Annotated in this window: 56 protein-coding genes and 1 pseudogene (2 of these 57 cut by a window edge); 29 read left to right on the top strand and 28 right to left on the bottom strand. The window is 50.6% G+C overall.

Annotated elements, in window-relative coordinates:
• Positions 1–985, bottom strand: partial view of an RlmI/RlmK family 23S rRNA methyltransferase gene (locus tag GN241_08495; protein ID XAT57402.1) — the 5' portion only. Its footprint begins 212 nt before the window's first position; only the first 985 of its 1,197 coding nucleotides appear in the window; it begins with the start codon at positions 983–985; its stop codon lies off the left edge, out of view.
• A 127-nt stretch (positions 986–1,112) separates the two neighbouring features.
• Here GN241_08495 and GN241_08490 point away from each other — a divergent pair, with 127 nt between their 5' ends.
• Both GN241_08490 and eda read left to right on the top strand, forming a co-directional pair.
• Complete coding sequence (locus tag GN241_08490) at positions 1,113–2,918, top strand: phosphogluconate dehydratase (protein ID XAT57401.1); 1,806 nt, start codon at positions 1,113–1,115, stop codon at positions 2,916–2,918.
• A gap of 20 nt (positions 2,919–2,938) precedes the next feature.
• Positions 2,939–3,577, top strand: a complete 639-nt coding sequence (gene eda, locus GN241_08485) for a bifunctional 4-hydroxy-2-oxoglutarate aldolase/2-dehydro-3-deoxy-phosphogluconate aldolase (protein ID XAT57400.1) — start codon at positions 2,939–2,941, stop codon at positions 3,575–3,577.
• A 77-nt stretch (positions 3,578–3,654) separates the two neighbouring features.
• Here the strand turns inward: eda and GN241_08480 are convergent, their stop codons facing one another.
• Together GN241_08480 and GN241_08475 are read right to left on the bottom strand one after the other, a co-directional pair.
• A complete protein-coding gene (locus GN241_08480) occupies positions 3,655–3,936 on the bottom strand; it encodes a hypothetical protein (protein ID XAT59228.1) in 282 nt (93 codons plus the stop codon).
• Entirely contained in the window at positions 3,923–6,709 is a 2,787-nt protein-coding gene (locus tag GN241_08475) for a glutamine-synthetase adenylyltransferase (GenBank protein ID XAT57399.1), read from the bottom strand. Before GN241_08475 ends, GN241_08480 begins: the two co-directional genes overlap by 14 nt.
• A gap of 112 nt (positions 6,710–6,821) precedes the next feature.
• Here GN241_08475 and GN241_08470 point away from each other — a divergent pair, with 112 nt between their 5' ends.
• The 3 genes from GN241_08470 (at position 6,822) to GN241_08460 (ending at position 8,448) form a co-directional block, all read left to right on the top strand.
• The gene (locus GN241_08470; GenBank protein ID XAT57398.1) at positions 6,822–7,637 is read left to right on the top strand and encodes an arginyltransferase; all 816 of its coding nucleotides are present in this window, start codon (positions 6,822–6,824) and stop codon (positions 7,635–7,637) included.
• Positions 7,638–7,713: 76 nt separating this feature from the next.
• Positions 7,714–8,076 carry an SUF system Fe-S cluster assembly protein gene (locus tag GN241_08465; protein ID XAT57397.1) on the top strand — a complete coding sequence of 121 codons (363 nt, stop codon included), beginning with the start codon at positions 7,714–7,716 and terminating at the stop codon, positions 8,074–8,076.
• Between the two features lie 21 nt (positions 8,077–8,097).
• On the top strand, positions 8,098–8,448 hold the full coding sequence (locus GN241_08460; GenBank protein XAT57396.1) for an iron-sulfur cluster assembly accessory protein: 351 nt from the start codon (positions 8,098–8,100) through the stop codon (positions 8,446–8,448).
• Here GN241_08460 and GN241_08455 read toward each other — a convergent pair whose 3' ends face one another.
• On the bottom strand, positions 8,449–9,354 hold the full coding sequence (locus tag GN241_08455) for an isopenicillin N synthase family oxygenase (GenBank protein XAT57395.1): 906 nt from the start codon (positions 9,352–9,354) through the stop codon (positions 8,449–8,451).
• 149 nt (positions 9,355–9,503) lie between these two features.
• On the opposite strand from GN241_08455, the gene GN241_08450 reads away from it, so the two are divergent.
• A complete protein-coding gene (locus GN241_08450; GenBank protein XAT57394.1) occupies positions 9,504–10,244 on the top strand; it encodes a triose-phosphate isomerase in 741 nt (246 codons plus the stop codon).
• Between the two features lie 65 nt (positions 10,245–10,309).
• On the opposite strand, the gene GN241_08445 is transcribed toward GN241_08450, so the two are convergent.
• From GN241_08445 to GN241_08435, 3 genes are all read right to left on the bottom strand, one after another.
• Positions 10,310–11,686 carry a TRAP transporter large permease subunit gene (locus GN241_08445; GenBank protein ID XAT57393.1) on the bottom strand — a complete coding sequence of 459 codons (1,377 nt, stop codon included), beginning with the start codon at positions 11,684–11,686 and terminating at the stop codon, positions 10,310–10,312.
• A 3-nt stretch (positions 11,687–11,689) separates the two neighbouring features.
• Entirely contained in the window at positions 11,690–12,292 is a 603-nt protein-coding gene (locus tag GN241_08440) for a TRAP transporter small permease subunit (GenBank protein XAT59227.1), read from the bottom strand.
• 160 nt (positions 12,293–12,452) lie between these two features.
• Positions 12,453–13,454 carry a DctP family TRAP transporter solute-binding subunit gene (locus GN241_08435; protein XAT57392.1) on the bottom strand — a complete coding sequence of 334 codons (1,002 nt, stop codon included), beginning with the start codon at positions 13,452–13,454 and terminating at the stop codon, positions 12,453–12,455.
• A 470-nt stretch (positions 13,455–13,924) separates the two neighbouring features.
• Between GN241_08435 and GN241_08430 the strand changes: the two genes are divergently transcribed.
• The gene (locus GN241_08430; protein XAT57391.1) at positions 13,925–15,112 is read left to right on the top strand and encodes a cytochrome P450; all 1,188 of its coding nucleotides are present in this window, start codon (positions 13,925–13,927) and stop codon (positions 15,110–15,112) included.
• On the opposite strand, the gene GN241_08425 is transcribed toward GN241_08430, so the two are convergent.
• Complete coding sequence (locus tag GN241_08425) at positions 15,109–15,570, bottom strand: AsnC family transcriptional regulator (protein ID XAT59226.1); 462 nt, start codon at positions 15,568–15,570, stop codon at positions 15,109–15,111. The two genes, GN241_08430 and GN241_08425, sit on opposite strands and share 4 nt — an antisense overlap.
• A 140-nt stretch (positions 15,571–15,710) precedes the next feature.
• On the opposite strand from GN241_08425, the gene cobA reads away from it, so the two are divergent.
• The 6 genes from cobA to GN241_08395 all read left to right on the top strand — a co-directional run bounded on the left by cobA (position 15,711) and on the right by GN241_08395 (position 21,098).
• Positions 15,711–17,108, top strand: a complete 1,398-nt coding sequence (gene cobA, locus GN241_08420) for a uroporphyrinogen-III C-methyltransferase (protein XAT57390.1) — start codon at positions 15,711–15,713, stop codon at positions 17,106–17,108.
• A complete protein-coding gene (locus GN241_08415) occupies positions 17,108–17,422 on the top strand; it encodes a DUF2849 domain-containing protein (protein XAT57389.1) in 315 nt (104 codons plus the stop codon). The genes cobA and GN241_08415 overlap by 1 nt, the downstream gene beginning before the upstream one ends.
• Positions 17,409–19,079 carry a nitrite/sulfite reductase gene (locus tag GN241_08410; GenBank protein ID XAT57388.1) on the top strand — a complete coding sequence of 557 codons (1,671 nt, stop codon included), beginning with the start codon at positions 17,409–17,411 and terminating at the stop codon, positions 19,077–19,079. The genes GN241_08415 and GN241_08410 overlap by 14 nt, the downstream gene beginning before the upstream one ends.
• A 64-nt stretch (positions 19,080–19,143) precedes the next feature.
• On the top strand, positions 19,144–19,521 hold the full coding sequence (locus tag GN241_08405; GenBank protein XAT57387.1) for a DUF934 domain-containing protein: 378 nt from the start codon (positions 19,144–19,146) through the stop codon (positions 19,519–19,521).
• Positions 19,522–19,587: 66 nt separating this feature from the next.
• Entirely contained in the window at positions 19,588–20,388 is an 801-nt protein-coding gene (locus tag GN241_08400) for a ferredoxin--NADP reductase (GenBank protein XAT57386.1), read from the top strand.
• 164 nt (positions 20,389–20,552) lie between these two features.
• Positions 20,553–21,098: a translation initiation factor IF-3 gene (locus GN241_08395; GenBank protein XAT57385.1), complete on the top strand. Its 546-nt coding sequence runs from the start codon at positions 20,553–20,555 to the stop codon at positions 21,096–21,098.
• A 93-nt stretch (positions 21,099–21,191) separates the two neighbouring features.
• Here GN241_08395 and GN241_08390 read toward each other — a convergent pair whose 3' ends face one another.
• From GN241_08390 to GN241_08375, 4 genes are all read right to left on the bottom strand, one after another.
• Positions 21,192–22,190: a molybdopterin biosynthesis protein gene (locus GN241_08390; GenBank protein XAT57384.1), complete on the bottom strand. Its 999-nt coding sequence runs from the start codon at positions 22,188–22,190 to the stop codon at positions 21,192–21,194.
• Positions 22,190–23,182: an XdhC/CoxI family protein gene (locus GN241_08385; protein XAT57383.1), complete on the bottom strand. Its 993-nt coding sequence runs from the start codon at positions 23,180–23,182 to the stop codon at positions 22,190–22,192. Before GN241_08385 ends, GN241_08390 begins: the two co-directional genes overlap by 1 nt.
• Before the next feature lie 13 nt (positions 23,183–23,195).
• Complete coding sequence (locus GN241_08380) at positions 23,196–24,455, bottom strand: VWA domain-containing protein (GenBank protein ID XAT57382.1); 1,260 nt, start codon at positions 24,453–24,455, stop codon at positions 23,196–23,198.
• A gap of 100 nt (positions 24,456–24,555) precedes the next feature.
• The gene (locus tag GN241_08375) at positions 24,556–25,551 is read right to left on the bottom strand and encodes an AAA domain-containing protein (protein ID XAT57381.1); all 996 of its coding nucleotides are present in this window, start codon (positions 25,549–25,551) and stop codon (positions 24,556–24,558) included.
• A gap of 119 nt (positions 25,552–25,670) precedes the next feature.
• Between GN241_08375 and pyrC the strand changes: the two genes are divergently transcribed.
• The 13 genes and pseudogenes from pyrC to GN241_08310 all read left to right on the top strand — a co-directional run bounded on the left by pyrC (position 25,671) and on the right by GN241_08310 (position 38,992).
• Positions 25,671–26,714 carry a dihydroorotase gene (gene pyrC, locus GN241_08370; protein ID XAT57380.1) on the top strand — a complete coding sequence of 348 codons (1,044 nt, stop codon included), beginning with the start codon at positions 25,671–25,673 and terminating at the stop codon, positions 26,712–26,714.
• 72 nt (positions 26,715–26,786) lie between these two features.
• Entirely contained in the window at positions 26,787–27,467 is a 681-nt protein-coding gene (locus GN241_08365; GenBank protein ID XAT57379.1) for an orotate phosphoribosyltransferase, read from the top strand.
• Positions 27,468–27,633: 166 nt separating this feature from the next.
• Positions 27,634–29,124 carry a replicative DNA helicase gene (locus GN241_08360; GenBank protein ID XAT57378.1) on the top strand — a complete coding sequence of 497 codons (1,491 nt, stop codon included), beginning with the start codon at positions 27,634–27,636 and terminating at the stop codon, positions 29,122–29,124.
• A 153-nt stretch (positions 29,125–29,277) separates the two neighbouring features.
• Entirely contained in the window at positions 29,278–30,312 is a 1,035-nt protein-coding gene (gene alr, locus GN241_08355) for an alanine racemase (GenBank protein XAT57377.1), read from the top strand.
• Positions 30,309–31,094 (top strand): MlaE family lipid ABC transporter permease subunit, encoded by a 786-nt coding sequence (locus GN241_08350; protein ID XAT57376.1) that lies wholly within the window; start codon positions 30,309–30,311, stop codon positions 31,092–31,094. Before alr ends, GN241_08350 begins: the two co-directional genes overlap by 4 nt.
• The gene (locus GN241_08345; protein XAT57375.1) at positions 31,091–31,837 is read left to right on the top strand and encodes an ATP-binding cassette domain-containing protein; all 747 of its coding nucleotides are present in this window, start codon (positions 31,091–31,093) and stop codon (positions 31,835–31,837) included. The genes GN241_08350 and GN241_08345 overlap by 4 nt, the downstream gene beginning before the upstream one ends.
• 100 nt (positions 31,838–31,937) lie before the next feature.
• Positions 31,938–33,302 carry a DNA repair protein RadA gene (gene radA, locus GN241_08340; GenBank protein ID XAT57374.1) on the top strand — a complete coding sequence of 455 codons (1,365 nt, stop codon included), beginning with the start codon at positions 31,938–31,940 and terminating at the stop codon, positions 33,300–33,302.
• Between the two features lie 26 nt (positions 33,303–33,328).
• Positions 33,329–33,880 carry a CvpA family protein gene (locus GN241_08335; GenBank protein ID XAT57373.1) on the top strand — a complete coding sequence of 184 codons (552 nt, stop codon included), beginning with the start codon at positions 33,329–33,331 and terminating at the stop codon, positions 33,878–33,880.
• Positions 33,881–34,029: 149 nt separating this feature from the next.
• Entirely contained in the window at positions 34,030–35,481 is a 1,452-nt protein-coding gene (locus GN241_08330) for an amidophosphoribosyltransferase (protein XAT59225.1), read from the top strand.
• A 79-nt stretch (positions 35,482–35,560) separates the two neighbouring features.
• Positions 35,561–36,208: an SDR family NAD(P)-dependent oxidoreductase gene (locus GN241_08325; GenBank protein ID XAT57372.1), complete on the top strand. Its 648-nt coding sequence runs from the start codon at positions 35,561–35,563 to the stop codon at positions 36,206–36,208.
• A gap of 175 nt (positions 36,209–36,383) precedes the next feature.
• Positions 36,384–37,166 carry a 5'/3'-nucleotidase SurE gene (gene surE, locus GN241_08320; GenBank protein XAT57371.1) on the top strand — a complete coding sequence of 261 codons (783 nt, stop codon included), beginning with the start codon at positions 36,384–36,386 and terminating at the stop codon, positions 37,164–37,166.
• Positions 37,166–37,807, top strand: coding sequence for a protein-L-isoaspartate(D-aspartate) O-methyltransferase (locus tag GN241_08315; GenBank protein ID XAT57370.1), 642 nt, complete (start codon positions 37,166–37,168; stop codon positions 37,805–37,807). Before surE ends, GN241_08315 begins: the two co-directional genes overlap by 1 nt.
• Positions 37,808–37,868: 61 nt before the next feature.
• Positions 37,869–38,992: pseudogene (locus tag GN241_08310) on the top strand (peptidoglycan DD-metalloendopeptidase family protein).
• Positions 38,993–38,999: 7 nt separating this feature from the next.
• Here GN241_08310 and GN241_08305 read toward each other — a convergent pair.
• The 6 genes from GN241_08305 to GN241_08280 form a co-directional block, all read right to left on the bottom strand.
• Entirely contained in the window at positions 39,000–39,842 is an 843-nt protein-coding gene (locus GN241_08305) for a DUF815 domain-containing protein (protein ID XAT57369.1), read from the bottom strand.
• Positions 39,835–40,722, bottom strand: coding sequence for a twin-arginine translocase subunit TatC (tatC, locus tag GN241_08300; protein XAT57368.1), 888 nt, complete (start codon positions 40,720–40,722; stop codon positions 39,835–39,837). Before tatC ends, GN241_08305 begins: the two co-directional genes overlap by 8 nt.
• Entirely contained in the window at positions 40,719–41,186 is a 468-nt protein-coding gene (gene tatB, locus GN241_08295; GenBank protein XAT57367.1) for a twin-arginine translocase subunit TatB, read from the bottom strand. Before tatB ends, tatC begins: the two co-directional genes overlap by 4 nt.
• A gap of 3 nt (positions 41,187–41,189) precedes the next feature.
• Entirely contained in the window at positions 41,190–41,405 is a 216-nt protein-coding gene (locus GN241_08290; protein XAT57366.1) for a Sec-independent protein translocase TatA, read from the bottom strand.
• 275 nt (positions 41,406–41,680) lie between these two features.
• Positions 41,681–42,745: an ATP-binding cassette domain-containing protein gene (locus GN241_08285; protein XAT59224.1), complete on the bottom strand. Its 1,065-nt coding sequence runs from the start codon at positions 42,743–42,745 to the stop codon at positions 41,681–41,683.
• 160 nt (positions 42,746–42,905) lie between these two features.
• A complete protein-coding gene (locus tag GN241_08280) occupies positions 42,906–43,685 on the bottom strand; it encodes an SDR family oxidoreductase (GenBank protein ID XAT57365.1) in 780 nt (259 codons plus the stop codon).
• A gap of 118 nt (positions 43,686–43,803) precedes the next feature.
• On the opposite strand from GN241_08280, the gene GN241_08275 reads away from it, so the two are divergent.
• Positions 43,804–45,411, top strand: a complete 1,608-nt coding sequence (locus GN241_08275) for a peptide chain release factor 3 (GenBank protein ID XAT57364.1) — start codon at positions 43,804–43,806, stop codon at positions 45,409–45,411.
• A gap of 99 nt (positions 45,412–45,510) precedes the next feature.
• Here GN241_08275 and GN241_08270 read toward each other — a convergent pair whose 3' ends face one another.
• On the bottom strand, positions 45,511–45,711 hold the full coding sequence (locus GN241_08270) for a hypothetical protein (GenBank protein ID XAT57363.1): 201 nt from the start codon (positions 45,709–45,711) through the stop codon (positions 45,511–45,513).
• A gap of 109 nt (positions 45,712–45,820) precedes the next feature.
• Between GN241_08270 and GN241_08265 the strand changes: the two genes are divergently transcribed.
• Entirely contained in the window at positions 45,821–46,030 is a 210-nt protein-coding gene (locus GN241_08265; protein ID XAT57362.1) for a hypothetical protein, read from the top strand.
• Positions 46,031–46,371: 341 nt separating this feature from the next.
• Positions 46,372–47,802: a DEAD/DEAH box helicase gene (locus GN241_08260; protein XAT57361.1), complete on the top strand. Its 1,431-nt coding sequence runs from the start codon at positions 46,372–46,374 to the stop codon at positions 47,800–47,802.
• Positions 47,803–47,835: 33 nt separating this feature from the next.
• Here the strand turns inward: GN241_08260 and GN241_08255 are convergent, their stop codons facing one another.
• The 9 genes from GN241_08255 to nuoI form a co-directional block, all read right to left on the bottom strand.
• Entirely contained in the window at positions 47,836–49,503 is a 1,668-nt protein-coding gene (locus GN241_08255; GenBank protein ID XAT57360.1) for an MBL fold metallo-hydrolase, read from the bottom strand.
• A 5-nt stretch (positions 49,504–49,508) separates the two neighbouring features.
• Positions 49,509–50,279, bottom strand: coding sequence for a type III pantothenate kinase (locus tag GN241_08250; GenBank protein XAT57359.1), 771 nt, complete (start codon positions 50,277–50,279; stop codon positions 49,509–49,511).
• Between the two features lie 3 nt (positions 50,280–50,282).
• Positions 50,283–51,044 (bottom strand): biotin--[acetyl-CoA-carboxylase] ligase, encoded by a 762-nt coding sequence (locus GN241_08245; GenBank protein ID XAT57358.1) that lies wholly within the window; start codon positions 51,042–51,044, stop codon positions 50,283–50,285.
• A complete protein-coding gene (gene nuoN / locus GN241_08240) occupies positions 51,034–52,479 on the bottom strand; it encodes an NADH-quinone oxidoreductase subunit NuoN (GenBank protein XAT57357.1) in 1,446 nt (481 codons plus the stop codon). The genes GN241_08245 and nuoN overlap by 11 nt, the downstream gene beginning before the upstream one ends.
• A 14-nt stretch (positions 52,480–52,493) precedes the next feature.
• A complete protein-coding gene (locus tag GN241_08235; GenBank protein XAT57356.1) occupies positions 52,494–54,041 on the bottom strand; it encodes an NADH-quinone oxidoreductase subunit M in 1,548 nt (515 codons plus the stop codon).
• A 1-nt stretch (position 54,042) separates the two neighbouring features.
• The gene (gene nuoL, locus GN241_08230) at positions 54,043–56,148 is read right to left on the bottom strand and encodes an NADH-quinone oxidoreductase subunit L (GenBank protein XAT57355.1); all 2,106 of its coding nucleotides are present in this window, start codon (positions 56,146–56,148) and stop codon (positions 54,043–54,045) included.
• Between the two features lie 6 nt (positions 56,149–56,154).
• Positions 56,155–56,460 carry an NADH-quinone oxidoreductase subunit NuoK gene (gene nuoK, locus GN241_08225; protein ID XAT57354.1) on the bottom strand — a complete coding sequence of 102 codons (306 nt, stop codon included), beginning with the start codon at positions 56,458–56,460 and terminating at the stop codon, positions 56,155–56,157.
• 39 nt (positions 56,461–56,499) lie between these two features.
• A complete protein-coding gene (locus tag GN241_08220) occupies positions 56,500–57,108 on the bottom strand; it encodes an NADH-quinone oxidoreductase subunit J (GenBank protein ID XAT57353.1) in 609 nt (202 codons plus the stop codon).
• 121 nt (positions 57,109–57,229) lie between these two features.
• On the bottom strand, positions 57,230–57,671 hold the 3' portion of the coding sequence (gene nuoI / locus GN241_08215) for an NADH-quinone oxidoreductase subunit NuoI (protein XAT57352.1). Its footprint extends 53 nt past the window's final position; the window shows 442 of its 495 coding nt (coding positions 54–495); its start codon lies beyond the right edge, outside the window — the gene reads right to left on this strand; the stop codon is at positions 57,230–57,232.

Below are 57,671 nucleotides of genomic sequence, written 5' to 3'. Positions count from 1 at the left end.
CCGCCAGCCGCGCCACTTTTTCATACGCCCGCAACCCTGCCTCTAACGCGGGTTTTGAAGAGGCAAAAGCCGGCGGATCACAAATGACCAACCCAAATTTTTCACCAGCTTCTGCCAGTGCTGATAATTGCGCAAAAGCATCGCCTTTTTGAGTTTCAAATTTATCGACCACGCCGCTTGCAACAGCCCCTTGCATGGCAAGGTCCAGCGCCGCCTCAGACCCATCAACCGCCAGCGCTGACTGGGCGCCTGCAACAAGCGCAGCCAATGAAAAACCACCAACATGGCTGAACACATCCAACACTGTGCGCCCTTTTGCCAAACTGGCAGCAAAAGCGTGGTTTGGACGTTGGTCAAAATAAAGACCGGTTTTTTGACCGCTTATCAAATCAGCCTTGTAAACCGCTCCGTTCATCGGCACGTCAACTGTTGTTTCAGGCCGTTCGCCGATTAAAATATTGTTTTGAGAGTCTAACCCTTCAAGCGCCCGGCTGCGCCCGCCAGCATTTTTAAGAACGCAGGTAATCCCCTCGACTTCAAGCAAAGCCTGGCTCAAAGCGGCAAGCCGCATCTCGGCCCAAGCGGCGTTGGGCTGCACCACAACAAGGCTGCCAAAACGATCGATAATCACGCCCGGCATCCCATCGGCTTCGGCATGTACCAAGCGGTAGAACGGCTGTTCAAAAAGCACCTCTCGCAAATGCAGGGCCGCGCTGAGCCGCTTTAAGAACCAGGTCTGATCGATTTCTGCCTCAATATCGCGATCCAACATGCGCACTGCAATTTTAGATAAAGGGTTTATTCCCCCCAAACCTATCGGGCGGCGCTCGGAATCTTCCACAATCACCACGCTGCCAGCGGGAAGCTTTTTGCCGCGCCGGTCAAACACCAGCTCATTATTATAGATCCAAGGAAACCCTTGTCGGATTGCTTGCGCAGCGGCATTTGGGCGCAAACGCACGGTAGGATAAATATTCTGTGTCATGCTTTGGCTTCTAGGGCATGACTGTAAAAAGAGAAAGTTCTTTTGAAGCCGTATTTCCGCCCTTGCGTCTGTTTTTCGTTTCATGTTAGTGCAGATTTGTTAGCGCTAACATGAAAGTGTCAAAGCCATGCAATTGCATCCGATTATATCCAATATTACCCAAAAAATTATTGACCGCTCAAAACCGGATCGGGATGCTTATCTTTCAAGAATGCAAGAGGCCCGCGGCAAAGGACCGCAACGGGCACATCTGTCTTGCGGCAATCAGGCGCATGCCTACGCGGCGGCGCAGCAAGATCAAAGCACTTTGGCCACGCAAGCGGGCCCGAATATTGGTATTATTACCGCTTATAATGATATGCTTTCGGCGCATCAGCCATTTGAAACCTTTCCCCGGTTTATTCGCGACGTGGCGCGTAAAAATGGAGGCACGGCGCAGGTTGCTGGCGGCGTACCTGCCATGTGTGATGGGGTAACGCAGGGCCAGCCCGGGATGGAACTGTCTTTGTTTTCACGCGACGTCATTGCATTGGCTGCCAGCATTGGCCTGTCTCATAATACATTTGACGCAGCCATTTATTTGGGTGTCTGCGATAAAATTGTACCGGGCTTGATCATAGCAGCTGCGACTTTTGGACATTTGCCGAGCATTTTTTTACCCGCCGGCCCGATGGTTTCTGGAATTCCAAATGATGAAAAAGCAAAAATTCGACAGCAATTTGCCACCGGAGAAGTCGACCGCAATGCCTTGATGAAAGCTGAAATGGCCAGTTACCACGGGCCGGGCACCTGCACATTTTACGGAACTGCAAACTCCAACCAAATGCTGATGGAGTTTATGGGCTTACATTTGCCGGGGGCGTCTTTCATCAACCCCAACACACCGCTACGCGATGCGTTAACCGCATATGGCACCCGCCAAGTGATGCGCTGCAGCGCGCTGGGCGATGCATATACCCCCACCTGTGACATTCTCAGCGAAAAGGCATTCGTCAATGGTATTGTGGGCTTAATGGCCACTGGTGGCTCAACCAACCTTGTGCTTCACCTCCCCGCCATGGCGCGCGCCGCAGGAATTCATCTCACAATTGAAGATTTTGACGCGATTTCCGCGATCACGCCGTTGTTGGCAAAAGTGTATCCCAACGGCCTGGCCGATGTGAACCATTTTCACGCGGCGGGTGGGCTAAGCTTTATGATCGGTGAATTATTGGATGCCGGCCTGCTTCATGAGGATGTCATCACCATTATGGGCAAAGGCCTCAGCCATTATCGCCAAGAGCCCAAACTCTCCGGCGAAGATATAGAATTCCGCCCCGTTTCCGGAAATAGCGAGAATGAAAAAATTCTTCGCCCCGTGAAAACGCCATTTCAACCCAGTGGTGGCTTAAAGAAATTAGACGGAAATTTGGGAAGCGCGATGATTAAAATATCGGCAGTAGCCCAAGAGCGGCATATTATCGAAGCCCCTGCCCGTATCTTTGAAACACAGCTCGCAGTAAAAGAGGCGTTTAAAAACAACAGCATCACCAGTGACACAATCTTGGTTGTGCGTTTTCAGGGCCCGCAGGCGAATGGTATGCCAGAACTGCACGGGTTGACGCCGGTTTTAGCCGTGCTTCAAGATCGCGGGTTGCGCGTGGCGCTGGTGACAGATGGGCGCATGTCGGGCGCCTCTGGCAAAGTACCCTCTGCCATCCATCTCAGCCCTGAAGCCGCCGTTGGAGGGCCAATTTCAAAACTGCGTGATGGTGATATGATCCGGCTAGATGCGCGCAGCGGTGCGCTTATGGTTCTAGAGCCCGATTTTGAAAACCGACCCGTTCAAACCGCAGATTTGACAGGAAATCATCATGGAACAGGGCGCGAGTTGTTTGATATGTTCCGAAATAATGTGGGCTTGGCAACCGCCGGCGCAGGCATTGTGGTATAATAAAATTCAAGGAGGCGGTTTTGACACCATGCACAGCCAGTAAAATCACATCAGACTTCTGTAAAATGGCCCCAGTTATGCCAGTCTTGGTGGTAGAAGATGTTGCCGTAGCGCGTCCGTTGGCAGAAGCCTTAATTGCCGGTGGCTTATCAGTGCTCGAGGTCACGCTAAGAACCCCAGCAGCGCTTGACGTAATTAACGAAATGGCAAAAGTGCTCGGCGCTACTGTCGGAGCTGGAACATTGCTCAGCCCCAAAGATGTTGCCGCCGCTCGCCAAGCTGGGGCAAAATTTGGCGTAACCCCAGGCTCAACAGATCGGTTGCTTGGAGCTTGTGAAGCAGAAGACCTACCCGTATTGCCAGGAGCGGCCACTGCAAGCGAAGTTTTAAGTTTGCTTGAACGCGGATATACGGTGCAGAAATTCTTCCCTGCTGAAGCAAATGGCGGCCCCAGCGCGCTTAAAGCAATAGGCGCGCCTTTGCCAGAAGCGATGTTTTGCCCCACTGGCGGTGTAACCCCACAAAATGCAAGAAGATATCTGAGTTTGCAAAACACGCTTTGCGTTGGCGGCAGCTGGGTTGCGCCGAAAGCGCTGATCGAGGCAGGTAAATGGGATGATATCGAGACCTTAGCACGGGCAGCTTGTCAGCTCGTATAACCCTGGCATCATCTCTGATTCTGGCCGCGTGAATTTAGTATTTTGCAGATTTTGAATCAAACATGCCCCCTGCAGATTTAGAGGGCCCTTTCGGCCGCCCGCCTGCGCCAGCCGCCGCGGCGCCGCGGCGGTTCCGCCTTTTGCAAACCCAGCTTTAAAGTTTCCGTCATTGGATGTGTTTGGCTGAAGCTCTCATATTTATCCAAAAGCTGCCTTAAGATATCTCGCGTATCCTCTTGGCTTGGGATCGTAAGTGCCCAATCCAAAAAAATGCTGCGGCATTCTGCGGCGCTTATATCTTTTATATTATACGCCTCACGGATCAGGGCTTTTGGGTCTAGCGCATCACCTTTCATGATCACTCTCCTGTAAAACCGGCAGAACTTGCGTCAAAATAGCATCTACTACTTGTCTATGATGTTTTATCTGGCTTTGTAAATCTTCAAAATCTTTTGTCCCAGAAACGCGGAATAAGAGCGCCGAGTCACGGCTGCCCATCGCGTTGAGGTTCAGCGTGTCATCCGATAAAAATTTTGACACCAATCGGCATGGGAACAAAAAATTATGCGCAGCAATCAAGCAGGCCAAATCAGCTGCATTAATAATGCCAAGGTGCTGCAAACTGGTTAGTCCGCTCCGCGTATCGCGCTTCACCGAGGCCCCTAAAAGCAACCCAAGATGTGACAGCAATTCAATATCGAGCAACCCCCCTCTGCCGAGCTTGAAATGCCAACTCGATTTTTCTGCCCAAGCACTAAGCAAGCGCGCGCGCATTTTCGACAAACCGCGCAAACACTTATCTCGATCCGCCTGCCGAAGCGTGGCCAACCGAAACCCCTCAAAATCAGAGCACAAACTGTCGCATCCCGTCACCGGTCGTGCTTGCGTTAGCGCCAAATGTTCCCAAACCCAAGCTTCCTTTTGCTGATAGGCTTTAAACGCAGACCATGAGGTGGCAACAGGCCCTTGATTGCCCGAAGGACGCAATCGCATATCTACGTTATAAAGCCGGCCCTCTGCCATGGGTGCCGTTAACGCAGTGATGACAGATTGCGTTAAGCGCGCATAATAACTGCGTGATTGCAAAGATTTCGGCCCGATCGAGACTTCCTGCCCTGCATCGTCATAAAGAAGAATCACATCAAGATCTGAATTTGAATGCAACCGCCGCGCGCCCAAAGACCCCATTGCAATCAAAGCCGCCCCGCGCCCCGGAGGTGGGCCATATTTGCGCGAAAATTCAGCACAAATCTCTGGCCATAAGGCGGCTAAGGCTGCCTCGGCCAAATCTGCATATTCTCGGGCTGTTTGCTCGACGGATGTCAGATCTCGCAGCAAATGAACGCCAATTCGAAAATGCCATTCCTTTACCCATCTGCGCGTCATATCCAGCTTGGTTTCATAATCTGATGTCGTTTGCAGCAGCTTAGAGAGGTCTTTCATTAACGTTTCAGACCCGGGCCAAGAATCCCAAAAAGAACCACCAATCACCGCATCAAAGACCTTAGCATTCCGCGCCAAATATTCGGCCAAATGATCCGAGGTGCCCACGATATCGACCAACAGATCAATCAATTGAGGGTTGGCTTCAAACAAAGAAAACAGCTGCACTCCCGCAGGAAGGCCGCTCAAAAACCGATCAAAAGCCAAAACAGCCTCTTTGGTCTTATCCGTATGCTTAAGCCGCTTTAGAATTTCCGGCTGTAACCGCATAAATATCGTATAGGCTCTTTCCGAACGCAGCGCCGGATAGGTTGGCCATTTGTCCAATATTTCTGAAAACTCAGGCGCCTCGATTGGTACATCGCTTGAGGCAGGCCCAAAAAAAGCTTCGGTTATTTGATGAACCGATGTCAGCCGCGCGAATATTTCCGATTTCAACGCATCTGCGCTGCGCGACATCAACGCCGCTAAGCGTTCAAATTCCACTTCCGATGCGGGCAAACTATGCGTTTGAGCATCATTGATCATTTGCAAGCGATGCTCGAGCACCCGATGCGCCTGATAATGCTCTGTAAGCTGCGATTTGGTTAAAGGATCAATCCAACCTTTTAGACAGAGCGCTGCAAGGCTTTGCTGCGTTCCACGCAACCGCAGATCAGGGTCTCGCCCGCCCGCAATCAATTGCCTCGTTTGCGTAAAAAATTCAATTTCGCGAATTCCGCCCCGACCAAGTTTAATATTGTGTTTGGGCAGCGTAATCGCCCCCGTCACGTCGGTTTTACGTCGGATTTGCAAGCGAATATTATGCGCATCTTCAATGGCCGCAAAGTCTAAATATTTCCGCCATACAAACGGTTCCATTTTTTGGAGGAACCGCGCCCCAGCTTGCAAATCCCCAGCGATCACCCGCGCTTTGATGAAGGCACTGCGCTCCCACGTGCGCCCGCGGCTTTCATAGTAATGTTCGGCCGCCTCGACCCCCATACAAACTGGTGTCACAGACGGGTCTGGCCGCAAACGCAAATCGGTTCGAAACACATAGCCCTCGGCCGTGATATCGTTCAAAAGTGCCACCATATTCTTGGTTGCGCGAATAAAGCCGGCGCGGGCCTCGAAAACATCCACCGAGGCAAAATAGCTTTCATCAAAAAAACAAATCAGATCTATATCAGAGGAATAATTCAGCTCATTGGCGCCAAGCTTTCCCATAGCCAAAACGAACATACCCAATTCTGCCGGATCCGTCTCAGGCTTGCGCATGGGGATTTTGCCGCGTTGCAACTGAACTTTAAGCGCATGGTTTAAACTCATTTGACAGGCGAGATCGGCAAATTTGCTTAGCGCCGCGGTAACCTCTTCAAGCGCCCATACGCCCGCCAAATCGCATAAAGCCGTCCAAAGCGCGACGCGCCTCTTGGCGCGTCTAAGCGCGCTCATCAGGTCGCTATCGGCTGTCGCTTTCAAATCCGAAAACTCAACCTTTAACGCGGCGTCGGGCTGCGCAAATGCGCCCCGTAGCCACTGATGCTCTTTTTCAATCAACCCCTTCAAATAGGGGCTTGAGCCTGCAACCGCGGCCACAAAATCTTGAATTTCTTCTCCATCCGCCGCAAAGAACTGACGTGCTTCATACCCATGATCCGCAGAAAATGGCCTTGGAATGTGCTGCATCAAATGAGAAAAGTGCATAGCAACAACCTGCGCCTTGTTACCGATTAGGTCAATGGTAAGCTTAACTCTAAAACCAAAAGCTAAGACGCGGATCATTGATAATACGCGGATAATTTGCTAAACAGCAAATATGCGTCATACCTTGCCCATTGCCCCGCAGTTTTATGTGACTGCACAGCAACCCTGCCCCTATTTGGAAGGGCGGCAGGAACGCAAGCTCTTCACCTCGTTGCACGGAGATGACGCGCAGCGGTTGAATGACAAATTATCGCATCAAGGGTTTCGACGGTCTCAGAACGTTCTGTATCGCCCGTCTTGCACCGAATGCACCGCATGTTTATCGGCGCGCATCGACGTTCAAAAGTTTGAACTGAGCAAAAGCCAAAAGCGCGTGGTTAATCGCAATAAGACCCTAAAACGTGAAGTAAATTCGCCTTGGGCAACAGAAGACCAGTATGAATTGTTCCGCAAATATCTGGGTGCGCGCCATGCCCGCGGCGGCATGGCCGATATGGATGTTTTTGAATTTGCGGCAATGATCGAGGAAACCCCCATTCGTACGCGGGTTGCCGAATATACATTGGGGCAAGATTTGATTGCTGTCTCCCTCACCGATCTGATCGATGATGGATTGAGCATGGTCTATTCGTTTTATGATCCCAGCTTTACAAAAAGTTCGATTGGCACCTATTTAATATTGGATCATATTGCTTTGGCGAAAGAGGCGGATATTCCTTATGTCTATCTGGGCTATTGGGTGCCCGGAAGCCCAAAAATGGGCTATAAAGCGCGTTTTTCCGGCCTTGAAATTTATCTTAACAAAACCTGGACACCGCTGGGGGATCCCGGCTCCTTCTCAGCCGATCTTCATCCTTTGAGTTCCGAGCCAATCGCTGAACAAGTGGCCAGCATCGCGCTGCCCGATAGCAAACCGGTGGGGCCATAATTAATCAGAGCTGCAGGCCTAGACCTTCGCCCCTGTATATCCTATATGTTTAGTCAGGAAATAAACGGAAGAGTTAATGACCGACGCATCGCCCCCTATGGAAGGCACGCCTTTGATCGCCCCTTCAAGCACAGATCACCCGCTATATGATGGGGTTGTTGAGGCCTGTAAAACCGTTTTTGACCCTGAAATACCAGTGAATATTTACGACCTTGGGCTGATATACACCGTGGATATTGACGCGGAGAATGCGGTCAAAATCAAGATGTCCTTAACTGCGCCTGGATGCCCCGTTGCGGGTGAGATGCCTGGATGGGTTGCCGAAGCGGTCGAGCCGATGGCGGGTGTGAAAGAGGTGGATGTTGAAATTGTCTGGGAACCGCCTTGGGGTATGGATATGATGAGCGATGAAGCCAGATTAGAACTTGGGTTTATGTAACCCGTAATTAGGACTGATAAAATGTTCTCAATGCCTGGAAAGCAAGCTGTCACTTTAACGCAAAAAGCGGTGAAGCAAATCAACGCCTTGATGGAGCAAAATGGCCATTATGGGTTGCGCTTGGGCGTTAAAAAGGGCGGCTGCGCGGGCATGGAATACACGCTAGATTACGTCGACGAAGTAGCCCAACACGACGAGGTGATCGAGCAAGATGGCGCGCGGGTGCTGATCGCTCCAATGGCGCAGATGTTTTTGTTTGGAACTGAAATCGATTATGAAGTCTCCCTGTTGGAAGCTGGTTTTAAATTCAAGAACCCAAACGTCACCGAATCTTGCGGATGCGGGGAATCGATCAAATTCGCAGAAATGTAATCAGCTCTTTTTGAGGTGCCGATAGGTTTCGCTAAAGCGTTTTTGCAAGTGTTCACCCGCTAGAATAGGTTGGCTTGCCCCCTCTGGCGCCACATTTGTATCATGGTTGGGATTGAAAAATAACGGAATGGATAACCGCTCCTGCGAACCTCCGCGCACCCGGTGCAAAGTTGCTTTAACTTCTCCTCCGGTCCAAAACTCAAGCATTTCACCGAAGTTTATAATAAATTCGCCAGGGGGCACTTGCACGGCTTGCCATTTGCCTTCGGGCAGTTGCACCTCTAAGCCTTGCTGACCATCAGTGGCCAGAAATGTCAGACATCCATAATCGGTATGCTCTGCAATTCCAAAATCTTTATCCCCGCTATCCAAAGGCCTTTTTGGATAAAAATTTCCCCGAAGCAGCGCCATAGGTTTATTAAATTTATCGTTAAAAAATGCAGGATCGCGCCCATTTCCCGCCGCAATAGCTTGCAAAATAATCAGGGATATAGCACGCGCACGTACAAAATACGCCATAATATCAACATCGAACATTGCAGGGGTTTTCGGCCATTGATTTGGGGCATAAACGCCAAGCCCACACAAACTATCGCTTTCATCAAGCGCTATCCCGCAATCAAATACTTCTTTATAATCAGGGTTGGCGTCGGCGCTGACTTGCTCTGCTCCCGGAGCGCCCCAACCGCGGTTTGCGCCAGTAACCGCCATATTAACCGCCTGTTTTTCGGCATTGGGGCCTTTGAAAAAAGCTTTATAAACGTCAAGCAGTCGCAAAACATCTTCGCGGCTGATCCCCGTATTATATACGGTTAAAAACCCCACCTCTTTCGCAGCCGCCTTTAACGCATGCAAGGCCGCCCGGTCCTGCCGCTTTAAATCCAAAAAATCCAGTCGAGGAACCATGCGCCTTTCCAAACTAATTTGCGATTAGCGCCAGCGTGCCCGACCAAAAAATGTCCGCAGCGCTCTTTACAGGCGTGGCTTCCTTGAAGGCCCGCCTGTTGCTGTTTAAGATAGCTGAAACAGAGTCACAAGATTGAAAAGAGAACCGGATGATCAAAAAAATGGCCGCAGGCAATTGGAAAATGAATGGAATGCTGGACAGCCTAAAGGAAATTGAACGCCTTCAGGCAGCGCATTCAAATTCCAAGATCGATATTGTGATTTGCCCTCCGGTTCCGCTTCTTTTACCAGCAAGAAAGAAAGCGCCTGATCTTTTGATCGGCGCACAAGATTGCCATCAAGAGGTCTCTGGGGCGCATACCGGCGATATCTCTGCGAGCCTATTGAAAGACATTGGTGTTGCAGCAGTGATCATTGGTCATTCTGAGCGCCGTCAGGCGCATGCTGAAAGCAGCGCTTTGATTAAAGAAAAAGCAACCGCTGCCCTCAATGCAGGTTTAACCGCGATTATTTGTATCGGAGAAACGCTTGAGCAGCGTCAGGCAGAAGAAACGCTGACAGTTTTGAAAGACCAGCTCGAAAAATCGCTTCCAGAAACCGCCACAGCGCACAATACCGTGGTGGCTTATGAACCTGTCTGGGCAATTGGCACCGGACTCGTGGCGGAACCGGCGCAGATCGAAGAAGCACATCGCTTTTGCCGCGCTCAAATCACTAAGCAACTGGGTACAAAAGCAGCCAGTATGCGCCTGCTCTATGGCGGCTCGGTCAAAGCCGCAAACGCCGCCGAGATTTTTAAGATTGATTGTGTAGATGGCGCTTTGGTGGGTGGAGCCAGTCTACGCTTTGAAGATTTCTCACCAATTATCGAAGCGTTGGAAATGGCTTAAACAAACCTTAAATTTGGTGCATGAATAATCTAGCCGCGCCATTTGTGAACGGGCGCGGTTTTACATTATTTTGTTATAATCTCGGGGCCCATAAAGGTGTTTGGCAACCAAGTCGACAAAACCGGCACATAGGTCACCAAAATCAAAAAGACGAACAGCACGGCAAGAAAAGGCAAAGCGGCTTTCACCACCCGCATCATGGGCATGCCAGCGACACCAGAGGTCACAAATAGGTTTAGGCCCACCGGCGGTGTAATCATGCCAATTTCCATATTTACAACCATGATGATGCCCAAATGAATTGGATCTATCCCCAATTCCATTGCGATTGGAAAAACCAATGGCGCGACGATCACGATCAGGCCAGAGGGCTCCATAAACTGGCCGCCAATCAGCAAAATTATATTGACCACAACCAGAAACATGATCGGCCCAAACCCTGCAGACAGCATGCTACTGGCAATTTGTTGGGGAATTTGTTCATCGGTCAGCACATGTTTTAAAATCAAAGCATTGGCGATGATGAACATTAACGTAATGGTTAACTTACCCGCTTGAAACAACGCATCGCGCGTATCGCGATGCACAAAAGCGGTGAGCAATGCCTGTGGCTTGCGCCAAATAGGTATATTGGGCTGCCCCTCTGGCGTCGCCAAAGGGCCCATATCGCGGTAGATAAAGGTGGCAACCAAAAACGCGTATACCGCAGCCACTGCCGCCGCCTCGGTGGGCGTGAAAATGCCGCCATAAATGCCCCCAAGAATGATAACGATGAGAAACAAGCCCCAAATCGCATCCAGCCCCGAGGCGAACACTTCTTGCCAGCCTAGCCATTCACCCTTTGGCAGGTTTCGGATTTTGGCGATCACATAAATCGTCACCATCAGCATGGTCCCCGCCAACAGCCCCGGAATCACGCCCGCAAGGAACATCCGCCCCACCGAGACATCAGTCGCAGAGGCATAAACCACCATAACGATTGACGGTGGGATCAAAATTCCCAAAGTTCCCGCATTCGCGATCACGCCCGCGGCGAAATCTTTGGAATAGCCAACCTGCCGCATCCCCGCGATCACAATTGTGCCGATCGCCACCACCGTTGCAGGCGAAGATCCAGAAAGCGCCGCGAACAGCATACAAGCAAAAACGCCCGCGATCGCGAGCCCTCCCGGAAAATGCCCGACAATTGCGATTGAAAACCGGATGATGCGTTTCGCAACGCCGCCCGTCGACATAAAGGAGGAGGCAAGAATAAAGAACGGAATTGCCAAAAGTGTATAATGCCCAGCCATCGCTTGGAAAAATGTTTGCGCGATTGATGCCAGCGACGTGTCACTGAGCACCAATAAGAAGGTTATCGAGGATAATCCAAGCGCGACAGCGATAGGCGTGCCGATCAGCAGCATCGCAACGATCATGAAAAAGAGAGCGGCAACCTCCATGGGCTATTCCTCTTTTGCCGCATGTTTGAGCTCTTCCACCTCTTGCTCAACCTCGTGGCTGACGATCAATCCACGCGCGCCCCCACGCGACACAGCCAGCCCAACTTCAATAAATCTATAGAGCAACAAAGCCGCCCCCACGGGCAGCATGGCATAAGGAATGAAGCGGGGAAGTTTCTCATAGGTCTCGCCTTCGTTCATCAGGGGCTCGATCCAACGTAGAAATTCGGGGAAAGGAATATCAATCACCTCATACCAAGCCCGATAAGAGGTGCGCCGCATGTCTTCAAATCCCGTGGGAAACCATCTACCCGTGGTTTGCGGCAAATTTGCAAAGTTCGCCCAATAATCCCACGCGCCTTTCAACAACAAAGTGGCGTAAATCACACAGAAGACCACTGACGCGAACACCAAAATCCGGCGCAACCGGCCAGAGGTGATGTTAAGCACAGCATCCACGCCCAAATGCGCAGAGGTTTTCACCGCATAGCTGACGCCGAATAAGATCAACCAAGCAAATAAAAACGTGACCAACTCCAGCCCCCAAATCAACCCCGTGTTGAACCCATAGCGCAGCACAACGTTGATAAATGTGACAACCACCATCGCCGCCAACAGAACCGCAATCACTGTTTCTTCTAATTCATCAATAAATCTGCGGGCAATTTGCTTTTCCGGTTCGGCCATGAGACTGCTCTTTACTTATTCTGCCGCGGAGATTCTGGCCCAAATAATTTGGGCCAGAGACTTCTTAAATGGGTTGCGCTTAATGCTTGGCGTTTATCGCTTGGGCTGCATCAATATTGTCTTGCCCAACATCACCGCGGAATTGCTCCCACACGGGCTTCATTGCGGCCACCCAATTTTCGCGCTGGGCGGCGCTTAATTGACGCACAACACCACCCGCAGCGATAATTTCCTGCTTCGCAGCCTCATTCACGGCGGTTGATTCTGAATTCCGCGCCTCGGTCACTTCAGCAATGATTTTACTCAGCTGGTCGCGAATTTCACCATCAAGCCCATCCCACCAATCTGTTGAGGTGACCAAAAGGTAATCGATAATACCGTGATTGGTTTCTGTTGTCCCATCCTGCACTTCAAAAAACTTTTTGCCGTAGATATTTGACCAGGTGTTTTCCTGCCCATCCACAACGCCGGTTTGCAGCGCACCATATACTTCAGAGAAGGCCATCGGCTGAGGGGATCCCCCCAAAGCGGCCATTTGCGCCTTTAACACCTCTGAATTTTGAACCCGGAATTTGAGGCCATTGGCATCAGTTGGGTTATTCAGCGGTTTATTTGCCGACATTTGCTTCATACCATTATGCCAAAACGCCAATCCAAGCAAACCACGGCGAGTCATGCTTTCCTTCATAGATTGACCCGTTTCGCTATTTTGAAACTCGTCCACAGCGTTTACGTTTTTGAACATGAATGGCAGATCAAAAATCCGAAACACTTTTGTAAATTGCTCAAATTTTGAAAGGGATGGCGCAGCCATTTGCACATCACCTTGCAACATTGCTTCCAAAACTTGGTCGTCATTATACAAGGTCGAGTTTGGAAACACCTCCATACAGGCTTTGCCATTCATCTCATCATTGACGCGGCTTTGCAGCAGCGTCGCGGCAATACCTTTCGGGTGTTTATCGGTATTTGTCACATGGCTGAGCTTGATGACAATTTCCCCGTCATCACAAGCGGCAAAAGCACTGGATGCTGAGGCAGTTAAGGCCATCGCAGTGACGGCAGCGGTAATAAGTTTCATCTGATTTCCTCCCAAATATGACAATACCCTGACGGGCGATGCCTAGAAAGTAATATTCTGACTGCAGTTGCAAGAGACATTATTGTCACGGCCCCTACATTATCAACGGATCAACCGTTTTCCTGTCATTCGAAAAACCCATGTCCGACTTTCTGTATTTTGAGCAATGAGGGTTTCTGCATCAAAGGCCGCTCCCTAAAGAGAACACAAAAAACCGCCATTTAAACTTAACAGGTTTGGAAGTGAAAATCGCAAAAGAAGATGCAGCAAATTTTTAAAGATGGGAAAGACAGACGCTTTTCAGGCCGGCGCACAGGCTCAACTCGAAAAACCGTTCGGACAGTGAAATGCCCCCTTACCGGCAGGCCTTACCCGATATATTTTGATCAAAAGAGTCTTTTTGTCGCCGGTAAACATCTCGCAATACGCAACCGCATCAGGTAGGCTGAAAGCGCATTAAGGATATCGCTATGCAAATACTCGAACAATCCCCCACCGATTTTACGTTTGTTCAAAACCCCTACCCTTTTTATGAAAGCGCGCGGCGCCTACAGCAGCCGGTATTTTGGCGCGATTACAACATGGCCAGCTTTTTTGATCATCAAAGCGTGATGTCCTTGCTGAAAGATCGCCGCTTTGTCAGAGAATGCCCAAAAGATTTGGCCCAACCCACGCCGAAGCATCTTGCCCCTTTTTATAAGCTGGAAGAAAATTCCATGCTTGAGCTGGAACCCCCGCGCCATAGCCGTTTGCGCGGGCTTGTGTTGCGGGCCTTTACGTCGCGACGCATTGCCTCGCTAGAACCCGAGATCAAACAGCTATGCCATAGTTTGATCGACGATTTTAAATCCTCAGAAATTGATCTGTTAGAGGCCTATGCAAAGCCCCTTCCAGTGATAATAATCGCGCGGCTCCTTGGCGTTCCTGAAAGCATGGCAGATGACTTGCTGGGCTGGTCGAATGATATGGTGATGATGTATCAAGCGCGGCGCAGCAAAACACTGGAAGCGCGTGCGGTTGCTGCCAGCCAGGCTTTTTCAGATTTCATGCGCTCTTTTATCGAAGAACGGCGCACGCGGCCTGCGGATGATTTAATCACCCACTTGATTGCCGCCGAAGAAGAGGGTCAACGTTTAACAACCGATGAAATGATCACCACCTGCATTCTTTTGCTAAACGCCGGTCACGAGGCCACGGTACATACAATGGGAAATGGGGTAAAAACACTTCTTGAAACCGCGGTGCCCGAAAGCTGTTTGGCGCCAAAACATATTGACGGCACGGTTGAAGAGATTTTGCGATTTGATCCGCCGCTGCATATGTTCACACGCTATGCAAATGCAGATCTTACAGTTCAAGGTCATGCGCTTAAGCGCGGAGATCAAATCGCATTAATCCTGGGCGCCGCGGGGCGCGATCCAGCCAATTGGAGCGATCCGGATGTTTTCAACCCGACGCGAAAAGTGCAAACAAACGCAGCCTTTGGGGCAGGCATCCATTTCTGTTTGGGCGCCGCGCTGGCGCGTTTGGAATTACGCACGGCTTTACCGATTGTTTTTGAACGCTGCCCGCAGATGCAACTGGCCAGATCCCCCTGTTATGCTGATGTTTACCATTTCCATGGGTTACAAAACCTTTTCGTGAAAACCGGGCTTTAAAGCGGCAACATCCTGGTGGATTTTATCTCCTCCATTGACAGCAAAGCAGTCACGTTATGCACTTTCACTTCGGAAATCAGTCGTTGATAAAAAGCATCATAGGCGCGGGCGTTTTTCACCCGCACTTTTAAAATATAATCAATATCACCCGCAAGCCGATGCGCCTCTTGCACTTCCGGGTGATTTTGCAACGCTTTTAAAAACCTTGCCTGCCACGCTGCGTCATGCTCACTGGTGCGGATCAAAACAAAAAAACAGGCCTCGAAACCAAGTGCTTCTGCATTTAACTCAACCGTTTGACGCCCAATCAAACCAAGCGATCGCATTTTTCGGATACGATTCCACACAGGAGTCTTGGATGAGCTGACTTTTCCAGCAATTTCATCCAAAGACTGACCCGCATCCGATTGAAGCTCTGCAAGAATTTTTCGATCTGTCTCATCCAAGCGCGCCATGATTTCACTCCTATCCCGTTTGCTAAAAGGTAATTCCAAAAATTACCCCATTTGAAAATATTATTCTTATTTTTTTGACAATATAGCCAAAACTCAGAATTATTTACTATATAGGGATAGGTAAATCAAACAGGAAACGCCTCATGGATCATTTCCCAATCTTCTTAGCTGTGGCCGGAAGACGCATCATCCTATCTGGCGGCGGCGATGCTGCGATCGCCAAGTTGCGGCTCTTATTCAAAACGACGGCGCATATCACTGTCTTTGCAAAAGATCCTTTACCTGAAATCTTGCATTGGGAAAAAAACGGCAAACTGGCTTTGGTGAGGCGGAGGCTTGAAACCGGCGATGCGCTTTGTGCGGCGCTGTTTTATGCCGCAAATGAAGACGCGCAAGAAGATAGGCGCGTGGCCAAACTCGCCCATGAGGCCGGCGCTTTGGTAAATATCGTTGATAACCTGCAAGACAGCCAATTTATCACACCCGCAATCGTGGATCGTGATCCCGTAACGGTTGCGATTGGCACCGAAGGCGCGGCGCCTGTCTTGGCGCGCGCAATCAAGGCTGATTTAGAACAAAGACTACCTGCACAGATTGGCGTTTTGGCGCGGATTGCAAAATCCTTTCGAAAAAATGTGAATGCCTTGCCAATGGGCCGCGCGCGGCGTCGCTTTTGGAGCGAATTTTACTTCAACACCGGCCCAAGAGCCTTGGATAAAAGCGGTGAAGCTGGCATAGGCAACGCTTTGTCAAACTTGCTTGCGACGCATGTCAAAAAAGCCGCCCCAACGGGGCATGTGATTTTCGTTGGAGCTGGGCCAGGTGACCCAGAGCTTTTAACGTTGAAAGCCTGCAAAGCTTTGGATCGCGCTGATGTTGTGCTCTATGATCGCTTGGTCGGCGAGCCAATTTTAGAATTGGCCAGACGCGAGGCGCAGTTGATTGACGTTGGGAAAACAGGGTTTGGGGCCTCAACCCCGCAGTACAAAATCAACGCCCTCTTGCTCAAACATAGCCAGAATGGTCAAATTGTGGTGCGTTTAAAGGGCGGTGACGCAACAATTTTTGGCCGCCTTGATGAAGAAATCGACGCCTGCGAGGCCGCACAAATCGAATGGAGCATTGTGCCAGGTATCACGGCGGCCTCGGCTGCCGTCGCCGCGATCGGACAATCGCTGACGCGCCGCCAACGCAACGCCTCAGTCAGGTTTTTAACTGGCCACGATATGCACGGGTTTCACGAGCAAGATTGGCAAGCTTTGGCGAAAACGAACACGGTTGCAGCGATTTATATGGGAAAAAAATCCGCGCGGTTTATCCAAGGCCGGCTTTTGATGAATGGGGCGGATCCAAAGACACCGGTAAGCATCGTAGAATACGCCTCGCGGCCCAGTCAACGGATAATTGAAGCGCGCTTGGATAATTTGGCTGAAACCTTGCGAGCGCAGACCGTATCGGGGCCCGCGCTTACCTTATTCGGTCTGGCCGCGCGAAAAGCAGCTTTGCAGATCGAAAACCACCACGAGAAAGTGAGTGCCTGATGCCCAGAAAATCTTACATTAAGGTAATCACCGCAAATGCGCTTTTGAGCGGGGATGTGATCTATCTTAACGCCAATGGGGGTTGGACGCGGCAGCATTTAAACGCCAAAATATTCCACGAACAAAAGGATGCACAAGCTGCTTTAGATGCAGCCACGGCTCAGACATCTCACGTGGTGGGCGCCTATCTGGCAGAGTTCATAGACGAAGACGCAGGTCCAAAGCCGGCTCATTTTCGAGAGGCATTTCGCACCAAGGGGCCTGGAAATTATTTCCACGGCAAACAAGCAGAGGCAAAAAATGTATCAGTATAATGGGTTTGACACCGCCTTTTTAAAACAAAGAAACCTTCAATTTCGCGATCAAGTGCAGCGGCGTATCAGTGGCGCGCTCAGCGAAGAAGAATTCAAACCACTGCGCTTGATGAATGGGCTATATTTGCAGCTTCACGCCTATATGCTGCGCGTGGCTATTCCATATGGAACTTTAAACAGCGCGCAAATGACAGCTTTGGCCTCGATCGCGGAAAAATGGGATAAAGGCTATGGTCATTTCACAACCCGTCAAAACATCCAGTTTAATTGGCCCAAATTGCAGGATGTTCCCGATATCTTAGATGCATTGTCAGAAGTAGACATGCATGCCATCCAAACCAGTGGCAATACAATTCGCAACGTCACTGCAGATCATTTTGCGGGCGCCGCAGCGGATGAAATTGAAGACCCGCGCCCCTATGCCGAGCTGCTTCGACAATGGTCAACAGACCACCCCGAATTTCAATTTATGCCGCGCAAATTCAAAATTGCGGTGAGCGGCAGCGCAAAAGACCGCGCAGTCACGCGCGCGCATGATATTGGCTTGCTTCTCAAAAAAAGAGGTGCAGAAGTTGGCTTCGAGGTGACTATAGGCGGGGGATTAGGTCGAACCCCGATGATTGGCAAAACCCTCTGCGACTTGTTACCAAAAAGTGATCTGTTACCCTATGTTGAGGCCATCGTCAGCGTTTGGAACCTTTTGGGACGCCGCGATAACAAGTATAAATCGCGCATAAAAATTACAGTACATGAAAATGGGTTGCAAGAAATTCAACGTCTTGTCGCAAAACGGTTTTCTGAACTTCGCCCACAGTTTAAAGGGCAGGATCAAACACTTCTAAACGCTTTGAAAAACGCTTTCAAAGCCCCCGCTTGGATCGACGCTCCAACCGCCACATTTCACGAAAATTACGCAAAATATCCAAATTTTAAGTCCTGGGTGGATATCAATACCAGCCCGCATCGCAACAATGATTACGCAATAGCAACTGTCAGCCTTAAAACTCCGGGGCAGACGCCAGGCGATGCCAGCAGCGCGCAAATGCGCGTAATCGCAGATCTGGCCAAATCCTATAGTCATGATGAGCTTAGGATAAGCCATGCGCAGAATATTGTTCTGCCCCACGTGCATAAAAGCCATCTTTTCGCGGTCTTTAACGGCCTTTATCCAGCCGGGTTGGCAACTGCCAATGCGGGATTGATCTCAGACATCATTGCCTGTCCGGGCATGGATTATTGCGCTTTGGCAACCGCCCGCTCTATCCCCATTGCACAAGAGATCGCGCTGCGTTTCAAGGCGTTAAAATTAGAGCATGATATCGGTCCGCTGCAAATCAAAATATCGGGCTGTATAAACGCCTGCGGACATCATCACGTCGGGCATATTGGGATATTGGGGTTGGATCGTGCAGGCGTTGAAAACTATCAAATCACGCTTGGCGGAGATGCCACAGAAACCGCTACGATCGGAGAACGTGCAGGCCCAGGGTTTGATGCGTCAACTATCGTTTCTGCGATTGAACGGGTGGTTTTTACCTATCTTGATCTACGCCTCTCCAATCGTGAAACCTTCCTCGAAACTTTTCGCAGAGTGGGCGCCCCGCCTTTCAAAGCAGCCCTTTATCCAGGCGGCAACGAAGGCAAAACCGCCGCTTGAAACCCTTAAACAGCTATAACAGAACCCGCCAGAAATGGCCCCTTAGAACGACAGGAACACTCACATGGATGTTATCGTAACGGATAACGGATTTTCAACCGATACATGGAGTGCTGAGACCACGCTCAGTATCTCCTCGGAAACAGATCCCGAAAACCTAACCCTACCCAATGACATTCAGCGGGTGGTGATCACCTTTCCTAATTTCGCTGATGGGCGCGGTTTTACGCTTGCTCGGTTGCTGCGGTTGCGCGGGTATAGCGGCGCCCTCAGGGCCAAAGGACCCATTATTTCTGACCAATACGCGATGGCGCGCAGATCGGGATTCGATGAAATTGCAATTTCGCAAGCTCAAGCCGTGCGTCAACCTGAACACGATTGGCTTTTCCGGTCAAATTGGACAGCCCACAGCTATCAATCGCGCTTGCAAGCAAGCGGCTAGAAAATTAATTCAAAACCCGCTAAACATGCTATCAACTGTAAACAAAATCTGACAGAGTGTATTATTTTGAACCAAGCTGCTGCTATAAAACCCACAAGATTGCCCGATGCGCAAACCGTTACCCATGTCAAACATTGGACAGACCGTTTGTTTTCATTTCGCGTAAAAAGACCACAAAGCCTGCGCTTTCGATCAGGCGAATTCGTCATGATTGGCCTTTTGAAAGAAGATGGAAAACCGCTCTTGCGGGCGTATTCTATCGCCTCGCCCTCTTGGGCCGAGGAGCTTGAATTTTACTCTATCAAAGTACAAGATGGGCCGCTGACCTCGCGGCTTCAGCATATCCAACCCGGGGATGAAATTATCCTGCGGCCAAAGCCGGTTGGAACGCTGGTGCATGATGCATTGCTTCCTGGAAAACGCCTATGGTTTTTCGCCACTGGAACCGGAATTGCGCCGTTTGCTTCTTTGGTCCGCGAACCTCAAACCTATGAAGATTATGATCAAATTATTCTAACGCACACTTGCCGAGACCGCGCAGAATTGACCTATGGCAGCGAATTGGTAAACGCGCTGGCAGACGATCCCTTAATCGGAGAGATGATCGGCGACAAGCTTACCTATTATCCGACGACCACGCGCGAACAAAGCCCAAAGATGGGGCGGATCACCGATTTGTTGGGAACTGGCGAATTACTGAGCGATCTTGGAATTGACTCGATTAACCCGAAGACAGACCGGGCAATGGTCTGTGGGTCACTGGGTCTGAACACCGATTTAAAAGCTATTTTGGAAAGCTACGGGCTTAAAGAAGGCGCCAATTCGGAACCGGCAGAATATGTTGTTGAAAAAGCGTTTGTCGGGTAATCGTGCGCGACGCGGCCTATTCTGCACTGAAACTGCATAATTGTTTGTCTTTCACGCAACAGAGCCACAAAACCCTATCTGGTTTTAGAAATAACGCTTGTCATGCGTGAGCGGTCTCGATATCGACCCCACTACGAACCATTAACAACATAAGGAATGAACCCATAGCTCGCAGACCTCACAACGCGCCACCATCGCGCGAAACCGGACCTCGCGTAAATGATCGCATAGACAGCTCGGAAATACGGCTCATTGGGCCCGAAGGTGAAAACGTAGGGGTGGTTACCCCCGCACGCGGCCAAGAACTTGCAGATCAAGTCGGTTTGGATTTGGTGGAAATTTCTCCCAATGCCAACCCACCCGTGTGCAAAATCATGGATTTTGGTAAATATAAATACGAGCAGCAAAAACGCGAATCCGAAGCCCGTAAAAAACAAAAAATTATCGAAATCAAGGAAATCAAATTTCGACCTGGAACAGATGTTCACGATTACGAAGTGAAAATGCGCAGCGTGTATAAATTTTTGGAAAACGGTGATAAGGTTAAGATCACCATGCGGTTCCGTGGACGTGAGATGGCGCATCAAAATCTGGGGCGTGAGCTTCTGGAACGGGTGGCGGATGATGTTAAAGAATTGGGCAAAGTAGAAAATATGCCGAAAATGGAAGGTCGTCAAATGACGATGATGATCGGTCCTGCCACAAAATAATCGCTGACGTACATTCAAATTTTTTTCAAAACCGGGGCTGTGCCTCGGTTTTTTATATTCAAAACCTGAAATGCCCGCGCAAGTTTGCGCGCGTTACCCCTCTGAACGCCGCCGAGGCTGGGGCCGGGTTGGAATTTCTTTCAACAAGCCCCCAATCGCCATTTCAGCAAAACTGCGGTCATCCAAAGTAACCCCGCAGGCAATCCGAGACAAAACCCAATCCGCCCCATTTAGCGCCGGAGACCGAACGCAACCAGGAAATCCAATCACCGGCTTGCCAGCGAGCGCGCCCAAAAATAAAAGATTTCCTGGATCAACCGGCATTCCAAATCGTTCAATGTTGCCCCCAGCTGCGCGCACGGCTTTCGGAGCGGTGTCATTAAGATCAGAGGTGGCAGAGCTGGTGAGCATCAATATAAGATCGCCCGAGGCATCTTTCAGCGCATTCGCCATCGCTCCGGTTTGATGAGGCGTCGTAACCACTTCCATTAGCGAAATATTTAAAGCGTCAAGCCGCTGCCTTATCGCTTCAACGCCCTTTTCGCCGGGTCCACCTTTCGAGACGCTCACAATCAAACTGGCAGAGCGCGCAACCGGCGGCAGTACTTTGATCGCCGCATGTGCCAGCTTGCAGGCAGCTTGTAGCTTGTCACTGGGCACGCCATAGCTGATGATTTTTACCGTTCCCACCAAGTTTCCGGTCGAAACCTGCTGATATTGGGGCAAGGTCGCCAAAGAAATCATTGAATCGATTGAATTGAGGGCGATCAATTTTTCAACGTTTTGACTGACCACGCCTACCGAGCTGGCAATTAGATTGACCCGTCCCGTGAAGGCCGCACCCAAACGCAAACCGGCCTGATCAGGATGAGGCACCAAGGCCTTTGCCAAAGCAACAGCCGCGGCATCTTCCGCAATATCACCCTTTTGCAATCGCGCCGCGCTGATATGCGTTATGCCGGCACGCGTTAATTCGTCAATATGATCTTTGTTCAGCCTCACGCCCTTGCGCAGCCGCCTGCCTAGCAGGCCAATAGAATGCGCAAGAATACAGCCTTCAGCGGCGCCAACAGGAAGCTCATCAAATACCATCAGAGCAACCGAAGCGCGGATATAATCTGAGCTAAAATCGACGCAGCGATCTCGGCGGGGGTAGCCGCCCCGATTGGCAGCCCCACGGGACCATGAATGCGATCAATTTGGGCCTGAGAAAACCCCAAGCTCAAAAATCGTTCAACGCGCGTATAATGCGTGCGCGTTGAGCCAAGGGCACCGATATAATAAGCATTTGAGGCTAAACCAACCTGCAGCGCCGGGTCATCAAGCTTTGGATCATGGGTCAACAGAACCAAAGCGCTGCGCGCTTCAAGCTGTAAATCACGTAACGCCTGATCTGGCCAATCCTCAATAATTTGGTGATTGGGAAACCGCTCAATCGACCCAAAGCTTCCCCGTGGATCAATTAGATAAACATCAAACCCGGCCAGCTCGGCCATCGGCACAAGCGCCTGCGCGATATGAACGGCCCCAACAATAATCAATCTTAACTTTGGATTATGAACCGAAACGAATGTAACACCATCGGGTTCAAATCCTGAACGGTCCAGCCGCATCCGCTCTTCATAACCGTGTGCGTGCAAGGCATTTGCGCCCGTTTCACAATTCACAGAATAGACCATTGGCTGACGCGCGGCGCGCGCGGCCACCAACTCGGCAAGCAAAGGCTCTGACAAGACAGCGCCCACAGGCTCTAGCAACACGCGGATCGTACCGCCGCAGGCCAATCCCACCGCAAACGCATCCCCGTCGCTAATCCCATATTCTAAAACCTTGATCTCTCCAGCGTTTAGCGCCTCTAAGGCCTCGAGCACAACGGCCCCTTCCACGCAGCCACCAGAAACCGAGCCCGCCATATCCCCCTGCCCGCTAATCGCCATTTGGCCGCCGATCCGCCGCGGCGCCGAGCCCCAAGTTTGAACAACCGTGGCGAGCACAGCCCCGCGCCCCTCTTGATGCCAGGCTAAGGCTTGCTCGGGGATCGCTTCAATTTGCTTTGCGCTATTGATTTCGGTCAACTTACACATCCTATTTTCAGCTTCACGCCATCGTTTTTAATATTCGAGTCTTCGCGCCCACATCATCTGGCGTTGAAACAACCTCAGCCAATTCCATCAAGGACGCAATAGAATGGCTGGTTCTAAGGCTATCAACATATGGCAAAATCGCGCGTATACCAGCAGCCTTTGCGCTAAATTGATCCCACCGTAACAAGGGGTTTAACCATATTAAACGCCGCGCGGTTCGTTGCAGGCGTCGCATTTCTTCTCCGAGATCCGCGCTTACATCACGCTCTAAACCATCGGTAATCAGCAGTACAACCGCCCCTTGGCCCAAAACTCGCCGCCCCCAATCCCGATTAAAAGCTTGCAAACAACTGGCAATGCGGGTTCCACCTTCCCAATCCTGCGCTTCAACACCCGCCGCTGCCAGTGCTGTATCCACATCAGATTTTTGCAAATGTCTTGAAATATTCGTTAAGCGCGTTCCAAATGTAAACCCGTGGACATGCGCCCAACCGCCCTGCTTTTGATTGCTCACCGCGTGTAAGAAATGCAAAACCATTCGACTATAACGACTCATGGATCCTGATATATCACAAAGAACAACCAAATTCGGCCAGCGGATACGTGGCTTTTGATAAGCGAGTTTGTGCAACTCGCCGCCTGAGCGTTGCGCCAAGCGCAAGCTGCCAGCCCTGTCTATCACGCTGCGCCTTGACGCGCGCTGCAAGCGCCGTGACAAAAGCGGACGTATAGGAAGCTCTAACCGCGCCAACATCGCCTTTGCCTCGGCAATTTCCTCAAGGTTCATTTGTTCAAAATCCATCGATTTCAATCGCTCTTCTGCAGAGGCTGTCAGCGCCCAATCCAGCTCAAGCATTGGCGCCTCGTCTTGCGACAGCGGCGTTTGGATTGGCGCTTGCGGTTGTTCGCCATCTAAAAGCGCTTCGGCAGCGCGTTTTTCAGCCGCAACCGAAGCAGTTTTCTCGGGTACCGCGCCGATTGAGGGTAACATCAGCGCCATCATATGCTCAAGATATTGCGGATCGCGCCAAAACAAACGGAACGTTTGATCAAACACCGCGCGAGAATCCGGCCGAGACACAAAGCAGGCATGCAAGGTCCAATAAAAATCTTGCTTTTGGGTAAAGCCCGCAGCAGAGACAGCCTCAATAGCATCGATCACCCGCCCTGTTCCAATCGCCAGACCCGCGCGCCGTAAGGCTCGCGCAAAATGCATGATATTCTGCGCCAATTTGGGGTCATCGGGCAAGTGTAAAGGATGGTACCGCGCCATTAGATCGCTATCGTTGAAACGCAAATGGAACGCGCGCTGCCATATATGGTCAGAAAACCATACCGGCAGTGCTGCGCGAAGATTAAGAAACGCGCCCGTATCATGCAGGGTTTAAACTTCTGCGCGCATCATCCAAAATCCGCTTGGCTTCTGACCCTTGCAGCTTTGAAATATCGTCTTGGTATTTTAAAATAGCACCCAGCGTATCTGCAATAACCTCCGGGCTCAAAGAGATACTATCCAGCGCCAATAAGCATTTGGCCCAGTCGATGGTTTCGGCGACGCCCGGCTTTTTAAACAAGTCCTCCTCCCGCAAGGCTTGAATAAAGGCCACAACTTCGCGGCTTAGATCAGCGGCAAGATCGGGAGCCTGCGCCTTTAATATCGCCAGTTCACGGTCAAAATCAGGATAATCTACCCAATGATACAGGCAGCGGCGCTTCAGCGCATCATGCACTTCACGGGTTCGGTTCGAGGTCACAATCACAATCGGCGGCTCAGGCGCTTTAATGCTGCCAAGCTCTGGAATGGTCACTTGGAAATCTGACAGAGCCTCAAGCAAAAATGCCTCAAAGGGTTCGTCAGTGCGGTCCAACTCATCAATCAACAAGATGGGGGGACCACGGTCATCGCCTTGCATGGCTTGTAACAGGGGGCGGGCGATCAAAAACTCTTCGGAAAACAATTCTTGCTTCAAGCCCCGTCGCTCAACGCCTCCGGTGGCTTCTGCAGTGCGAATGGCGATCATCTGCGCGGCAAAGTTCCATTCATAAACGGCAGAAGAAGCGTCTAATCCTTCATAGCATTGCAACCGAATTAGGTTGCGCCCAAGACAGGCTGCAAGCGCTTTGGCGATTTCAGTTTTACCCACCCCAGCTTCGCCTTCTAAAAACAAGGGGCGGCCCAATTTCAACGATAAAAACACCACTGTCGCCAAAGCACGCCCGCAGACATACCCACCAGCGTTCAACCGCTCTTGAACTTGATCAATCGACTCCACCGTAAAAACCCTTCCAGCCCCAGAACCAATAGCTGCATCACTAAGCACGAAGGTCAAGCCCCAAGGCGAGAAAGCGCATCTTCGTAATTGCCCCATAAACGGGCATGCATATAGAAAACTGTTTTAAAAACAGACCATAAAGGCTGTTTAAAAAATCGGACTATGATATCCGATGGCCCTAGAAACCCGCGCCGGATTTATGTTAGCAGATCGCTATGCATAAAACCCTTTCCCTTCCCCGCCCGGATGATTGGCACCTTCACCTGCGCGATGGCGCGATGATGGCGTCCGTTTTAGCCTCAAGCGCCGATCACTTTGACCGGGCCTTAATCATGCCCAATTTGGTGCCGCCAGTGGTCACAGGAGCAGAAGCTCAAGCCTATAAAACCCGAATAATGGCGCAGCTTCCCGAGAGATCGGATTTTTCGCCATTGATGACGCTTTATTTGACCGAAGCCACCGATCCCGAGGATCTGGCAAAAGCCTTTCAATCTGGGCTTATCAGCGCGGTAAAACTGTACCCGGCGGGTGCCACAACCAATTCAGCATCGGGCGTCACTGATTTTAACGCGGTTCAACCCGCTTTGGAAAAAATGGCTGAAATCGGGTGCCCGCTTTGCGTTCACGGAGAGGTAACAGATCCAGCTGTTGATATTTTTGATCGTGAAATGGTGTTTATAGATCGCGTGCTGGATCCGCTTCGACGTCAAAATCCAAATCTTAAGGTGGTTATGGAACATATCACCACGCAGCAAGGGGTAGACTATGTGAAATCTAGCGCCTCTGGCCTTGCCGCAACCATCACAACGCATCATCTGATGATCAACCGCAATCATATTCTGGCTGGCGGCATCAAACCCCATTATTATTGCCTGCCTGTCGCAAAACGCGAAGAACACCGTTTGGCGCTGCGCGCTGCGGCCACCAGTGGTGATAGCCGGTTTTTCCTTGGCACGGACAGCGCGCCGCATATTGATGCCGCAAAAGAAAGCGCTTGCGGATGCGCCGGATGCTTTACCGCCAGCGTAACAATGCCTTTGCTTGCGCATGTTTTCGAAGAAGAAAGTGCGCTGGACGCCTTGGCTAATTACACCTCATCCAATGGGGCGCTGTTTTACAATAAACCGAGGAACGAAAAAACGCTTACGCTTCAGAAAAGGTCCGAGCCGCTGCCGATAGAGCCGCAGTTACAAACCCCCGACGGGCCGGTCACTTTGTTCGACCCCGGCGTTCCAATCTTTTGGCATGTTGTGGCATAAACCTGCGTTAGCGCATTGCGCAAAAGCCTTGACTATCCATGCGTAAACACAAACCTATGAAAGTGTTCAAAGATGATCCCAAGTTCCTCCCCCAGCCCCGAAGAAATCGCACGATTAACAGCGCGCATGCTGCTTGAAGTGAAAGCGGTTCACTTCAACAGTGAAAACCCATTTATTCTGGCTTCGGGCTTGCCAAGCCCAACCTATATTGATTGTCGAAAACTGATCAGCTTTCCACGCATTCGCAGCAGCCTTATGGATTTCCTAACCGTAACGGTGATGCGAAATGTCGGATATGAGGCCTTTGATTCGGTGGCCGGTGGAGAAACCGCCGGAATTCCCTTTGCGGCCTTAATGGCCGAGCGGATGGCCCTTCCCATGACGTATATTCGCAAAAAACCAAAGGGCTATGGCAAAAATGCGCGCATCGAAGGGCTTATGAGCGAAGGGCAAAACGTTTTGTTGGTCGAAGATCTGACCACCGACGGGGGCAGCAAACTTAGCTTCGTTGACGCTATTCGCGACACCGGCGCGGCCTGTGCCCATACGGCGGTAATATTTTATTATGGGATATTCCAAGAAACCGAAAAAACGCTGTCAGATCATGGTGTTGGCCTTCACTATTTGTGCACTTGGTGGGATGTATTGCGCGAAGCCAAGGCCCAATCTGCTTTTGATTCAAAGACATTACTCGAAGTTGAACAGTTTCTCACCGACCCACGCGCTTGGCAAAACGCCCGCAAATCCACCTGAGCAGTCCCAGAAAATATGTCAAAGATCAAAGGACGCACCCCTACATTTGGGTGTCACCCTAGGATATCACCGCAATATGTGCTAGTGTGCCACTTATCCACAGAAATATACAATTTGCCCCCCGCCGCGCAATCAGGCAAATAACAAGCTCAAAGAGAGCGATGTGATGAATAAGATATCCGATATAAACAGCCAAGAGCCGGACCAAGAATCGCTGGATATTGCGCCCCATTCGATTGAAGCCGAGCAGCAGCTTCTGGGTGCAATTCTTACCAATAATGATATTTTCGACCGGATCGCCAGCATCGTAACACCCGAGCATTTTTACGATCCGGTACATGCACGGATATTCGAACTTGCCAGCGCACGTATCGCCAAAAATAATTTGGCCTCACCGGTTACGCTCGCAACGTTTTTACAAGATGATGAAGGTCTAAAAGAGCTAGGCGGCGCTGCATATTTGGCGCGGCTTGCCGCCTCAGCAGTGGCTGGATTTGCTGCGCGCGATTACGCCCAAATGATCTATGATTTAGCCATTCGGCGCAATTTAATTCAATTAGGTCAAGATATTTGTGCACGCGCCACAACGATGGATGAAAGCCAAGAGCCCGCGGATCAAATCGTCGTGGCCGAACAAGCGCTGTATAAGCTGGGTGAACAGGGTCAAGGCGAAAGCGGCTTTCAATCCTTTCTAAGAGCCGTCACCGCTGCCGTGGATGTGGCCAATAATGCCTATAAACGCGAAGGTGGATTAGCTGGCATCTCTACAGGATTGATTGATATGGATAAAAAGCTAGGCGGGCTTCATAAGTCTGACTTGTTAATCCTGGCTGGGCGCCCGTCGATGGGCAAAACCTCGCTTGCCACGAATGTCGCATTCAACATCGCCAAAGCCTATCAAAAGGGTCAATTGGCAGATGGCAGCGAGGGAACGCTGAATGGCGGTGTTGTTGGCTTTTTTAGCTTGGAGATGAGCGCTGAGCAGCTGGCTGCCCGTATTTTATCCGAGGCCTCCGAAGTGCCCTCTGAGCAAATTCGACGCGGCGATATGACAGAAACTGAGTTTCGACGCTTTGTTGAAGCGGCAAAAACGCTGGAAAGCTGCCCTTTATTTATTGATGACACCCCAGCCCTGCCGATTTCGCAATTGGCCGCGCGCGCGCGCAGGTTGAAGCGGACGCATGGTTTGGATGTGCTTATCATAGATTATCTGCAACTGGTTCGACCTGCTTCGGCAAAAGACAGCCGCGTCAACGAAGTGTCTGAGATCACCCAAGGCCTTAAAGCTATTGCCAAAGAATTGGACATTCCCGTTATCGCGCTGTCGCAGCTTTCGCGACAGGTGGAAAATCGCGATGACAAGCGCCCCCAATTGGCGGATTTGCGTGAATCGGGGTCAATTGAACAGGATGCCGATGTGGTGATGTTCGTGTTTCGAGAGGAGTATTACAAAGAACGCGAAAAACCTGGCGATCACGATCTTGAAAAAATGGCTCTGTGGCAAGATGAAATGGAGCGGCTGCATGGGAAAGCGGAAATCGTTATCGGAAAGCAGCGGCACGGCCCTATTGGAACCGTTGAGCTTAGCTTTGAAGGCAGATTCACTCGTTTTGGCAATTTGGTCAAACCCTGGCAGCAAGACAGCGAACGCCGATAGCTAAAATACAAGCGATGCGGCGCTAAAAATGACCTTGCCGACCTCTGCGCCGCAGCGCTTTAAAAGAGTGCTATTTTACGCACCCTGACCCATCAAGTTGCGCCGAAAGCGCTTTATGCTTGACGTTCTAGAAAGCTCGGTGAAGAAAAGCGTATGGGCACTGCCGTTTTAACCATTGATTTAAGCGCTCTGAGGGCGAATTGGAAGGCGTTGAACGCGAAATCCGCGGGTATCACAGCCGCGGTTGTGAAAGCTGATGGCTATGGGCTTGACAGTGCGCGCGTTGCAACCGCCTTGGCGTCAGAAGGCGCGCAGCATTTCTTCGTGGCGGTGGCAGAAGAAGGCGCGGCGCTGCGCAAAGCGTTGGGCAACGGCCCCAGTATCAGCGTATTTTCTGGCCATATGGCGCAGGATACCGCTTTAATCAAAGAGGCAAATTTGATCCCGATGGTTAATTCCGTAGATCAATTGTTGCGCCATATTGAATCGCTTCCGGATCATCCTTTTGGATTGCAGCTTGATACGGGTATGAACCGGTTGGGAATGGAGCCGACCGAATGGACAGCGCTGCGTGATTTGGCGCTGCGCTTAAAGCCACAACTGATCATGTCGCATTTGGCCTGCGCAGATGATTCCAACCACCAGATGAACGCGCATCAGCTGCAGCTGTTTCGTGAGCTGACAGCCGATTGTAACATCCCGCGTTCGCTGTCAGCAACAGGTGGCATTCTGTTGGGTGAAGCGTATCACTTCGAAGTTACCCGCCCAGGCATCGGGCTTTACGGCGGCGCGCCCTTTTTAGAAGCAAACCCGGTTGTAAAAATTGATATTCCGGTGATCCAAACTCGGCCCGTGACTGCAGGAGAAACCGTAGGCTATTCAAACACTTGGACTGCCACAACCCCAAGGCAAATTGCAACTATATCCGCCGGATATGCCGATGGTATCCTGCGCGCTATGGGCCCAAATACGCGGCTGTTTTCGGACAATATTGGATGCCCTATCGTGGGGCGCATTTCAATGGATTTAATTTGCGTCGACGTCACTTTGCTCGATCACTTGCCGGAAAGTTTGCAATTGCTCAATGCGACGCAGGGTATTGATACGCTGGCGGATGGCGCTGGTACGATCGGATATGAGATATTAACCTCTCTAGGCGGGCGCTATGAGCGGCGATATATCGAATGAAGAGCCTGACCACCCTTGTGCAGGCCATTGGTTCGGCCACGCTTAACGTGCTGGGCGCGACTGGTCGCGTCACCTTGTTTATCCTCGACACGCTGCGCCAAGCCTTTTCGGGGCCGTTTTATCTGCGCGAATTTGGAAATGCTTTGATGCAAATTGGCTGGTTGTCCTTGCCCGTCGTTGGCTTGACTGCGTTTTTCACAGGCGGCGCTTTGGCTCTGCAAATCTATGCCGGGGGCGCGCGTTTTAGCGCGGAAGCGGTGGTCCCATCGATCGTAGCGATCGGTATGGCGCGCGAATTGGGCCCTGTGCTGGGCGGTTTGATGGTTGCGGCGCGCGTGGCCAGTTCAATCGCCGCGGAACTTGGCACAATGAAAGTAACCGAGCAAATCGATGCTTTGGTGACCCTATCAACAAATCCGATGAAATATCTTACCCTGCCCCGCGTGCTTGCCGCAACATTGGCAGTGCCTCTTTTGGTGGGCGTTGGTGATGCGATTGGTATTATGGGCGGTTATGTGGTTGGCGTCACCCGGTTAGATTTTAACCCCGCTGCCTATATAAAAAACACCGTCGATTTTTTGCAGCTTTGGGATATTCTTAGCGGGATGGTAAAAGGCGCGGTGTTTGGGTTTATTGTGGCTATAATGGGCTGTTATTTTGGTATGAATTCTGGGCGCGGCGCGCAGGGTGTGGGGCGCGCGACAAAATCTGCCGTGGTAAGCGCCAGCGTTTTAATACTGGCGGCCAATTACATCTTAACCGAATTGTTTTTTAGCGCATGATACAGCTCGATCGCCTTCACAAAAGTTTTGGTTCAAATAAGGTCTTGCAAGGTGTGTCTTTAAAGATCGCCAAAGGCTCGTCCTTGGTTGTGATAGGAGGCTCAGGCACTGGCAAATCGGTGATATTAAAATGCATATTGGGTTTGATGCGCGTCGATCAAGGTCAAGTTTTTCTTGAGGGAAAAGATATGCAAACGCTAGATCGAGATCATTTTTTATCGCGCTTCGGCATGCTGTTTCAAGGTGCGGCCTTGTTTGACAGCCTGCCCGTTTGGGAAAATATCGCCTTCCGCTTGACGCAAGGAGCATTAAAAAAATCAAAAGCTGACGCCCGCGAGATCGCAATCGAAAAGCTGCGCCGGGTCGGATTGCAACCGGATGTTGCCGATAAATACCCAAGCGAATTATCCGGTGGCATGCAAAAACGCGTTGGGCTGGCCCGTGCGATCGCTGCGGATCCCGAAATTATCTTTTTTGATGAACCAACCACCGGTTTGGACCCCATTATGGCGGGTGTGATCAACGACCTAATCCGGGAAATTGTCACCGAAATGGGAGTGACCGCTATGACCATCACCCATGATATGTCTTCGGTTCGCGCGATTGCAGATCAAGTTGCGATGCTTCATTTGGGTAAAATTCAATGGACAGGACCCGTTAAAAATCTGACCGAGTCAAATGACCCATTTGTTGATCAATTCATTCATGGGCGCGCCACAGGACCTATCGAAGCGGTTCGTTGAAGACTGCTTAGAAAAATGGCGCATATGACGGCGCGTGCAAGATCATTCGATCGTGCACAGCAAGCTTGCCATCAGTCTGCAAAATTGGCACATAACGCGCATGTCTAAATCCAAATCTTATTCTTGCTCAGATTGCGGCGCCGTCACCAATAAATGGTCAGGCCGCTGCGATTCTTGCGAGGCCTGGAATACAATTTCAGAAGACACAGCCTTAAGCTCAGGCCCATCAAAAACCTCATTAGGGGCGAAAAAAGGGAGCCCTGTTCAACTTAGCAACCTTGACACCGACGAAGCGCCAAATCCACGCACACAGAGCGGAATAGACGAGCTTGACCGCGTTTTGGGTGGTGGCCTGGTGCCAGCCTCTGCCATTTTGGTGGGGGGAGATCCAGGTATCGGGAAATCAACGCTTTTGCTGCAAGCGGCGGCGCAATTTGCACATAACGGATTAAAAACCATCTACATCTCGGGCGAAGAAGCCAGCGCACAGGTTCGGATGCGGGCACAGCGCTTAGGCTTGAAAGAAGCCCCTATTCAACTTGGGGCCGAAACAAATCTGCGAAATATACTAACAACATTAGACGGTGAAAAACCCAAATTAGTGATTATTGATTCGATTCAAACGATTTGGTCGGATCACGTTGACAGCGCCCCCGGCAGCGTCAGCCAAGTGCGCGCCGCAGCGCATGAATTGACCAATTTCGCAAAAAAACGCGGCTTCTCGGTTGTATTGGTGGGCCATGTTACCAAAGAGGGGCAGATTGCAGGGCCCCGCGTGGTTGAACATATGGTTGATACCGTGCTTTATTTTGAGGGCGAACGCGGCCATCAATTTCGCATTCTGCGCGCGGTCAAGAACCGGTTTGGCGCCGCCGATGAGATCGGTGTTTTTGAGATGACCGGCAAGGGCCTGCAAGAAATCAGCAATCCATCGGCCTTATTCCTTTCGGAACGGGGAACCCCAAGCCCGGGTTCGGTGGTGTTTGCCGGAATGGAAGGCACGCGCCCGGTTTTGGTTGAATTTCAGGCCCTCGTGGCCCCGACTCCGCACGCGCAGGCCCGCCGCTCGGTGGTCGGATGGGATAATGCCCGTTTGGCAATGGTATTGGCGGTGCTCGAAGCCCGTTGTGGCATTCCATTTTCAGGCATGGACGTCTATTTAAATGTGGCAGGCGGTTTAAAAATCAATGAGCCTGCCGCAGATCTTGCCGTTGCCGCCGCGCTTCTTTCGGCGCGCGAAGATGTAAGCCTTCCCGCAGAATCGGTGGTTTTTGGAGAAATTAGCCTCTCCGGAGCATTAAGACCGGTTGCTCAATCAGAAAATAGGTTGAAAGAAGCGCAAAAGCTTGGTTTCAGCAAAGCCATCATACCAACCGCAGAACAGCGGCTCAGTAAAGAATACCTTGAATTGACTCAATTTACGAATCTATCCTCGTTTGTTGGTGACATATTCGGGGCTGGTTAATGACGCGCGATAAGGAAGTGGATTAAATGGACACATTCAACATTGTTGACGGCGGCATCCTGGCGATCATTCTCTTATCAGCCGTTTTGGCCTATTCGCGCGGGTTACTGCGAGAGTTAATGGCGATCGCAGGTTGGGTGGCCGCGGCGGTGTTAGGGTTTATATTTGCACCGCAACTTTTGCCCTTGGTCAAAGAAATTCCCGCAATCGGGCCAATTCTCGCTGATAGTTGTGAGCTGTCGATCATTGTATCCTTTGTAACCATCTTCGCAGTGTTTTTGGTCGTCTTATCTTTGTTCACGCCGCTTTTATCCTCTGCAATAGATAAAACAGCGATCGGCCGGCTTGATCGCGGGCTGGGGCTGCTCTTTGGTCTGTTGCGTGGAGTGGCTTTGATTGCGATCGCATTTTTTGCCTATCGGACAGTTTTCAATACAGAAAGCTACGCCATAATCGAAGCAAGCTTCTCAGCCCAATTGTTCAGTGATTTAGCCACGGCAATAACCGAACGCAATCCAGAGCGCGCTTTGGGATGGATCACTCTACAATATGAGCAATTGGTTCTGGTCTGCGAATAAATAATAGATAGGTTTACGCCGCGTGCTAAAAACCTTGGGAAAACGACGGATCTTTCGCATTACATCCGTGACAGACTGGCTGAAACTCGATAAGAGCTTCAGTAAATCCTGCGCCTGAATCGGAGCTGCTTATTTTGCAAACCAAGACCATGCCGCCAGCGAACCCGTTTGATGATGATAAACTGCGCGAGGAATGCGGCGTCTTTGGCGTCACCGGCGTTCAGGACGCAGCCAATTTTGTCGCTTTGGGCCTGCATGCGCTTCAACATCGAGGGCAAGAGGCCGGCGGAATAGTCGCCCATGACCCCGAATCCGGTTTTAACTCTGCGCGTCGCTTTGGGTATGTGCGGGATAATTTCACATCGCAATCATTGATGCAAACTTTACCCGGCTCCTTGTCTATTGGCCATGTGCGCTATTCAACGGCGGGCAAAAAAGGCGCAGCTATCCGCGATGTTCAACCTTTTTTTGGCGAGTTTGCAATGGGCGGCGCGGCTATTGCGCATAATGGAAACATCACCAATGCCGACTCATTGCGGCGCGAATTGATCGAACGTGGTTCGATTTTCCAAAGTTCCTCGGATAGCGAATGTATCATTCATCTGATGGCGCGCTCGTTACAGCGTAATATTCCCGAACGCATGGAAGATGCATTGCGGCGCGTTGAAGGCGCTTTTTCCATCGTCGCGATGACGCGCACGAAACTGATCGGAGTGCGCGATCCTTTGGGCGTAAGGCCTCTGGTGCTTGGCCGGTTGGGCGATGGATGGGCCTTAAGCTCTGAAACTTGCGCCTTGGATATCATTGGAGCCGATTTTGTGCGGGAAATCGCCCCCGGTGAGATGGTCGTTATAACCGAAAAAGGTATAGAAAGCCACTTTCCGTTTCGACAACAAAACCCAAGATTTTGCATTTTCGAACATGTATATTTCTCGCGCCCCGATAGTATTATTGGAGGCCGCTCCGTCTATGAGACGCGCCGGCAAATCGGCGTTGAACTGGCCAAAGAAAGCCCTGTTGAGGCAGATTTGGTTTGCCCAGTTCCCGATAGCGGTACGCCTGCTGCAATTGGCTTCTCGCAACAATCAGGAATCCCCTACGCGATGGGGATCATTCGAAACCAATATATGGGGCGCACTTTTATTGAGCCAACCGAACAAATCCGCAATATGGGCGTACGTTTAAAGCTGAATGTGAACCGCGCTTTGATCAAGGGGAAACGGATCATTTTGGTGGATGATTCCGTTGTTCGCGGCACAACCTCGCGCAAAATTAAAGAAATGATCCTAGACGCTGGCGCCGCAGAAGTACATTTTCGTATCGCCAGCCCCCCCACAGCTTGGCCCTGCTTTTACGGGGTAGATACCCCCCAGCGGGAAAAACTATTGGCGGCCACGATGACGGAAGACGAAATGCGCCAACATTTGGCAATCGACAGTTTAAAGTTCATTTCACTTAACGGGCTGTATCGCGCGGTCGGTGAAGCCAAAGGGCGTGACAGCAGCTGTCCACAATATTGCGACGCCTGTTTCTCAGGCGAATACCCTGTCGAACCCTCAGACATGATCACAAAAGGCTTTGTTTTGAAGGCGGCCGAATAAAGCGCGTGCCAAACCAATAAAGCATAAGCCTCTTTCACCGCCTCTTGACGAATGTTGCAAAAATGAGCATCAGCGCCCCATGACGGAAAAAATTGCTTTGATCACGGGCGCATCGCGCGGGCTTGGCGCAGCCCTAGCCGAAACTTTAAGCGCAAATCATCACATTGTGGCGATTGCGCGTACAACAGGTGCGTTAGAGGCGCTTGATGATCGCATCCAAACAACAGGCGGATCAGCCACTCTCGCCCCGGTTGATATAACAAACCAAGATGCTTTGGCGCAAATCTGTCGCTCGATCTTTGATCGTTGGGGGCATGTTGATCTTTGGTGTCATACGGCAGTGCACGCGGCGCCATTGGGGCCAGCAGCGACGCTCGACAGCAAAGATTGGAGCAAATCGATTGCTACAAATCTAACCGCCACTGGCATTTTAATCCCTTTTATTGCGCCACTTCTTGGGCAAGAGGGGCGCGCCGTGTTCTTTGACGATCCGCATATTGGGAATAAGTTTTACGGCGCCTATGGGGCGACCAAAACAGCGCAAATTACATTGGCACGCAGTTGGGCCAAAGAACAAAAAACTTCAGGGCCGCGCGTTGATATTGTTGCACCTCATCCAATGCCAACCGCAACCCGGGCACGGTTTCATCCTGGCGAATCTCGAGAGCGTCTTGCTGATCCGCTCAGCGAAGCAAAACGCCTTCTCACAGAGCTCAATCTTATTTAAACCTAGTGGCCCCGACCGCAATCGGCTAAATCCCATTTACAACAGGGGAAATGCATCCCGTTTATTAATGTCCGCTTTGAAAAAACGCGGGGGCGAAAAAAAGTTTATGACGCGGATGGCTTGCCGGCATGAACAGTCTGCTTTAAGCGGTGAAAGACGACAATAGGGTGGGTATATGCGGATTTTAATTACCAATGATGATGGCATCAACGCTCCGGGCCTGAAAACCCTACAGAAAATCGCCAAAACCTTAGCAGGCGCGGCAGGAGACGTGTGGACAGTGGCGCCCAGCACCGAAAGATCCGGCGTTGCGCATGCAATCAGCCTGTCCTCACCCGTATTGATCTCGCAACTAGGCCCGCGCTCTTTCAGTATCGACGGATACCCGGCAGATTGCGTGTTGGCAGGTCTGCACCATATTTTGAAAGACTCTCCTCCCGATATTATCTTATCCGGGGTAAACCGTGGCAATAACTCTGCTGAAAATGCTCTTTATTCAGGCACTTTGGGAGCTGCGATCGAAGGGGCGTTGCAAGGCGTACCCTCTTTTGCGCTTTCGCAATATTTGGGTCCCAACAACGTGAACATTGACGATCCGTTTGAGGCCAGCGCAACCTATGGCGCTGAAATTGTGCAAGCGGTTTTATCTGCCCATCCTCCAGCATCACAAGAGTATCAGCTATTTTACAATATAAACTTTCCTCCCTGCCCGGCAGAATGGGTCAAAGGGCGTAAACTTGCCACGCAGGGCTTTCGACGCGGCTCCAATTTTAGCACCGAGCCTTATACGGCAGCAAACCGCCGTAACTTTCTATTCATCAAGGGCGGTGATCAGCAGGTTGCAGCCGCACCGGAAAGCGATGCTGCAGTAAACCTAGAAAATTATATTTCCATTACACCGATGCGCGCAGATTTCACCGATCACAAAGCCTTACATGATTTGAAAGCCATCGAATAATGCAAGAAGCAGAAACAATCATGCAGTTTTTGTTTCAATTGCGCTCGCAAGGCGTAACCGATGTACGCGTTTTAACTGCCATGGAAAAAATTGATCGGGGGCTTTTTGTAACGGGCGTGTTCGCAGATCGGGCCTATGAAGATATCCCCCTGCCCATCGCCTGTGGCCAAACAATTTCACAGCCCTCGGTGGTGGGCTTAATGACCCAGGCCCTGCAAGTGGGCGCGCGCGATACAGTTCTAGAACTCGGAACAGGTTCAGGCTACCAAGCAGCCATTTTGAGCCAACTCGCTCGACGCGTTTACACAGCAGAGCGCCACAAACCCTTGGTTCGGGATGCAAAGAAGCTTTTTGACCGCTTGGGGTTGCAAAATATTATTTCAATCTGTGCTGATGGAAGCCACGGATTAAAGGAGCAAGCGCCTTTTGACCGCATATTGGTGACCGCCGCCGCCGAAGACCCCCCAGGCCCCTTAATGGAACAATTAAAGGTAGGAGGGATTATGGTTCTGCCTGTTGGACAATCCGATGCGGTTCAAAATCTAATCCGCGTAAAACGCACGGAAACCGGTTTTGAATATGATGATTTAAAGGAAGTTAGGTTCGTACCGCTCTTGGAAGGTATTGCAAAAGAAAATTAAGTAAAAATTTACAAAATAGTTATGGTCATGTAAGAATTGTACTGGGTTAGGAGTTATTTAAATGTTTAGGCCTGCGGCTCTTTCTTTTTCTCTTTTTTGTTTATATGTCGTAATTTTGACTGGATGTGACACTTCAGGTTTTGATCTTGATATGAGACAAAACCAATATAACACAAGCGCCGCCGCGCAAAGAGTGGCAACACCAAGAGCCGAGCCAGATGAGCTTGGCATCATCGAATACCCGACCTATCAAGTGGTGGTGGCCAGAGAGAGCGATACTGTAACATCCATCGCAAATCGCTTAGGGCTCTCGCCAAACTCTCTTGCCAGCTATAATGGTGTGTCCCGCGAGAAAAAGATGCGCGCAGGCGAAGTGTTGGCTTTGCCAAAATTTTCCGAGACCGCGGCCAGGCAAAGCGCTGAGATTGACGTCAGCGCTTTGACGCAAAGCGCACTTGCAAAGGTAGAAACGTCTCAAGCTTCAAAAACATCACAACCCGCAACAAATAAAGATGAGCCCATCCGCCATAAGGTGCGCCGCGGTGAAACAGCCTTCACCATATCACGCCTTTATAATGTTTCCATCCGATCACTGTCGGAATGGAACGGATTAGACAGCAATTTTACAATACGAGAAGATCAATATTTGCTGATCCCTCTGATGCTCGAAGTGCCGATCACAGCCCCCAAAACGCGGCCCGAAAAGCCAGGACAGGGATCCCAAACACCATTGCCACCCAGCTCATCCACCCCCCTGCCAAAAGCCGAAAGCGCCACGGCCTCGCAAGTCACACCCCTAAAAGAAAAAGCGCCTGTGAAAGAGACCGTAGCCACCACAGGAAAGCTTACATACCCGGTAAACGGCAAAATTATTCGCGAATATGTAAAAGGCAAAACGGAGGGAATTGATCTCTCGGCCCCGGCGGGCAGCACAATCGTAGCGGCGGAAACAGGCACCGTTGCCGCGATAACGGCGGATGTTGATCAGGTTCCTATTGTGGTTATCAAACACGCCAATGAGCTGCTGACCGTTTACGCAAATGTTGGGAATATATCTGTCTCCAAAGGCGCCAAAGTCTCGCGTGGACAGGCGATTGGGAAAATCCCCCCAGCAATCCAACCTATCTTCATTTCGAAGTGCGCCAGGGTTTGGAGAGCGTGGACCCTTTAGATTATTTGCAATAAGCCTGCTTCATTGGCGCAGGCTCAACCCCGACCGCCCCGCTAAATCCGCAAAAAACTGCCAAGCGACGCGTCCAGAGCGCGCGCCACGGGTGGCCTGCCACTCGATGGCTTGCGCGCGTAATTCATCGGGATCAATCTGCAGGTTATGGGCCGTGCAATAACCGTTAATCATTTCAAGATACTCATCCTGCGTACACGGATGAAATCCAAGCCACAGGCCAAACCTATCCGAAAGCGATACTTTTTCTTCCACCGCTTCTGAGGGGTTAATGGCTTGCGAGCGTTCATTTTCAATCATATCGCGCGGCATCAAGTGGCGACGGTTTGAGGTTGCATAAAACAATACGTTTTCCGGCCTCCCCTCAATGCCTCCATCGAGCACAGCTTTCAAAGATTTATAATGCTGATCATCATGGCTAAAGCTCAGATCGTCGCAAAACAATATGAAGCGATGCTGCGCGCTGCGCAGAATATTCAATAGCCTGGCAACGCTAGGTAAATCTTCGCGCTGCAATTCGACGATTTTCACGTCAAAACCCTTCGCAAGCACAGCCCCATGTATCGCCTTTACCAGCGATGATTTGCCCATACCGCGCGCGCCCCATAACAGCGCATTATTTGCCACATGTCCTTTGGCAAATTGCAACGTGTTTTGCATTAGCGTATCGCGCGCGCGATTTATACCCACCAAAAGGCTTAGATCAACGCGCGAAACGTCTTGAACCGGCTGCAGGCAATCCGGATCAACATGCCAAACAAAAGCATCGGCTTGCTTTAAATCCGGGGCCGTCAATGGCGCCGGCGCCATCCGCTCTAACGCAGCGGCGATGCGTTCAAGCGGCTCAGTCATTCTTGCCGGACCCCTGTCCATCTTCAAGATCCGAATCAAAGTCTATATCTGCCTCATCCTCATCCAAGCCCTCCGCCTCTAACTTGGCTTCACGCCTTTGCTCGACGCGTCGGACCAAAAAGATAGACACTTCGTATAACCCATAGACCACCACGAATAAAATCACCTGCGTGATCACATCAGGTGGCGTAACCAGCGCGGCCAAAACCAAAATGGCCACCACGGCGTATTTGCGTACGCTGCCTAAGCCATCAGCGCTGACCAATCCCGCTTTTCCCATTAGAGTAAGCAGTACAGGCAGCTGAAAACATATGCCAAAGGCCAAAATAAATTTAATCGTTAAGCTCAAATATTCCTGAGCCGAGCCTTGAAACGCAATACCCGCGGTGGCATTATCTGTCATTTCTTCACTTAGAACAGACCCAGCTTGCTGAAAGCCCAAGAAGAAATCAAAGGCCAGCGGCGTTACAACGAAATAGGCAAAGGCGGCGCCAAGAAAAAACATAAAAGGCGAGGCGATCAAGAAGGGTAAGAAGGCACCTTTTTCCGATTTGTAAAGGCCGGGGGCTACAAAGCGCCATAATTGATAGCCAATAAAGGGAAAAGACAACACCAATCCCCCCATAAGCGAAATAGAAATAGCGACAAAAAAACCTTCCTGAAGCCGGATCAGGATCAACCCGCAATCCTCATGCCCCTTAAGTGCCATCGCTGAACACAAGGGCTGGGTTAGAAAGTTGAAGATCGGGTTCCAGATGGTAAAACAAATGATCATGCCAACCAAAAACGCCAGCACCGAATAGATCAGCCTTTGGCGCAGCTCTGTCAAATGCTCTATGAGCGGCGCAGTGCTTTCCTCAATTTTATCACTTGGGCTCATGCTTCGCCTTTAGCCTCTGCAACAGTATCTTGCGTTTTAGCATCAACTCTCACGTCTTCGGACTTGGGTTCAGCCACTTCTGCCGCTGCCTCGGCGGCAAGACGGGCTTTTGCTTTTTCGGCTGTGGCTTTTTCTATTTTCGCAGCTGCCTCGGCGCGCTCTTTTGACAATTTTCCTGCTTCGGAACCGGGGGCAACTGAAGTGAAATCCTGCGCTGCAGTTTTCAAACCATCGATACCAGTTTTTACTGGATTGGTTGCCGCGCTGATCGTTTTGGATATATCTTTCACGCCCGCATCATCTGCGGCCTGATCCATCGCTCGGCTGAATTCACGCGCCATGCCCTTGGCTTTTCCCACAAACTGTCCAACTTTCCGAAACAGCATTGGTAAATCTTTGGGGCCTACCACAATAAGCGCCACAATCCCGATCAGGAGCAGCTCGGTCCAACCCAGATCGAACATTTATCAGACCTTGTCTTTATCTGTTTCCGGCGTGATATCTTTGACGTCTTCGCTCATCGTTTTTTCAAGTTCTTTGCTGCTATCACTCACGCCCTTTTTAAACGCGGTGATGCCTTTTCCAACTTCCCCCATCAAAGAGCTGATCTTACCACGCCCAAACAGAACCAACACAACGACAGCGATCAGCAACAAACCCGGAAGGCCTATATTATTAAGCATTCTTTTTTCTCCTTAATACAACCAAGCCAAGGCCTGATCTTACATTCTCTTATCTGTTATCTATGACTTTCGGTCAGCCGATTAAAGCGCGAACTGCATTTTTGTGTCATATTTTCTTTTGAATTGAATAATTTTTTAAAAAATAAGCCCACTCCATCAAAAAAGCCGCAGCGATGATCAACACCTGTTTATCGCGCTGCCTATAAAAAACCCTCAAATTCACAGGGTTCTAAAACCCATTCACCACAGAACCAAAACGACTTACCCGGTATATTTTAGCGGGTTGCTTCAAAGATAAAGCAGCGATCTCTTGGCATTGTAAGCCACATTGGCTGTTCGGGTTTGGGTAAAAAAACGCTTGGAATTGAGGCTTTTAAAATGGATCCGTCATAGGCCATTCTAAACTCAACTAGGCTTTCACTGCCCAAGAAGCGCGATCGGATGACATGCCCCAATGCAGCCACGCCTTGCGATGGGGTTGGATTTGGCCCCTTACCCTGACGATCAAAATCAATGCGAACATGCTGCGGGCGCACAACAATATCCACCTTCGTGCCGTCGCTCAAGCCCGGGGCAAAAAATTGTCCAAATGGCGTTTCAGCCAAAGCCCCCTTAACTTGGCTTTTTATAACATTCGCATCGGAAAAAACCGCCACGGCGGCGCGATCTACGGGCGCGTTATAAATGTTATAAGGCGCGCCAGATTGAACGATCCGTCCCGCGCGCATCAGCGCGATTTCATCGGCCATCCGCATCGCCTCCTCAGGCTCATGCGTCACCAAAAGAACGGCCGTATCTTCGGATTTTAAGATCGCGAGGGTCTCATCGCGAATGCCATCGCGCAGCCTATTATCCAGGCCCGAAAACGGTTCATCCATCAACATTATACGTGGTTTTGGCGCCAAGGCGCGCGCTAAGGCAACCCTTTGCTGTTCGCCTCCAGAAAGCGAATGTGGGTATTGATCAATACGATGACGCAAGCCGACTTTTCCCAACAGGGTTTCTGCCGCTGCCCGCTTTTCATCACGCCCGCCAATCACGCCGAAACCAACATTATCGCCCACCGATAGATGCGGAAACAGCGCAAAATCTTGGAACATCAATCCAATCGAGCGGTGCTCTGCTGGCAAGCTAGACACGCCATCACACACGACCTGACCATCGATCAAAATCTGTCCATGATCTTGGCGATCAACGCCTGCGATAATTCGAAGCGTGGTTGACTTACCGCAGCCCGAAGGCCCCAAAAGACAGGTCACTTGCCCAGGGTTGATCCGCAAAGAAACGCTATCCACCACCCGCTGGCCGTTAAAGCTGCGGCTTATATCCGTTATTTCCAAGCGAGGCAAAATATCAGAGGCCACCGCAATCCATCCTCGTTTAACCGATCTTCTATGTGATTTGTCAGGAAACGCAGCGAAATTCAAGCAGCCCCAAACGCTCCCGATTTACCTCTGCTCTTGGCGCGCTAAACCAAATGCCTTTTGCCGGACAGCTTCGCTATAAGGTTGCGTTTACGGCACCGCCATCCAACAAGACGTTTTGACCAACCATGAACGCCGCATGTTGCGAGCACATAAACGCGCAGGTTTTTCCAAATTCTTGGGCAAGGCCATATCGCCCAACAGGAATGGACTTGGCGCGCTCTTTCTTGACCTGATCCAAACTCGTATTTTGGGCCTGAGAGGCGGCTTGATCCAATGCGCTGATACGGTCCGTATCATGCACGCCGGGCAGCAAATTGTTAATTGTTACCCCGTGCGGCGCAACCTGTCGGGCCGTTCCTGCCACGTAGCCGGTCAGTCCTGCGCGCGCGGAATTTGACAAACCCAAAACCGCAATCGGCGCTTTTACCGATTGCGATGTGATATTGACAACCCGGCCCCAGCCACGCGACATCATCGAGGGCAAAAGCCGTTTCATCAAATCAATCGGGGTGAGCATATTGGCTTCAAGCGCGGCCAGGAAATCATCACGGTCCCAATCGCTCCAAGCGCCAGGGGGCGGACCACCAGCGTTTGTGATCAAAATATCAGGTTGTTGAGCGACAGCCAGCACCGCATCGCGGCCGGCCAAGCTGGTAATATCAGCCGCGACAGTTTGCACCTTTACATTATAGCGCGCGCGAATAGCGTCAGCGGCATTTTCCAACGCCTCTGCGCCGCGCGCATTCATGACCAAATCAACCCCCGCCTCGGCCAAAGCCTGTGCACATCCAAAGCCCAATCCCTTGCTCGACGCGCAGACCAAAGCCGATTTTCCCGCAATTCCTAAATCCATTGCTGCCTCCTATATGATTACCCTTGACTATCGTTGAACCAGGCTGAATTGCAACCGACAAAACATGCGAAACAATCCAATACTTGCCAAGCATTCTGGCCCAAACTATACGGCGCCTATGCTAGATAAATTCTCAAACCGCCCCGATTTGCCCTCTGAAATTGCGCGCCGTCGCACCTTTGCGATTATCTCGCATCCCGATGCTGGCAAAACCACTCTAACCGAGAAATTCCTTTTATTCGGGGGCGCCATTCAAATGGCTGGGCAAGTGCGCGCCAAAGGCGAATCCCGCCGCACCCGCTCAGATTACATGCAGATGGAAAAAGATCGCGGAATTTCAGTATCTGCCTCTGCAATGTCTTTTGATTATAAAGAGTGCCGATATAATCTTGTAGACACCCCTGGTCACAGCGATTTTTCTGAAGACACATATCGCACTTTAACCGCCGTAGATGCGGCGATTATGGTAATTGATGGCGCCAAGGGAGTTGAAAGCCAAACTAGGAAATTATTCGAAGTGTGTCGGTTGCGCGATCTGCCAATTTTGACATTCTGTAATAAGATGGATCGCGAAAGCCGAGAAATTTTCGATATTATCGACGAAATACAGGAAAATCTGGCGATTGATGTCACGCCCGCCAGCTGGCCAATCGGAACTGGCGGCGATTTCTTAGGCTGCTATGACATGCTAAATGATCGATTGGAGCTGATGGACCGCGCGGATCGCAACCATATCGCCGAAAGTATCGAAATTAACGGCTTAGAGGATCCAAAACTTGCCAAGCATGTGCCAGAGCACCTTTTAGATAAATTGCGAGAAGATGTTGAAATGGCCCGCGGTCTGCTTCCTGCATTGGATCCACAGGCTGTTTTGCAAGGCAGTATGACGCCGATTTGGTTTGGCTCTGCGATCAATTCCTTCGGCGTGAAAGAATTGATGGAAGGTATCAAAGCCTATGGTCCAGAGCCTCAGATACAAACCGCACAGCCCCGCGAAATACTTCCCGAAGAAACCAAAGTGGCTGGGTTTGTGTTTAAGGTTCAAGCCAATATGGACCCCAAGCATCGCGATCGCGTGGCGTTTGTTAGGCTGGCTTCTGGGCATTTTCGGCGTGGGATGAAACTGACCCATGTACGCAGCAAAAAAACCATGGCGATCTCGAACCCTGTTTTATTTCTGGCTTCGGATCGTGAATTGGCAGAAGAAGCTTGGGCCGGGGATATCATTGGCATTCCAAATCACGGGCAATTGCGCATTGGCGATACGCTCACCGAAGGCGAGGCCTTGCGAGTTTCAGGCATCCCCTCTTTTGCCCCCGAATTGCTGCAGGCTTGCCGCGCGGGCGACCCCATGAAAGCCAAGCATTTGGAAAAAGCCTTGATGCAATTTGCCGAAGAAGGCGCGGCAAAAGTGTTTAAACCCAGCCTTGGTTCTGGCTTTATTGTGGGTGTAGTCGGGGCGCTTCAATTTGAGGTTTTGGCCAGTCGAATTGAATTGGAATATGGATTGCCCGTGCGGTTTGAAACCAGCCAGTTCACATCAGCACGCTGGGTCAGCGGCACAAAAGAAGCCGTCGATACCTTTTCAAACGCCAACCGCCAGCATATGGCCTTTGACCACGATGGCGATCATGTCTACCTGACGCGCTTGCAATGGGATATCGATCGTGTCCAACGTGATTATCCCGATGTCACGCTGACATCGACAAAAGAAATGATGGTCTAATCCCGATCCAGCATTAGCCCCCCAACCTCATTTTTTTTAAGCGCGTCTTTTTTGAAATCAAATCAACGTCACCGCTTCCGGGCTTGGTTTTCGTTCGGTTCAAAAATAGTTTGCCCCATGGTGGTAGTGCCGCATCATATTGAGCGAAACAAAATCTTGCCGCAACAGCGCCGCTTCTGAGAACCGATAGCTGTGGTTGGAATATAGGTTTATCTCAGACTCAGTAAACGTTGCGCTTTTGAAAAAAAGATCCAAAACACCCAAAGGCTTAGAGACTGCAGTTTCCTTTTCGAGGGCCATCGGCGCAAGCCTTCCTCTGTATCAAGAGTGGCACAGCGCCCGTTAAAGGCAAAAAATTCAAACAGGCGTGGCGCCTCAGACCTGTTGAACCGATCAGAGGTAAAAGGGCTTGCAGGTAAATGTTGAAAGTTTTGAAAGCCTACCAAGCGGGCAAGCATATCTAAGAGTGATAAAAACGCTGAAGGGCAAATCTTATGCGTTTATTTGTTTGGATAATTATCTTGTTAAACGCGATAGATCCGCAAGCATCAATGAAATTAGTGGTTTAGGCATTGTTACAGTCGTGGGCAGCGGTTTGGCCCTGCGCGTCGCGCAATGACACCGCGGTGCCACAAACTGTTTTAACCTAGGGGGTGTTTTGAAACAGATTTAGCATGTCCATTAAGAGCAGCGCTTAGGCATCTACACCTAGTTTTCGGATAACTCAAAGGCGTGATTTCAGCGCTCCTACCTAAAGCTCAAAAATCGTTCAGAACTGTGCCTGCAATGGCAGAACAGTTTACTAATTTAAAGACCAAACGGCCCAAACCAGTGAAACCATTGACCATTCAAGATAATAAGAGTACACCGCACCTAAATTATGCCCTTTTCGGCTTCGTTAACTCGATCGAAGCTGGCCAAAATGCGATAACGCTAAGGGCTCTCCAAACGCGGATTTAGATGACAAAATTCTCTGACCTGAGCTTAAACCCAAAAATTTTAAAAGCAATCGATGAGGCCGGTTACGAAACGCCCACGCCCATCCAAGCCCAAGCAATCCCCGCAGCTTTGGCTGGAAAAGATGTTTTGGGCATTGCACAAACCGGAACAGGCAAAACAGCCAGCTTCACCTTGCCAATGATTCATCTTTTGGCTCGGGGTCGCGCCCGCGCGCGGATGCCGCGCTCTCTCGTGCTCTGCCCTACGCGCGAATTGGCAGCCCAAGTTGCTGAGAATTTTGACACCTATACTAAACACTTGAAACTGACAAAGGCGCTTTTAATTGGCGGCGTCAGCTTTAAAGAACAAGATCTTTTGATCGATAAGGGCGTGGATGTGTTGATCGCAACGCCAGGGCGACTTTTAGACCATTTTGAAAGAGGGAAACTGTTGCTTACAGGCGTTCAGGTTATGGTGGTTGATGAGGCTGACCGCATGCTTGATATGGGGTTTATTCCCGATATTGAGCGTATTTTTGGCCTAACCCCGTTCACCCGGCAAACGCTTTTCTTCAGCGCCACAATGGCGTCAGAAATCGAGCGTATAACCAATACATTTCTTTCGGCGCCCACGCGGATAGAAGTGGCTCGGCAAGCCACGGCTTCAGAAACCATTGAGCAAAGCGTGGTGATGTTCAAAGGCTCGCGCAGAGATCACGAAGCCAGTGAAAAGCGCGCGGTCTTGCGCGGTCTTATCGATGCCGAAGGCGCCGCTTGTAAGAATGGTATTATTTTCTGCAATCGTAAAACTGATGTGGATATTTGCGCAAAATCGCTTTTAAAATATGGCTATGACGCAGCTCCAATTCACGGAGATCTTGATCAATCCCAACGCACAAGAACGCTCGAGGCTTTCAGAGAAGGCAAATTGCGGTTTCTCGTCGCCTCAGACGTGGCTGCGCGCGGGCTTGACGTGCCCTCTGTGAGCCATGTTTTTAATTTTGATGTGCCGTCGCATCCTGAAGATTATGTGCATCGCATTGGCCGCACCGGGCGGGCAGGACGCGATGGTAAAGCAATGATGCTTTGTAGCCCGCGAGACCAAAAGAATTTTGATGCCATCGAGGCGTTGATAAAGAAAGAAATACCGCGCCAGGAAAACCCACTCAAATCCTCAGAACCCGCGCCCGCTATTGAAGCGGCCTCAATAGCTCGATCTCGCGATGACATAGGTGACAAAAATATAGCAGAACGCAGCTCTGGTACAGATACCGCACGCGCCTCGCACCCACCCAAAACTCGTACGGAACGCAGCACTGCTCCGCGCAGACGGCACAAAAATGACTCTGAGCATGAAAGCCAGCCAATCATCGGCTTGGGAGATCACATGCCAAGCTTTATTGCTCTTAGCTTTGAGGATCGGCGCAGCCAGCAATCCGGCAGCTTAAGGTAGAAAACCTCCGCCTCGTTGCCAGATTACTCAAGGCTACATCAAACGGCTCACGATCACGGTCACTTCTGGTGATTTTCCGATCTCGGCCTGACATGTTTGGCGCACCACGCGCTTGAAGCCTTGTTCCATCTTATCATCATCGCCGCGTGTTTTTTCGCCAGCTCTACCGATGAACTGACTAAGATCTTCTTCAAGCAGATCAACCAAAGGCGCCCCTGCGTGTCCCATTTCACTGAGACCTCGGGTTTCCACCCAAGGTTCCCCCAACATATCATTCTCATCGTCCAAAATAACATTCACAATCACATGGCCATTCAGCGCCAAGCGAATACGATCCCGCACCACACCATCCAGCGCCCCCACTTGAATAGACCCATCCAAATACCGACGACCCGTTTCAATATACTCGGCCAATTTTGGGGCATTCCCAGACAAATCCAGCATCATACCATTGACGCAGATCAAAGCAGGCAAACCGCTATCTTGCGCCAGTTTGCTATGCGCGCGCAAATGGCGATGCTCTCCATGCATTGGAATGACCATTTGAGGCTGCGTGATCTGATGCATGCGCTGTAAATCGGGGCGGTTTGCATGGCCGGACACATGGTAGAGGCCATCGCTATCATCCACAACATCTACGCCTTTTTCAGAGAGCTGGTTGATGATACGAATAACGCCGCGCTCATTTCCAGGAATGGTTTTGGAGGAAAACAAGAACATATCGCCCTCCTTCAAACTGATGCCTTGAAATTTACCCTGCGCAAGCTGCGCGCTGGCGGCGCGGCGCTCGCCTTGGCTCCCAGTCACTAAAAGCATAAGATTTTCGCGAGGAATATTTTGTGCATCCTCGGGGCTCACCACCGTCGGAAAGTCATTTAAAACACCCGTTTCAAGCGCAGTTTCCACCATGCGGCGCATCGCGCGGCCCATCAAACAAATCGAGCGCTCTGCCCGCATACCGGCCTGCGCAAGTGTTTTAACCCGCGCGATATTGCTTGCAAATGTGGTGGCCACCACCATCCGCTCGGCGCTTTCCACCAAAGCGTCGATATTTGCACCCAGGCTCGCTTCAGACCGACCTTCATGCCCGGAAAACACATTTGTACTGTCACAAATCAACGCTTTCACCCCCGGGCGTGCGACATCTGCCCAAAGTTGCGGATCAAACGCTTCTCCCACCAGCGGCGTTTCGTCCAGCTTGAAATCGCCCGTATGAAGAAGCCGCCCCTGCGGCGTATCAATAACCAAGCCACTGCTTTCAGGAATGGAATGTGAAATCGGCAAAAAACCGACCTTAAAGGGGCCCTTTTCAACAGTTTCAGGCCAGGCCTCAATGGTCGAGACAACGCGGTCAGGATGACCTCGTTCTACCATTTTACGCCGCGCGATATTGGCCGTGAAGCGCCGGGCGTAGACCGGAGCACCAATATCCCCCCATAAATGGCCCAAAGCACCAACATGGTCTTCATGCGCATGCGTAATGAAAATTGCTTCAATTCGGTGTTTCTGCGCGATAAGCCAAGTGATATCGGGCAAAATCAAATCCACCCCCGGGGTGCCATCCATATCGGGAAAGCTGACACCAAGATCCACCACGATCAACCGTTCAGCCCCTTCTCGCCCATAGCCATAGACATAGGCATTCATGCCAATTTCACCCGCTCCCCCAAGGGGAAGGTAAATCAATCTCTCACTGCTCATGAGCCCTATCCGTTTTTATTATGGGCATGGATAACCTGTAAGCCATGCATTGTTAAATCATCTTCGTAATGGTCAAATAGCGTATCTGCCGTCTGAAACAATGGCGCAAGACCACCGGTGGAAATAACCTGCATTGGGCGCGCATGTTCAGCTTTGATCCGTTTGCAGATTTCTCGCACCAAACCAATATACCCCCAAAATACTCCCGATTGCATACAGGCGACCGTATTCTTACCAATCACCGCTTTCGGCTTGGCAATATCAACATGCGGAAGCGCCGCAGCTTCTTGGTGGAGCGCCGAGAGTGACAGGTTTACCCCTGGTGCAATTGCACCACCGATATAAGCCCCGTCACCATCCACAACATCAAATGTGGTGGCGGTGCCAAAATCTACAATGATCAGGTCGCCGCCATATAAATCAAATCCCGCAACAGTATTGACCAACCGATCCGGACCCACCGCAGTGCCACGATCGACGCGGATGTTTACGGGCAATAGGCAATCAGGCTTTCCCACCACATATGGCCGAGTGTTGAAATATCTATCTGCCAAGACGCGCAAATTAAATACCACGCGCGGCACCGTTGACGAAATAATCATCTCTGTGATGTCCGCTTTGATTTTCTGCAACGACATCAGCGTTGATAACCAGACAAAATATTGATCGGCGGTTCTTTGCGTTTCTGTCGAAGCACGCCAAGTGGCGATAAAGCTTTCGCCATCCCAAATTGAAAAAACCGTATTGGTATTGCCGCAATCCACCGCAAGTAACATCAGCTACGTTCCTCTAAAATAGATTTCAGCGGCGGCGATAGAACGCGCGCCGGATGGTGTCTGCAACTGCAAATGCCCTGAATCATCAATCCTGTCAAATCGTCCGGTTATGTCTTCGCCACCCACGCGCGCGGTAATAACCTCGCCAAGGCGCGCCGCCCGTGCAAGCCACGCCACGCGTATCGGCTCAAAGCCTTGTTTTAAAAACCGGGTTTCCCAATCATCAAAGCGCTGCGCCAATATCTTTAAAAAGCTAAGGGGTGTAATTTTCAGGTTCAGCGCAGAGAATAAACCGACCGCATCCAGCGCGCCAAGTTGCAAATCTGTTTGCGCGGGCGCTTGGTTTAAATTCACCCCAACCCCAATCGCAAGCGCGCGGCGACCGCCTTCATCAATGCTGGTTTCCAGCAAAATTCCCGCCAATTTTTTGCCCTGTAACAACACATCATTTGGCCATTTTAAGGAAAATTCATCAGCACCAAAACTGACCTCAACCAAAGCATCATGCACCGCCAAGCCCGCCACGAAAGAGCGCAAGGCAACGTCTTGAATTTTTCCTTGAGGAAATACCAGCACTGTCGCTGCAAAATTTCCAACCGGATCTACCCAGGCTTTTCCACCCCGGCCGCGGCCTGCGGTTTGCTTATGGGCAAAAAACCAAGTGGGTTTTTCTATCCGGCCAGCGCAGCGCAATGCCTCAGCATTGGTGCTAGAGATTTCCTCATATTCCCGAATCTCATACCCTGCGGGCAGATTATTGCACAAGGGTCTGGGCCGCTGCAGCTGCCAGGCCTTCCAAACCAAACAGGTTGGCAACGCCAACCACCATAATGATTGCAGAGGCCATTAAAACCGAGGCCATGACTGGAGATTTTGAAACATCAAGACCAATTTCCTGCTCCTCGCCAAAATACATATAGAACACGATCCGCAAATAATAAAAGGCCCCGATCACAGACGCGATAACGCCAGCGATCGCGAGCCAAGCCAAACCCGCGTCAAAAGCGGCGCGCAGCACATATAATTTTCCAAAAAACCCGACCATAGGAGGCACGCCGGCCAAGCTAAACAACAGCACCAGCATAGCCAAGGCTTTACCAGGCTGGCTGCGCGATAACATGTTCAAAGACGCAATATCCGTGACCGGTTTTCCATCTTTTTGCATCGAAAGAATAAACGCGAAAGTTCCAATATTCATCGTGACGTAAATGGCCATGTAAATGAGCAAGGCTTGCAATCCAAAAGCCGTGCCCGCAGCCAACCCCATAAGCGCATACCCCATATGAGCAATCGAGGAATAGGCCATCAAACGCTTGATGTTTGTTTGCCCAATCGCCGCAAACGCACCCAAAAACATCGAAAGCAACGATAAAACAGCGATGATCTGTTGCCAATCTCCGACAACATTTCCAAAGGCATCATGCAGCACGCGCGCAAACAAACCAATCGCGGCCACTTTCGGCGCCGTAGCAAAAAATGCCGTCACCGGTGTAGGAGCACCTTCATAAACGTCAGGTGTCCACATATGAAACGGCACGGCGGAAACTTTGAACGCCAAACCCGCGCTGATCATCACCAAGCCAAGCAACAAGCCAACAGAAATGTCGCTCTCTGCTGTCGCGGCAACAATGCCCGTGAACAAGGTTGTGCCCGAATAGCCATAGCAGAGCGACGCACCATACAGCAAAAGCCCAGATGACAAAGCGCCAAGCACAAAATATTTCAGGCCGGCCTCAGTCGATTTCAAACTATCGCGGCGCAGCGAGGCGATCACGTAAAGCGCTAAAGATTGTAGCTCAAGCCCCATATAAAGCGCCATAAGATCACCCGCCGAGACCATCACCATCATCCCGACAACCGCGAAAACAACCAAAAGTGGATATTCAAAGCGCAACAACCCATTGCGAGACATGTAATCTTCGCTCATCACCAGCACCGCTGCCGCTGAGAACAAAATAGTCACTTTTGCGAAACGGGCAAAGCCGTCATCTACAAACATACCGCCAAATGCAACCTGCGTTTCGCCGGAGCCAGTGGTTGCAATGGCCAATGCAACCAAAGCCATAATAGCCGCGGTGAGCCAGACCAAAAGCGGGCCCAAGCGGTCTTTACTCGTATAGACACTTCCCACCAAAGCAAGCATCGCAAAAACCGATAGAAAAACCTCGGGCAGAATAATGTTCAGATCAGCTTGGATCATTGACCGTACTCCTGTTAATGCGATGCGGCCAATTGGGTGCTGGTCTCAGCGATCCCCAAAGCCATTTCATAATTCAGCACCAAGGCCTCGACAGAGGGGCCGATGAGATCCAATATCAATGCCGGATACACACCCAGCAATAAGGTCATCACCACCAATGGTGCAAAGATCGCCCGCTCGCGCCGGCTCATGTCAGATATTGTGCGCAGGCTCTCTTTGATCAGATCCCCCATAACCACGCGGCGATAGAGCCAAAGCGCGTATGAGGCGGATAGAATTACCCCGGCCGTTGCAACCAAAGCCACCCAGGTATTGACCTGGAATATGCCGACAAGCGTTAAGAATTCACCCACAAAACCCGACGTGCCCGGAAGGCCCACATTGGCCATTGTGAACAGCATGAAAATAAGTGCATAGGCGGGCATACGGTTCACCAAACCGCCATACGCATCGATCTCGCGCGTGTGCATACGGTCGTAAATAACGCCAACGCAGAGAAACAGCGCTCCTGATATGAAGCCATGGCTCAGCATTTGAAAAATGGCGCCGTCAATCCCTTGTTGATTGGCCGCAAATATCCCCATTGTCACATACCCCATATGCGCAACCGAAGAATAAGCGATAAGCTTTTTCATATCTTCCTGCATCAGTGCCACCAAAGACGTATAGAAAATAGCGATCGCCGACATCCACAACACCACCGGCGCCATCACGTCTGACCCGACGGGAAACATCGGCAAGCTAAAGCGCAAGAACCCATATCCCCCCATTTTCAAAAGGATAGCCGCCAATACAACGGAACCGGCCGTGGGTGCCTGCACATGTGCATCGGGCAGCCAGGTGTGCACAGGCCACATCGGCATTTTTACGGCGAAGCTGGCAAAAAACGCTAAAAACAGCAAGGTTTGCATTCCACCCACGATATGAAGACCCAATATCTTCATATCGGCAAAATCAAACTCATGGATCATCAAAGTTGGAATATCTGTGGTGCCCGCTTCGGCAAACATCGCCACCATGGCAACCAACATCAAAACGGATCCTAAAAACGTGTAGAGAAAGAACTTAAACGAGGCATAGATCCGCTCTTTTCCACCCCAGATCCCAATGATCAAGAACATCGGGATCAAACCCGCTTCAAAAAACAGGTAGAACAGCACCAGATCAAGCGCCATAAACACGCCCAGCATCAACGTTTCCAAAAGCAAAAACGCGATCATATATTCTTTGACGCGCGTGTTCACACCCCAGGATGCGGCAATCACCAAGGGCATCATGAATGTTGTTAGCATGACAAATAGAATGCTGATCCCGTCCACACCCAGCTTATACTTCAAACCCAAAAGCCAATCGGCCTCTTCCACCATTTGAAATCCCGTATCAGACGGATCAAACTGCCATAAAATGAACAGCGAAATGATAAATGTTGCGGTTGTTGCGACCAACGCAAAGCGCTTGGCAACCAAACCGGCCGCGGCATCTTCGCCGCGCGCAACAACCAAAAGGATCAAAGCCGCCATAGCCGGTACAAAGGTTACAATGGACAATAGCAAAGTATCCATATCAGTTGCCTCCTCCGGTAAAGCTCATCCAAGTGACAAGCACTACAATTCCGATCACCATCGCAAAGGCATAGGTGAAGATAAACCCGGACTGCGCCCGCCCCGCCAAACGCGTCACCATCGGAATAAACCCAAGCGCGATACCATTGAGCGTGCCATCAATGATTTTGCCATCGCCCCGCTTCCAGAGCAAACGCCCAAGAGCTTTGGCTGGTTTTACAAAAAGCACATCGTAGATTTCATCAAAATACCACTTGTTGAGCAAGAATAGGTAAAGAGGGCGCTGGTTTGCCGCGAGGCGCGCGGGCATCGCCGGATCCCAAATGTAAAACCAAAGCGCTGTTACAAAACCAATAAGCATCGCAATAAACGGGCTGATTTTCACCCAGACCGGGGCATGATGCGCCTCATCCATTACGTGATTATCAGCTCTTATATAAATCGCGCCTATTGGTGCTTGCGCCTGTACCGCGTGTCCGTCGGCTTTTTTCGCATGCGTATCGGCTTTGTCAGCCTGCGCCCCATCGCCCTGATCATGGCCCACATCATGCCCATGGTCTTTCTCTGACACATGATGTTCGGGAATGCCAAAAAACCTATTCACAGAGGCATGATCGCCAAAGAAGCTGCTATACCACACCATGCCGCTGAACACCGCGCCAAGCGCGAGAACACCTAAGGGTATCAACATGACTTTGGGGCTTTCATGCGCGTGCTCATGCGTATGGTGATCACCGCGCGCCTCACCGTAAAAGGTTAGAAAAATCAAACGCCAGCTGTAAAAAGATGTCAGCATAGCGGCGAAAACCAGCATCCAAAACGCATAGCCACCCGAGGTTCCTGCCCAAGCACTTTCAATCACAGCATCCTTTGATAAAAATCCGGCAAAACCAATATGCGTGAGAGGGATACCAACACCGGTAATGGCCAAAGTTCCAATCATCATAGCCGCAAATGTATAAGGGATTTTTTTCCGCAAACCGCCATAATTGCGCATGTCTTGTTCATGATGCATCGCATGGATCACAGATCCCGCCCCCAAAAACAGCATGGCTTTGAAAAACGCATGCGTGAACAGGTGGAACATGGCGACCGAATATACACCCACGCCCGCGGCGACGAACATATAGCCAAGCTGCGAACAGGTTGAATAGGCAATGACGCGCTTGATATCGTTTTGAACCAGACCAACAGTGGCAGCAAAAAAGGCTGTTGAAGCGCCAAGAAAAGTCACAAATGCCATCGCTTCGGGCGCGTATTCCATCAAAGGTGACATCCGACACACCAAAAATACACCCGCTGTAACCATGGTGGCCGCATGAATAAGCGCAGAAACCGGGGTTGGCCCCTCCATCGCATCGGGAAGCCATGTGTGCAAAAACAGCTGGGCCGATTTGCCCATCGCACCGATAAACAGCAAGAACGCTAGTAAATTGGCGGCATTCCACTCCCGCCATAAAAAATGAATTTGTGTTTCGGCTAGCTTTGGCGCAGCGGCAAACACCTCGGTAAAAGACACGCTATCGGTCAAATAAAACAAGCCGAAAATGCCCAATGCAAAGCCAAAATCCCCAACCCGGTTCACCACAAAAGCTTTGATTGCCGCAGCATTGGCCGTTGGTTTACGATAATAAAACCCGATCAAAAGATACGAGGCTACACCAACGCCTTCCCAGCCAAAAAACATCTGAATAAGATTGTCAGATGTGACAAGCGCAAGCATCGCGAATGTGAAGAAAGACAAATAAGCAAAAAATCTGGGTTTATAGCTTTCATCCTCATTCCATTGCGGATCATGATCCATGTATCCAAAGCTGTAAAGATGCACCAAAGCAGACACAGAGGTGACGACGATCAACATGATCGCTGTCAGCCGATCCAACCGGATCGCCCAATCTGTGCTTAAGCTTCCGCTTTCGATAAAGCGAAATATTTGAATGATTTGCGTTTCACCATCAAATCCCAAAAAGACAATCCAGCTTAGGGCGCAAGCCAAAAACAACAGACCAGTTGTCACGTATTGAGCGGCGGTTTCACCGATTATTTTCCAGCCGAACCCGCCAATCAAGGCTCCAATTAAGGGCGCAAAAAGAATGAGCTTTACCATTTTCGACTATCCTTGCATCACGTTGACGTCTTCAACGGCGATGGTGCCGCGATTGCGAAAGAAACTGACCAAAATCGCCAGACCAATCGCAGCTTCTGCGGCGGCGACCGTCAACACGAAAAGCGTAAAAACCTGTCCGACCAAATCGCCCAAAAAACTCGAAAAAGCAACCAGATTGATGTTCACAGCAAGCAGCATCAGCTCGATCGACATCAACAAAATAATCACGTTTTTTCGATTTAAAAACAAACCAAAAATACCTATCACAAAAAGCGAGGCCGCCACTGTTAGATAATGTTCTAAACCAATCATAAAATTCCCTCGGTTCCTGTAATCTTAGGCGACATTGGCTTAAAGCCCCTGCCCCGGTTTTACGTCTTTCAATTCCATCGCTAATGCTGGATCGCGATACATTTGTGCCAAAACATCTTGCCGCTTTACATCCTTGCGGTGGCGCAAGGTCAAAACGATCGCCCCGATCATCGCCACCAACAGGATCAGACCCGCCAATTGGAAGAGCAAGAAATACTGATCATAAATCAGCAAACCAAGCGCCACGGTGTTATGCGTCTCTGCTGGAGTCACAGCTGCCCGCGCCGCCTCAGCCGTGTCAGCAACGCTCCACACGCCAAGCGCCATCGACAGCTGCATCAACAAAACCAAACCGATTAACAAGCCAAGCGGCAAGTATTGCGCCATCTCCGCCTTTAATTCAGCAAAATCAACATCCAACATCATCACGACGAAGAGAAACAAAACCGCAACAGCGCCAACATAGACAATGACCAAAAGCATCGCCACAAACTCGGCGCCAAGCAATACGAACAATCCAGCAGATGATAAAAATGTTAAGATAAGCCATAACACAGAATGCACTGGGTTTCGGCTTACCACGGTAAACAGCCCGCCTGTCACCGTACATAACGCAAACAGATAGAATGCAAATCCAACCACGCTCATCCAGAAATATCCTTTTTTGTCAATGACGCATCCACCACAACGTCATAAGCTGCTGCGCCTCTCAGCGCATTCCGATTTCTTCGCTTTGCAACGCTCAAATAAGGCCCACTCAAAATATCCATCATCGGTACGGCGCGTCCAACTCAAGATTGCGTGCAATTTCTGCTTCCCAACGATCGCCGTTTTCAAGCAATTTATCTTTATTATAAAAAAGCTCTTCGCGGGTTTCGGTTGCATACTCAAAATTTGGCCCTTCCACGATGGCATCAACCGGGCAGGCCTCTTGGCAAAAGCCGCAGTAAATGCACTTGGTCATATCGATATCGTAGCGGGTGGTGCGTCGGCTGCCATCATCGCGCGGTTCTGCATCGATGGTAATCGCTTGCGCGGGGCAAACCGCTTCGCAAAGCTTACAAGCGATGCAGCGTTCTTCGCCATTTGGATAGCGTCGCAGCGCATGCTCTCCGCGAAACCGTGGCGATAAAGGGCCTTTTTCATGAGGGTAGTTTAGCGTTGCCTTTGGTTTGAAGAAATATTTCAGGCCAAGCTTCAATCCGGTAAAC

Source organism: Rhodobacteraceae bacterium IMCC1335 (assembly GCA_039640495.1).
GTDB lineage: Bacteria > Pseudomonadota > Alphaproteobacteria > Rhodobacterales > Rhodobacteraceae > Thalassovivens.
Note: the sequence above shows the minus strand (reverse complement) of the source record. Positions and strands in the feature narration are given on the sequence as shown.

What these genes read in the sequence shown, in the direction of transcription:
- GN241_08405 (XAT57387.1), top strand. Translation starts at nt 19,144, where the DNA reads ATGGATGTTATCGTAACGGATAACGGATTTTCAACCGATACATGGAGT.
- GN241_08235 (XAT57356.1), bottom strand. Translation starts at nt 54,041, where the DNA reads ATGGATACTTTGCTATTGTCCATTGTAACCTTTGTACCGGCTATGGCG.
- GN241_08415 (XAT57389.1), top strand. Translation starts at nt 17,108, where the DNA reads ATGCCCAGAAAATCTTACATTAAGGTAATCACCGCAAATGCGCTTTTG.
- GN241_08255 (XAT57360.1), bottom strand. Translation starts at nt 49,503, where the DNA reads ATGAGCAGTGAGAGATTGATTTACCTTCCCCTTGGGGGAGCGGGTGAA.
- GN241_08475 (XAT57399.1), bottom strand. Translation starts at nt 6,709, where the DNA reads ATGCACTTTTCTCATTTGATGCAGCACATTCCAAGGCCATTTTCTGCG.
- GN241_08220 (XAT57353.1), bottom strand. Translation starts at nt 57,108, where the DNA reads ATGAGCGTGGTTGGATTTGCATTCTATCTGTTTGCGTTATGTACGGTG.
- pyrC (XAT57380.1), top strand. Translation starts at nt 25,671, where the DNA reads ATGCATAAAACCCTTTCCCTTCCCCGCCCGGATGATTGGCACCTTCAC.
- GN241_08275 (XAT57364.1), top strand. Translation starts at nt 43,804, where the DNA reads ATGCTAGATAAATTCTCAAACCGCCCCGATTTGCCCTCTGAAATTGCG.
- GN241_08380 (XAT57382.1), bottom strand. Translation starts at nt 24,455, where the DNA reads ATGGCGCGGTACCATCCTTTACACTTGCCCGATGACCCCAAATTGGCG.
- GN241_08430 (XAT57391.1), top strand. Translation starts at nt 13,925, where the DNA reads ATGCAAATACTCGAACAATCCCCCACCGATTTTACGTTTGTTCAAAAC.
- GN241_08250 (XAT57359.1), bottom strand. Translation starts at nt 50,279, where the DNA reads ATGTTACTTGCGGTGGATTGCGGCAATACCAATACGGTTTTTTCAATT.
- GN241_08375 (XAT57381.1), bottom strand. Translation starts at nt 25,551, where the DNA reads ATGGGGCAATTACGAAGATGCGCTTTCTCGCCTTGGGGCTTGACCTTC.
- GN241_08385 (XAT57383.1), bottom strand. Translation starts at nt 23,182, where the DNA reads ATGTGTAAGTTGACCGAAATCAATAGCGCAAAGCAAATTGAAGCGATC.
- GN241_08450 (XAT57394.1), top strand. Translation starts at nt 9,504, where the DNA reads ATGATCAAAAAAATGGCCGCAGGCAATTGGAAAATGAATGGAATGCTG.
- GN241_08345 (XAT57375.1), top strand. Translation starts at nt 31,091, where the DNA reads ATGATACAGCTCGATCGCCTTCACAAAAGTTTTGGTTCAAATAAGGTC.
- tatC (XAT57368.1), bottom strand. Translation starts at nt 40,722, where the DNA reads ATGAGCCCAAGTGATAAAATTGAGGAAAGCACTGCGCCGCTCATAGAG.
- GN241_08305 (XAT57369.1), bottom strand. Translation starts at nt 39,842, where the DNA reads ATGACTGAGCCGCTTGAACGCATCGCCGCTGCGTTAGAGCGGATGGCG.
- GN241_08325 (XAT57372.1), top strand. Translation starts at nt 35,561, where the DNA reads ATGACGGAAAAAATTGCTTTGATCACGGGCGCATCGCGCGGGCTTGGC.
- radA (XAT57374.1), top strand. Translation starts at nt 31,938, where the DNA reads ATGTCTAAATCCAAATCTTATTCTTGCTCAGATTGCGGCGCCGTCACC.
- GN241_08315 (XAT57370.1), top strand. Translation starts at nt 37,166, where the DNA reads ATGCAAGAAGCAGAAACAATCATGCAGTTTTTGTTTCAATTGCGCTCG.
- GN241_08290 (XAT57366.1), bottom strand. Translation starts at nt 41,405, where the DNA reads ATGCTTAATAATATAGGCCTTCCGGGTTTGTTGCTGATCGCTGTCGTT.
- GN241_08490 (XAT57401.1), top strand. Translation starts at nt 1,113, where the DNA reads ATGCAATTGCATCCGATTATATCCAATATTACCCAAAAAATTATTGAC.
- alr (XAT57377.1), top strand. Translation starts at nt 29,278, where the DNA reads ATGGGCACTGCCGTTTTAACCATTGATTTAAGCGCTCTGAGGGCGAAT.
- GN241_08350 (XAT57376.1), top strand. Translation starts at nt 30,309, where the DNA reads ATGAAGAGCCTGACCACCCTTGTGCAGGCCATTGGTTCGGCCACGCTT.
- GN241_08390 (XAT57384.1), bottom strand. Translation starts at nt 22,190, where the DNA reads ATGGTATTTGATGAGCTTCCTGTTGGCGCCGCTGAAGGCTGTATTCTT.
- GN241_08330 (XAT59225.1), top strand. Translation starts at nt 34,030, where the DNA reads ATGCCGCCAGCGAACCCGTTTGATGATGATAAACTGCGCGAGGAATGC.
- GN241_08445 (XAT57393.1), bottom strand. Translation starts at nt 11,686, where the DNA reads ATGGAGGTTGCCGCTCTCTTTTTCATGATCGTTGCGATGCTGCTGATC.
- GN241_08335 (XAT57373.1), top strand. Translation starts at nt 33,329, where the DNA reads ATGGACACATTCAACATTGTTGACGGCGGCATCCTGGCGATCATTCTC.
- GN241_08260 (XAT57361.1), top strand. Translation starts at nt 46,372, where the DNA reads ATGACAAAATTCTCTGACCTGAGCTTAAACCCAAAAATTTTAAAAGCA.
- GN241_08435 (XAT57392.1), bottom strand. Translation starts at nt 13,454, where the DNA reads ATGAAACTTATTACCGCTGCCGTCACTGCGATGGCCTTAACTGCCTCA.
- nuoK (XAT57354.1), bottom strand. Translation starts at nt 56,460, where the DNA reads ATGATTGGTTTAGAACATTATCTAACAGTGGCGGCCTCGCTTTTTGTG.
- surE (XAT57371.1), top strand. Translation starts at nt 36,384, where the DNA reads ATGCGGATTTTAATTACCAATGATGATGGCATCAACGCTCCGGGCCTG.
- GN241_08440 (XAT59227.1), bottom strand. Translation starts at nt 12,292, where the DNA reads ATGGTGGTTGTCACATTTATCAACGTTGTGCTGCGCTATGGGTTCAAC.
- GN241_08270 (XAT57363.1), bottom strand. Translation starts at nt 45,711, where the DNA reads ATGGCCCTCGAAAAGGAAACTGCAGTCTCTAAGCCTTTGGGTGTTTTG.
- GN241_08455 (XAT57395.1), bottom strand. Translation starts at nt 9,354, where the DNA reads ATGGTTCCTCGACTGGATTTTTTGGATTTAAAGCGGCAGGACCGGGCG.
- nuoN (XAT57357.1), bottom strand. Translation starts at nt 52,479, where the DNA reads ATGATCCAAGCTGATCTGAACATTATTCTGCCCGAGGTTTTTCTATCG.
- cobA (XAT57390.1), top strand. Translation starts at nt 15,711, where the DNA reads ATGGATCATTTCCCAATCTTCTTAGCTGTGGCCGGAAGACGCATCATC.
- GN241_08365 (XAT57379.1), top strand. Translation starts at nt 26,787, where the DNA reads ATGATCCCAAGTTCCTCCCCCAGCCCCGAAGAAATCGCACGATTAACA.
- GN241_08470 (XAT57398.1), top strand. Translation starts at nt 6,822, where the DNA reads ATGCGTCATACCTTGCCCATTGCCCCGCAGTTTTATGTGACTGCACAG.
- GN241_08465 (XAT57397.1), top strand. Translation starts at nt 7,714, where the DNA reads ATGACCGACGCATCGCCCCCTATGGAAGGCACGCCTTTGATCGCCCCT.
- nuoL (XAT57355.1), bottom strand. Translation starts at nt 56,148, where the DNA reads ATGGTAAAGCTCATTCTTTTTGCGCCCTTAATTGGAGCCTTGATTGGC.
- GN241_08410 (XAT57388.1), top strand. Translation starts at nt 17,409, where the DNA reads ATGTATCAGTATAATGGGTTTGACACCGCCTTTTTAAAACAAAGAAAC.
- GN241_08360 (XAT57378.1), top strand. Translation starts at nt 27,634, where the DNA reads ATGAATAAGATATCCGATATAAACAGCCAAGAGCCGGACCAAGAATCG.
- GN241_08460 (XAT57396.1), top strand. Translation starts at nt 8,098, where the DNA reads ATGTTCTCAATGCCTGGAAAGCAAGCTGTCACTTTAACGCAAAAAGCG.
- GN241_08280 (XAT57365.1), bottom strand. Translation starts at nt 43,685, where the DNA reads ATGGATTTAGGAATTGCGGGAAAATCGGCTTTGGTCTGCGCGTCGAGC.
- tatB (XAT57367.1), bottom strand. Translation starts at nt 41,186, where the DNA reads ATGTTCGATCTGGGTTGGACCGAGCTGCTCCTGATCGGGATTGTGGCG.